The sequence below is a fragment of the Buttiauxella sp. JUb87 genome (genome assembly GCF_004361975.1).
Lineage (GTDB): Bacteria > Pseudomonadota > Gammaproteobacteria > Enterobacterales > Enterobacteriaceae > Buttiauxella > Buttiauxella ferragutiae.
Map to the genome: position 1 here is coordinate 730,627 of NZ_SNVY01000002.1, position 57,671 is coordinate 788,297.

Genomic DNA, 57,671 nt, shown 5'->3' on the forward strand with positions numbered 1-57,671 from the left:
CCGCGTGTGTTATCCATTCATCAGGTAAAACAGTTAGCCCGCGTGACACCGGTGCCACTGGAGGTTTTCGCTTTCGGTAGCCTGTGCATCATGGCGGAAGGTCGCTGTTATCTTTCTTCTTATCTGACTGGCGAGTCGCCAAATACGGTGGGCGCATGCTCTCCTGCGCGCTTTGTTCGTTGGCAACAAACGCCACAAGGTCTGGAATCACGCCTCAATGATGTGCTGATTGACCGTTACCAGGATGGCGAAAACGCCGGTTACCCGACGCTTTGTAAAGGGCGCTATCTGGTTGATGACCAGAAATATCACGCGCTAGAAGAGCCAACCAGCCTGAACACGCTTGAGCTGCTGCCTGAATTACTCGCCGCAAATATTGCATCCGTGAAAATCGAAGGTCGCCAACGTAGCCCGGCATATGTCAGCCAGGTCGCTAAAGTGTGGCGTCAGGCAATCGACCGCTGCATGGCCGATCCTGAAAATTACCGTGCACAACCGGCATGGATGGAAGCATTAGGGGCGATGGCCGAAGGCACACAAACCACTCTCGGTGCCTATCACCGTAAATGGCAGTAGGAAATCCCATGAAATATTCATTAGGGCCAGTGTTGTATTATTGGCCAAAAGAGACGCTGGAAAAGTTTTACCAGGCTGCGGCAAAAAGCAGTGCTGAAACTATTTATCTTGGTGAGTCGGTATGCAGCAAACGTCGTGCTACCAAGACGGGTGAATGGCTGGATATGGCGAAAAGCCTGGCAAGCCAGGGCAAGCAAGTGGTGCTCTCTACTTTGGCACTGGTTCAAGCTCCGTCTGAGTTGAACGAGCTAAAACGCTATGTTGAGAATGGCGAGTTCCTGATTGAAGCCAATGACCTTGGTGCCGTGAACATGGCGGCAGAACGCAAGCTGCCATTTGTCGCCGGGCATGCGCTTAACTGTTACAACGCAGTGACGCTGCGCTTGCTGCTCAAACAAGGCATGGTTCGCTGGTGTATGCCCGTTGAGCTGTCGCGAGATTGGCTGAAAAACATGTTGATTCAGTGCGATGAGTTGGGCATCCGCAACAAGTTTGAAGTTGAAGTCCTCAGTTACGGGCACTTGCCACTGGCCTACTCTGCCCGTTGTTTTACCGCTCGTTCAGAAGACAAACCGAAAGATGAATGCGAAACCTGCTGCATTAAATATCCTGTCGGGCGCAACATGCTTTCACAGGAAAATCAGCAAGTGTTTGTGCTTAACGGCATTCAAACCATGAGCGGTTATGTTTACAACCTCGGTAACGAACTGGCATCAATGAAAGGCCTGGTCGACATGGTGCGTTTATCGCCAATGGGCATGGATACTCTGCGCGTGCTGGAAGCATTCCGAAAAAATGAGAACGGCAATGCGCCTTTAACTCTGGCACAGCAAAGCGATTGTAATGGCTACTGGCGGCGCGTCGCAGGCTTAGAGTTAGTCACTCAGAGCTGAGAAAAGGCTCACTTTGTTACTTAAATGTTGATGATTTTCAGCAATACTGAAGAGATTATCAGCAAACGTAGTACCCAAACAAAGTGAGCCGTTATGCCTGACATCACAAAAGTCCCGTTCTCTTTACTCGATCTAGCCCCTATTCCACAAGGCTCCGAGCCTCGTGACGCATTTCATCGTTCTCTGGATTTAGCGCGCCTGGCCGAAAAACGTGGCTATCACCGCTACTGGCTGGCTGAACACCACAATATGACTGGGATTGCCAGTGCGGCAACGTCGGTACTGATTGGTTATCTGGCGGCGAATACCGAAACATTACGCCTGGGTTCCGGTGGCGTGATGCTGCCGAACCATTCACCTTTAGTGATTGCCGAACAATTTGGCACGCTGGAAACTCTTTATCCTGGGCGTATTGACTTGGGTTTAGGCCGCGCACCTGGTAGCGATCAACGGACCATGATGGCGCTGCGCCGCCATATGAGTGGTGATATCGATAACTTCCCGCGCGATGTCAGTGAGCTGGTGTCCTGGTTTGATGCAACCGACCCCACCCCGGCGGTGCGCCCGGTTCCGGGTTACAACGCTAAAATTCCGGTCTGGTTGTTAGGCTCCAGCTTGTACAGCGCCCAACTCGCGGCACAACTTGGGCTGCCATTTGCCTTTGCTTCGCACTTTGCGCCAGATATGTTGTTCCAGGCTCTGCAACTTTATCGCGCCCAGTTCAAACCCTCTGCTCGTCTTGAAAAACCGTATGCGATGGTATGTATTAATATCGTCGCCGCCGACAGTAACCGCGATGCCGAATTCCTGTTTACATCGATGCAGCAGGCCTTCGTTAAATTACGCCGTGGCGAAACCGGCCAGCTGCCACCACCGATTGAAAGCATGGATAGTTTCTGGAGTCCGGCAGAGAAGTATGGTGTGCAGCAAGCGCTGAGCATGTCACTGGTGGGTGATAAAGCGAAAGTGCGCCATGGGTTGATTTCGTTACTACGAGAAACCCAGGCCGATGAGATTATGGTTAACGGTCAGATTTTTGATACCGAAGCGCGGTTACATTCATTTGATTTGGCAATGGATGTGCATGAGAGCCTGACGGACTAACTTTCCCTCACCCCGGCCCTCTCCCAAAGGGCTGTCTCTTATACACAACTCACCCGGGCATTTTGTCAGGGTGAGACCTGTAAGCCTCGTTGATTTTCCGTTCACCTGTGCGTTCTGTTATCTCTTTAATTCCCGAAAACGGTGAACGTATCAAGGGGTTAACGCCAACCCCTTGATAATCCAGGCGCCCGGCAAATCAATCGCCGCTAAAGCGGTAAACACCGTTTTTCACCCAACATTCGGGGTCGTTCGCGATTCGTTCCAGACGATCGCTCTCTCACGTGGCTCCCGGCCACGTGACCCCGACTGAAGGGCGAAAAACGGTGCGATTGAAGCCGGCAACAAGGTCAAAACCGCTCTGTCTTTTGACTTTGACTTTGACTTTCAGGTCCGGCTTAAATCGCCTCCATTTTGACTCCTGGTGGCAGGGTCCAGCCGTCGGGAACGGCTGGAGGGCGCGATCGTCGGGAACGAATCGCAACCGACCCTGACACGGAGGCAAAATGGAGGTTTACCGCTTGCGGCGATTTATTTGCCGGGAGTCCGGGTTCTTAGGGTGACGACGGTGGTCACCCTAAGACGTTCACCAGTTCAGTGGCTATATGAAACACTGAACATCGGGTGAACGGAACTGCCTCCCGTCTCACAAAGATGTGACTAAGAGACAGCCCAAAGGGAGAGGGAGAAACCAATCAATCCCCTCGCCCTCAGGAAGAGGGTGAAGATCGAGAATTCAATGGTAAACCGGCAGTAGATCGAAACTTGAAAGAATATGAATCGCGGCGTTAGTTACGCCAAAGACAAGAACCAGCACGATCATTTTGTTCCCGCCCCATACCCGATAAATTGGGCTGCCGAATTTCTTACGTGAAGCTTTAGCCAACAGCGCCGGAACGATTGCTGCCCAGATAGTGGCTGCCAGCCCCGCAAAACCAATCGCGTAGATAAACCCATCAGGCCAGATAAATCCCCCCAACATTGGCGGAATAAATGTCACCAACGCGGTTTTCAGGCGACCAACAGGTGAGTCATCGAACTTAAATAAATCGGCCAGATAATCGAATAAACCCAACGTCACGCCCAGGAACGAACTGGCAACGGCGAAATTGGAGAACACAATCAGCAATAAATCCAGTGCGCGGCTGTTCAGTACGCCACTCAACGCGCTGACCAACACATCAATATTCCCGCCTTTATCTGCAATGGCGATAAAGTCGTTGCGCGGAATATTTCCCATACTGCCAACCAACCAAATGATATACAGCCCCAGCGCCATCAGTGTTCCCCAGACCAGGCAACGCTTGATGGTTTGGGGATCTTTACCGTAATACTTCATCAGGCTCGGTACATTGCCGTGGTAACCAAATGAGGCGAGGCAAAATGGCAGCGTCATAAACAGATACGGTAAATAGCTTGGGTTGACTGCTTTGCTATCAAGAAGTGTTGCGGGTTCGACATGCCACATCAGGCCGCCAAACGTCATAAAAAAGGTCAGGATTTTGGCACCGAGCACAATCGTCGTCATGCGGCTAACTGCGCGCGTACTCAACCAGACAATAAACGCCACTACCAGGGCAAAGATTAGCCCGGCAAATCTCGCGGGGAAATCGACGGACATTTTTCCCAGCGTGTGATGAATCACTGAGCCGCTTGCCGAGATATAGGCGTAGGTCAGGATATACAGCACAAATGCGATGGACAGACCGTTAATCAGATTCCAGCCTTTGCCCAGTAAGTCTTTGGTGACGGTGTCAAAACTTGAACCCACACGGTAATTCAGGTTCGCTTCCAGAATCATCAAACCAGAGTGCAACATACAAAACCACGTCACAATCAGTGCCGCTAAAGACCAGAAAAACCACGCGCCTGACATCACCACCGGCAGGGAAAACATTCCGGCACCAATAATGGTGCCGCCAATAATCATGACTCCGCCGAAAATAGACGGCGATACCTGGGTGGTCGATAAGGTTGCCATACGAATTCCTGAAACATTGAACGGCTGTCGAAGCGACAGGTTTACTGCGCAACATTGTACCAGTACATGAGTACAATTTGGATAAAAAAAATCCCGGTTGCATTAACCAGGATTTTTATCACTGCCTGCTGATTAACAGCAGGCATAAACTTCTGTCAATTATGCTTCTGTGGTACGACGACGAGCAGGAGCTGCACCGTCTTCACGACGTGGGCCACGACCGCCTTCGCGACGTTCGCCGCTGAAGCTACGTGGTGCGCCAGCACCTGGACCGTCACGACGTGGACCACGACCGCCTTCACGACGCTCACCACCGCCGCCACGACGTTCGCCGCCACGGTCAGTACGTGGCTGTGCATCACCCATCAACTGCATATTCATTGGTTTGTTCAGAATACGAGTGCGGGTAAAGTGCTGCAGGATCTCACCTGGCATGCCTTTTGGCAGCTCGATGGTTGAGTGGGTACCGAACAGCTTGATGTTACCAATGTAACGGCTGCTGATATCGCCTTCGTTAGCGATAGCGCCAACGATATGACGAACTTCAACACCATCATCACGGCCAACTTCGATGCGATACAGTTCCATATCGCCAACGTCACGACGTTCACGACGTGGTGCATCGCCATCACGCTGTGGACGATCTGAACGCTCTGGACGATCACCGCGTGGTGCACGATCACCACGGTCACCACGTGGAGCACGGTCTGAACGTTCGAAACGCTCATCACGTTCACGGAATTCACGACGTGGACGCATCGGTGCATCTGGTGGCAGGATCAGAGGACGTTCGCCCTGTGCCATTTTCAGCAGTGCTGCAGCCAGTGTTTCCATATCCAGCGCTTCTTCTGATTCAGCAGAAGGTTGGATTTTCGCCAGCAGGCCACGGTACAGATCCAGATCGCTGCTTTCCAGTTGCTGCTGAACTTTAGCGGCAAACTTAGCCAGGCGACGCTCGCTCAGCAGTTCACGGTTTGGCAGTTCAACTTCAGGAATAGTCAGCTTCATGGTGCGTTCGATGTTGCGCAGCAGACGACGCTCGCGGTTCTCAACGAACAGCAGCGCACGGCCAGCACGACCTGCACGACCAGTACGGCCGATACGGTGAACGTAAGACTCTGAGTCCATCGGGATGTCATAGTTAACAACCAGGCTGATACGCTCAACGTCCAGGCCACGAGCCGCAACGTCGGTTGCAATCAGGATGTCCAGACGACCGTCTTTCAGACGCTCCAGGGTTTGCTCACGCAGTGCCTGGTTCATGTCACCGTTCAGTGCTGCGCTGTTATAGCCGCTTTGTTCCAGTGCTTCAGCCACTTCCAGAGTCGCGTTTTTGGTACGTACGAAAATGATCGCCGCATCAAAATCTTCAGATTCCAGGAAGCGAACCAGCGCTTCATTTTTACGCATACCGTGCACAGTCCAGTAGCTCTGGCTGATGTCCGGGCGAGTCGTTACGCTAGATTGAATGCGAACTTCCTGCGGATCTTTCATGAAGCGACGAGTAATACGACGAATTGCTTCTGGCATAGTTGCAGAGAACAGAGCGGTCTGATGACCTTCTGGGATCTGCGCCATGATGGTTTCAACGTCTTCGATGAAGCCCATACGCAACATTTCATCAGCTTCGTCCAGTACCAGACCTTTCAGGTTGGACAGATTCAGCGTACCGCGTTTTAAGTGGTCAAGCAGACGACCTGGGGTACCAACAACAATTTGTGGTCCCTGACGCAGGGCGCGCAGCTGCACGTCATAACGCTGGCCACCGTAAAGGGCTACCACGTTTACGCCGTGCATATGTTTAGAGAAATCCGTCATGGCTTCAGCAACCTGAACCGCCAGTTCGCGGGTCGGTGCCAGCACCAGGATTTGTGGTGCTTTCAGCTCTGGATCAAGGTTGTGCAGCAGCGGTAAAGAGAACGCTGCAGTTTTGCCGCTACCCGTCTGGGCCATACCCAGTACATCGCGGCCAGCCAGCAGCTGTGGAATACACTCTGCCTGGATTGGAGATGGTTTTTCGTAACCCAGATCGTTCAGGGCTTTAAGGATGGAGTCGTTAAGACCCAGATCAGAAAAAGTAGTTTCGATAGTAGTAGTCTCGATGATGTCAGTCATGTAGTACACGTGCCTCGTAGATGGCGGCCAGTCTACATAACTCATCGTGAAATTGACCTGCAATTTTCATTGAAAAGTGTGAACCGGCTCAAATTTGGTTGATTAACGAACAAAAACGCCCTCACCCGTTAAGGTGATGACTTTAATAAAAAAGTTTATGGGCTGATCGATGTTCGTCAGCTATTGCTGGTCCGATTCTGCCAGGTCATCTTGCTCCTGGCCCAAGAGCGCTAATTCCAACAATGCATAACGATGCTCAACGTAGTTGTGTACGTTGTTAGCGACCGCTAACTTGAACAGTGCCGTGGCGCTGTCCTTTTCCCCCAGACTTAGGTAGTACTTACCTAAATAGAAGTTGGTTTCACTGAGATGCTCAGCGAGCGAGGTGTTATCCGTTGCGTCCGCCTTGAGGCGTTCCATTAACGTTGCTTCGTTAATGTTCCCCAGGTAGAACTCGACAATGTTCCATCCCCATTGCTCTTTATCCGATTTATCGAGGCGCTGTTGTAACGCCACTTTAGCCTGCTTTGCATCTAAGTTGCTTTCAGCAAGGTAGAGCCACAGACTACGGAAAGGATCATTGGGATCGTCTTGATAAAACGCCAGCAGATCATCTTGCGCTAAACGATAACGACCACCGTAGTAGAGGGCGATACCGCGATTTAAATGCGCGTAGTTGTAAGTTGGATCAAGCTCAAGTACAGAATCAAACGCTTCATAGGCAGCATCAAAATTGCCTGCCTGCGTTAAATATATGCCTAAGTAATTGAATACTTCAGGCATATCGGGGCGGATTGCCAACGCTTGTGAAAAATCATTTCGCGCCAGAGCCCGCAAGCCGAGGCTATCATACAACACTCCGCGCTCATATAAAAGCTGTGCGCGTTCATCATCGGTTAAAGCCCGGCTGGCAAGTATCTGTTCCATGCGTGCAAGAATCACTTCTTGCTGCAAAGTCGGCTGCAATGGTACCGCCAGGACTTCACTTTTACGCCAGGCAGAGTTGCTGCATCCTGCCAGCGTGATAGCTGTCGCAACGAAACACCAGCGCAAAAAAGGCTTCATTTCCCACTCCCGAAGACAACTAATGGATGACGTCCTGTCCACCGGCTCTAAAACGAGACTCCCTGCCCCGTAATAAATAGCTCTCCATGTCGCCATGGAGAGCTTTATCGGTATCGCTTACTCAGCTTCTGGTGCAGCAGGTGCAGCGTTTTCCGCTGGAGACTGCTCAGTTGCTTCTTTGATGCTCAGACGTACACGGCCCTGGCGATCAACTTCCAGTACTTTAACTGGAACTTCTTGACCCATTTGCAGGTAGTCAGTCACTTTCTCTACACGCTTGTCAGCGATTTGAGAAATGTGTACCAGACCTTCTTTACCGCCGCCAATCGCAACAAATGCACCGAAGTCTACGATACGAGTGACTTTACCGTTGTAGATACGACCTACTTCGATTTCAGCAGTGATCTCTTCGATACGACGAATTGCGAATTTCGCTTTATCGCCATCGGTCGCAGCGATTTTCACTGTACCGTCATCTTCGATTTCAATAGTAGTACCGGTTTCTTCGGTCAGCGCACGAATCACAGAACCACCCTTACCGATCACATCTTTGATCTTGTCTGGGTTGATTTTGATAGTGTGAATACGTGGAGCGAACTCAGAGATGTCGCCACGCGGTGCATTGATAGCTTGCTCCATTACGCCAAGGATATGCAGACGCGCACCTTTAGCCTGGTTCAGAGCCACCTGCATGATTTCGCGGGTGATACCTTCAATTTTGATATCCATCTGCAGCGCAGAGATACCTTCACGGCTACCAGCAACTTTAAAGTCCATGTCACCCAGGTGGTCTTCGTCACCCAGAATGTCAGACAGAACCACAAAGTTCTCGCCTTCTTTAACCAGACCCATCGCAATACCGGCTACAGCGGCCTTGATTGGCACACCTGCATCCATCAGTGCCAGAGAAGCACCACATACGGAAGCCATGGAAGAAGAACCGTTAGATTCGGTAATTTCAGACACTACACGCACAGTGTACGGGAAGCGGTCAGCTTCTGGCATAACAGCCAGTACGCCACGCTTAGCCAGACGACCGTGACCAATCTCACGACGCTTCGGTGAACCGACCATGCCGGTTTCGCCTACGGAGTACGGAGGGAAGTTATAGTGGAACAGGAAGTTGTCGGTACGTTCGCCCATCAACTCATCCAGGTTCTGTGCATCACGAGCAGTACCCAGAGTTGCTGTAACCAGCGCCTGAGTTTCACCACGGGTGAACAGTGCAGAACCGTGAGTACGTGGCAGAACGCCAGTACGCACATCCAGACCACGGATCATGTCTTTTTCGCGACCATCGATACGCAGTTCACCAGCCAGAATACGGCTACGAACAACATTTTTCTCGATAGCGTGCAGAATGTCGCTAACTTCGCCAGCATCAATTGAATCGTCTTCAGCTGACAGTGCAGCGATAACGTCAGATTTGATAACGTCGACTTGTGCGTAACGCTCTTGCTTATCAGTAATACGGTAAGCATCGCTCAGGCGGGATTCAGCAAGTGCCGCAACGCGCGCATTCAGCGCTTCGTTAGCAGCTTCAGGCTGCCAGTCCCAACGTGGTTTGCCAGCTTCAGCAACCAGAGAGTTGATGTTCTGGATAACAACCTGCTGTTGTTCGTGGCCAAAGACTACCGCGCCCAGCATCTGGTCTTCGCTCAGCAGTTCAGCTTCGGACTCAACCATCAGCACAGCGCCTTCGGTACCGGCAACAACCAGATCCAGCTTGCTGGTTTTCAGTTCGTCAGCAGTTGGGTTCAGCACGTACTGGTCATTGATGTAGCCCACGCGAGCAGAACCAATTGGACCATTGAATGGAATACCAGACAGGCTCAGAGCGGCAGAAGCACCGATCATTGCAACGATGTCAGGGTGAACTTGCGGGTTCACGGAAACGACGGTTGCGATAACCTGTACTTCGTTAACGAAGCCTTCCGGGAACAGCGGACGCACTGGGCGGTCAATCAGACGCGCAATCAGTGTTTCGCCTTCACTTGGGCGGCCTTCACGACGGAAGAAGCTGCCTGGGATACGGCCAGCAGCGTAAGTACGCTCCTGATAGTTAACAGTCAGTGGGAAGAAGTCTTGACCTGCTTTCGCTTTTTTCTGACCAACAACAGTCACGAATACAGCAGTGTCGTCCATGCTTACCATTACTGCAGCGGTAGCCTGGCGAGCCATCATACCGGTCTCTAAAGTGACCGTATGTTGACCGTATTGGAATTTACGGACAATCGGATTTAGCAAAATAATATCCTTAATAATCTTTGGAAGCAGGTGATTGCACTTGCTTCGTTTAACCCGATCTAAATCGCATCCTCGCGACTAATGACAACCCTGACCCGCCCCTGCGGATAAAGCCTCTCATTAGCCGCGCGAACCTCTGCAATAAAGATCACACCCTGCAACAATACATTAGTTTCCATAGAATTGCTGCCATATGGTTGAAAAAAGGGGCCTTAAAAGGCCCCTTTTTCTGAAACTCGCAAGACTTAGCGACGCAGACCCAGACGCTCGATCAGGCTGGTGTAACGTGCTACATCTTTACGCTTCAGGTAGTCGAGCAGTTTACGACGCTGAGAAACCATACGCAGCAGACCACGACGGCTGTGGTGATCTTTTTTGTGTTCTGCAAAGTGACCTTGCAGGTGGTTAATCTGTGCAGTCAGCAGTGCAACCTGAACTTCGGTAGAACCGCTGTCGTTAGTACCACGACCAAACTCAGAAACGATTTTAGCTTTAGCTTCAACGCTTAGAGACATTTTAAACTCCAAAATTATAGATAAAAAGATAGAGTGCCGATCTCTAATTCAGCAACTCCAGTGCACTTTCACAACAATGTTAAACAAGGGTATGAAAGTTAAGCCGCTCCATTTTACCTGTAGCCACCTCTTATCGCAAGGCAACTCCAGGTGTCAGAGCGGATACTCAACGACCAGACGACGAGGCGCAACGCGTCCATCATCATCAATTTCAGCCATGCCGATAAATTTGCCTTCATCACCTTCGGTGACGCGAACTAACCCTTCTGCTGGGCTACCCGAGACTTGCACCGGCTGCCCATTCTTGAAGTAACCCGCAACAGCAGGTAATAAATTCACGATGGGGAAGTCCGAAGCAGGACTGTCCATTGGCATTAGCAGTGGATCTAGCAACACAGATGGCTCAATTTCTTGCGTTTGTGCTTGTTCAAGCAACGCATTCAATTGTTCAAGCGTTACCATTCGTTCGACAGGATACTTGCTCACCGCAAGGCGACGCAGGAAAGTCACATGAGCACCACAACCGAGTTTTTCACCTAGATCATCGGTGATAGTTCGGATGTATGTTCCCTTAGAACAGTGAATTTCCAACTCAAGTTCATTGCCTTCATGGCGAATAAACAGAAGTTCGTAAACCGTGATAGACCGCGCTTCACGCGGCACTTCTATACCCTGGCGTGCATACTCATAAAGCGGCTTGCCTTGATATTTCAGTGCGGAGTACATCGATGGAACTTGCTGTGTTTCACCACGAAAACTCTCTAAAGCTACTGCCAACTCTTGTTCGGTAAAAGTGACCGGGCGCTCCTGCACGACTGTGCCATCAGCGTCAGAAGTATCAGTACGCTGCCCAAGGCGGGCAATAACACGGTAACGCTTATCGGAGTCGAGCAGATAACGCGAGAATTTCGTCGCTTCACCGAGGCAAATCGGCAGCATTCCGGTTGCAAGCGGGTCAAGCGCTCCGGTATGACCGGCACGGTTAGCATTATAAATACGCTTAACTTTCTGCAACGCATCGTTCGAGGATAAACCCTGAGGTTTATCTAACAACAGTACTCCGTGGATATCACGACCACGACGACGAGGACGACTCATTAATCCTCCTTGCTGTCATCCGTATCATTTACACGGCGCTCATCATCATTTCTGATGACGTTTGAAACCAGATTCGACATGCGCATACCTTCAACCAACGAGTTATCGTAGAAGAAAGTCAGTTCCGGCACGATACGCAGGCGCATTGCTTTACCCAGCAAAGAACGAATATAACCAGAAGCATCCTGTAAAACCTTGATGCCTTCTTTCACTGCTTGTTCGTCTTTGTCGTTCAGGAAAGTAACAAATACTTTGGCATAAGCCAGATCGCGTGACACTTCGACACCAGAAACGGTGGTCATCATGCCCAGACGCGGGTCTTTAATTTCGCGCTGCAGGATGATTGCGATTTCTTTCTGCAATTCCTGGGAAACACGCTGCGGGCGACCAAATTCTTTCGCCATAATAAATTCTCCATACAAATCGGGGGGCGCTCGGCCCCCCTAAAGATATTAGCTATTTGCTCGGCTGATATCAGGCGATGGTACGTTGGATTTCGATGATTTCGAAGACTTCGATCACATCACCAACACGCACATCGTTGTAGTTCTTCACGCCGATACCACATTCCATACCGTTACGAACTTCGTTAGCGTCATCTTTGAAGCGGCGCAGGGATTCCAGCTCACCTTCATAGATAACAACGTTGTCGCGCAGTACACGGATTGGGTTGTGACGTTTGACCACACCTTCGGTAACCATACAACCTGCGATTGCGCCAAATTTAGGTGATTTGAACACATCGCGAACTTCGGCCAGGCCGAGGATCTGTTGTTTCAGTTCCGGAGACAGCATGCCGCTCATTGCCGCTTTAACTTCGTCAATCAGATGATAGATGACGGAGTAGTAACGCAGATCCAGGCTTTCTGATTCAATCACGCGGCGCGCAGATGCATCGGCACGGACGTTGAAGCCAACCAGAATAGCGTTAGAAGCTGCTGCAAGCGTTGCGTCAGTCTCAGTGATACCGCCCACACCAGAACCGATGATTTTAACTTTAACTTCATCAGTAGACAGTTTCAGCAAGGAATCACTGATTGCTTCAACAGAACCCTGAACGTCTGCTTTCAGCACAACGTTCACTTCGGACACTTCGCCTTCGGTCATGTTGGCGAACATGTTTTCCAGTTTAGATTTCTGCTGGCGAGCCAGTTTAACTTCGCGGAATTTACCCTGACGATACAGAGCAACTTCACGAGCTTTTTTCTCGTCACGAACAACTGTTACTTCATCACCCGCTGCCGGCACACCGGACAGACCAAGGATTTCAACAGGAATAGACGGACCAGCTTCAGTAACTTCACGACCCATTTCGTCACGCATTGCACGAACACGGCCATATTCGAAGCCACAAAGAACGATATCGCCTTTGTTCAGAGAACCTTCACGAACCAGAACCGTTGCTACCGGACCACGACCTTTATCCAGGAAGGATTCGATAACTACACCGCTCGCCATACCGTCACGCATTGCTTTCAGTTCGAGAACTTCAGCTTGCAGCAGGATTGCGTCCAGCAGTTCGTCAATACCTGTACCTGCTTTAGCAGACACGTGGATGAACTGGCTTTCGCCGCCCCACTCTTCTGGCATGATGCCGTACTGAGACAGTTCCTGCTTAACGCGGTCTGGATCGGCTTCTGGCTTATCGATTTTGTTCACCGCAACCACTACCGGCACCTGCGCCGCTTTCGCGTGCTGGATAGCTTCGATAGTTTGTGGCATTACGCCATCGTCTGCGGCAACGACCAGAACAACGATATCCGTCGCCTGAGCACCACGAGCACGCATAGAAGTAAACGCTGCGTGGCCCGGGGTATCCAGGAAGGTAACCATACCGTTGTCAGTTTCAACGTGGTATGCACCGATGTGCTGGGTAATACCACCCGCTTCGCCAGACGCTACTTTAGTAGAGCGAATGTAGTCGAGCAGTGAAGTTTTACCGTGGTCAACGTGACCCATGATGGTAACAACCGGCGCACGAGACTCAGCAACTGCGTCAGTGTCACGGTCGCTCATCAGCGCTTCTTCCAGCTCGTTTTCACGACGCAGGATAACTTTATGGCCCATCTCTTCGGCAACCAGCTGTGCGGTTTCCTGGTCGATGACCTGGTTAATGGTTGCCATAGCACCCAGTTTCATCATTGCTTTGATGACCTGAGAGCCTTTAACAGCCATTTTGTTAGCCAGTTCTGCAACAGTAACGGTTTCGCCGATTACAACGTCACGGTTAACTGCTTGTGCAGGCTTGTTGAAGCCTTGCTGCAGTGAACTTGGTTTACGCTTGCCTTTACCACCACGAACTGCAGCACGTGCTTCTTCACGGTCAGCTTTAGACTCGCCGTGTTTGCCGCCTTTCTTCTGGCGTGGTGCTTTAGTTGTCGCAGTACGAGCACGAGTACGGCCAGCTTCAACTTCGCGGTCGTTTTCGTCTTCAGCCTGGCGAGCGTGTTGAGAAGTGGTTACATGGTAATCAGATTTGTCGTCTTCCACTTTCTCTTCTTCCGTCCAAACACCTGCGTTAGCTTCAGCCATTTTACGGGCCTCTTCAGCTACACGGCGGGCGTCTTCTTCTAATTTGCGACGGGCTTCTTCTTCAGCAGCACGCTTCAGATCTGCAGCTTCTGCTTCGCGACGGGCTTTATCTGCCTGGGCGCTTTTTGTCATATCGTCTTGTTGATTGCTCACTTTGTCTTTTTCCGCAGCTTCACGTTTCGCTTTATCAGCGGCTTCACGCTTAGCTTTATCTTCAGCTTCACGTTTAGCTTTTTCTTGCGCCTGACGATTGGCAGCATCCTGCGCCTCACGTTGGGCTTGCTCTTCCGCTTCACGCTGCGCCTGTTCTTCCGCGGCAAGACGTTCTGTCTCTTGCGGATCACGTTTCACAAAGGTGCGCTTCTTGCGGACTTCGATTTGTACCGATTTACTTTTCCCACCGGTACCTGGAATGTTTAAAGTACTGCGCGTTTTGCGCTGTAATGTCAACTTATCTGGCGCAGAACCATGTTCACGGTTCAGGTGCGCCAGTAATGTTTGTTTTTCCTGGGCCGAGACAGAGTCATCAGCAGCCTTAGGGATCCCTGCATCAGCAAATTGCTGTACCAGGCGGTCCACGGAGGTCTGAATCTCTGCGGCCAGCGCTTTTACGGTTACATCTGTCATGCTGTTCCTTCCTGCTACAGTTTATTACGCTTCGCCGCCAAACCAGCAGATATTGCGAGCAGCCATAATCAACTCACCGGCCTTCTCGTTGGTTAAACCTTCAATATCTGACAGATCGTCGACACCTTGCTCAGCCAGGTCTTCAAGCGAGCTCACACCGCGCGAAGCGAGTTTAAATGCCAGGTTGCGATCCATACCTTCGAGGTTCAGCAGATCCTCTTGAGGTTTGTTATCGCCCAGGCTTTCTTCCTGCGCCAATGCCAGTGTGGTGAGGGCGTTTTTGGCGCGATCACGTAATGCTTCCACTGTATCTTCATCAAGGCCATCAATTTCCAACAGCTCTTTCATCGGCACGTAGGCCAACTCTTCGAGAGTGGAGAAACCTTCTTCTACCAATACAGTGGCAAAGTCCTCGTCGATCTCGAGGTATTTGGTAAAGGTATCAATGGCAGCATGTGCTTCAGCCTGATGCTTGGCTTGCAGGTCATCAACAGTCATTACGTTGAGTTCCCAGCCGCTCAGCTGTGCAGCCAGACGAACGTTTTGTCCGTTACGACCGATTGCTTGTGCCAGATTGCCTGCCTCTACCGCGATATCCATTGTATGTTTGTCTTCATCAACAACAATGGAAGCCACGTCAGCCGGAGCCATAGCATTGATAACGAATTGTGCTGGGTTATCGTCCCACAGCACGATATCAATACGCTCACCGCCCAGTTCAGTAGAAACTGCCTGAACACGCGCACCGCGCATGCCGACACAAGCACCTACTGGGTCAATACGCTTGTCGTTGGTTTTCACAGCGATTTTCGCACGAGAACCAGGATCACGAGCAGCGGCTTTGATTTCAATAACTTCTTCGCCAATTTCCGGCACTTCAATGCGGAACAGTTCGATCAGCATTTCAGGCTTGGAACGGCTAACAAACAGTTGAGCACCGCGAGCTTCCGGACGCACAGCATAAAGCACACCGCGGATACGGTCACCTGGGCGGAAGTTTTCACGCGGCAACATATCTTCGCGAAGAATAACTGCTTCAGCGTTGCTGCCGAGATCAAGAGAGATGTTCTCGCGATTAACTTTCTTCACGACACCAGTGATGATTTCACCTTCGTGTTCGCGGAACTGATCAACTACCATTGCGCGCTCAGCTTCACGTACTTTCTGTACGATAACCTGTTTTGCGGTCTGAGTAGTGATACGGTCGAAAGTCACAGATTCGATCTGGTCTTCAACGTATCCGCCAACATTCAGCTCTGGATCTTCGAATTGAGCTGCATCAAGGGTAATTTCACGCGTAGGTTGGGTCACTTCTTCAACAATAACCCAGCGGCGGAAAGTATCGAAGTCACCACTTTTACGATCGATGCTGACACGCACATCAATCTCTTGTTCGTATTTTTTCTTGGTCGCTGTTGCAAGTGCACTTTCCAGCGCTTCGAAAATCTTCTCGCGCGGCAGTGATTTTTCATTGGAAACTGCTTCTACAACAGCCAAAATTTCTTTGTTCATCCTGGGTTTTCACCTCAATCCAAACTATTAAAAGTGGGGTACCAGGTTCGCTTTCTGGATGTTGCTCAGCGCGAACACTTCATCTTTACCTTCCACCGTGACCGTGATCATCTCACCTTCTACGGCTTTAATTATACCCTGCCATTTACGACGGTTTTGCACAGCCATTCGCAACACAATGCTCACTTCTTCGCCGGTAAAGCGAACGTAATGCTCTGCGGTGAACATTGGGCGATCAAGGCCTGGTGAGGAAACTTCCAGGTTGTAAGCTACAGTGATAGGGTCTTCGACATCCAGAACTGCACTTACCTGGTGACTGACATCAGCACAATCATCAACATTGATGCCAGCTTCACTATCAATATAGATGCGCAGCGTAGATTGGCGACCTCGAACGAATTCGATACCGACTAATTCATAGCCCAGCGCCTCGACCGGTGCTGAAATCATCTCTGTTAATTTTTGCTCTAATGTGGACAAGCCCACCCCCGAGAAATAAAAAAAGGGCATATAGCCCAGTTATTCTGAAGTCAGATAACAAAAAACCCCGATAAATCGAGGCTTTATATAACTGAACCCTGTACACCGCAATTGCGGCCCGGACACCATCCAGGAGAATTTTTTTCTAAATTCTTCGCGAGGCACCAACTGGTGTTCACAGTATATTTGAAAAAGAACTCTCAGGGAAAGTGGTTGCGGGGGCCGGATTTGAACCGACGACCTTCGGGTTATGAGCCCGACGAGCTACCAGGCTGCTCCACCCCGCGTCCGAAAACGTGGCAAATATTACGCCGATATTGCATAAAATGCAAGAAATGCAGATATTTTGGTACCGAGGACGGGACTTGAACCCGTAAGCCCAATCGGGCACTACCACCTCAAGGTAGCGTGTCTACCAATTCCACCACCTCGGCACTTTGAACACGGTAATCACTTCTTACCGTATTGAAGCTTACTACTTATTACTGCGGGATATCGCTGCTCGGCTTGGTAGGTGCCGCTGGCTGTGACTCAGTTTTTGTAGGCTGAGTTAAATTATCCCACACACTTCCTTTATCGGTTTTGTTGGTATTGAGGTTACCCAGTACCAGGCTGATAATAAAGAACAGCGTTGCTAACACAGCGGTCATGCGGGTCATGAAGTTACCAGAACCGTTAGAACCAAACAGCGTAGCGGAAGCGCCTGCTCCGAAGGAGGCTCCCATATCAGCGCCTTTACCTTGTTGCAGCATGATAAGACCTACAAGGCCCAGGGCTACAATAAGGAAAACAACTAAAAGAGCTTCGTACATAATCAACCTGTTCCTTGCGGGATTACCGCATACCAAAGCTTCAAACCAGTCAAGCGGATACGTTTAAGTTTACCCACTGAAGCGGGTGAGAATACTAACCAAAGCCTTCGAACTGCGCAAGGGCAATTTATTCACATTTCGCTGACTGCGGAAAAAAACAGCAACACACCGACTTTCGCCTGGAAAACAGGCGGCAAATGCCGCCTTTTCACACAACAACCAAGAGTGACTTTAAACTGCTTTTACAGCATCAGCGATACGGTTGGCATATTCAATGACCAACGCTTCATCTTCGCCTTCAACCATTACGCGGATTAATGGTTCTGTGCCAGATTTACGCAGTAACACGCGGCCACGATTGCCGAGCGCCTCTTCAACTTCAGCAGTCACTTTTTTCACTGAATCGTGTTCAAGTGGATCACCGCTGCCTGCAGTAAAGCGTACATTTACCAAAATTTGCGGGAATAATTTCATTCCGCTGCACAAGTCATGCAAGCTCATATGGTTACGCACCATTGCAGTGAGTACTTGCAAACCTGCCACGATACCGTCGCCAGTGGTGGTTTTATCCAGAAGAATCACGTGACCTGAGTTTTCAGCGCCAATTCTCCAGCCTTTTTCCTGAAGCTTTTCCAGCACATAGCGGTCGCCCACTTTTGCACGCGCAAACGGAATACCGAGCTGTTTCAATGCCAGCTCCAGCCCCATATTGCTCATCAGTGTACCAACTGCACCACCGCGCAACTGGCCCTGACGGAGTCCTTCACGAGCGATGATGTAGAGGATCTGGTCGCCATCAACTTTGTGGCCCAGATTGTCCACCATGATGACACGGTCGCCATCACCATCCAGTGCAATGCCAATGTCAGCTTTCTCAGCCAGCACGCGCTCTTGCAGCATGCGCACGTCAGTAGCACCACATTTTTCGTTGATATTGACGCCGTTTGGCTCACAACCCACGGTAATGACCGTTGCACCCAGTTCACGCAGCACATTTGGTGCAATGTGGTAAGTCGCACCATTAGCACAATCGACAACAATCTTAAGGCTGCTGAGGCTTAATTCATTAGGGAATGTGCCTTTACAGAATTCGATATAGCGACCCGCGGCATCAACGATACGGCTGGCTTTGCCCAGTTCTGCAGAATCAACACACGTGATCTCTTTTTCCATTTCCGCTTCAATGGCTTCTTCAACTTCATCTGGCAGTTTTGTGCCGTCGATTGAGAAGAATTTAATCCCGTTATCATAGAACGGGTTATGCGATGCAGAGATAACAATCCCGGCTTCTGCACGGAATGCACGGGTCAGATAAGCAACGGCAGGCGTTGGCATCGGGCCAGTGAATGAAGCAGACAAACCCGCCGCAGCCAGGCCCGCTTCGAGAGCAGATTCCAGCATGTAACCAGAAATACGGGTGTCTTTGCCGATAATAATTTTACGCGAACCATGACGCGCCAAGACTTTCCCTGCTGCCCAGCCGAGTTTCAGCACAAAGTCAGGAGTAATTGGGGAATCGCCTACACGACCGCGAATGCCATCTGTGCCAAAATATTTACGGTTACTCATAGCGTTTTTTTTCCTTCGCTGAAAGTGTGGCTTCCACCACGCGCATCGCTTCGACTGTCTCTTTCACATCGTGAACTCGAATGATATTAGCCCCCTGCATTGCAGCTATCACTGCACAAGCAAGACTGCCACTCAGGCGTTGATCCGGCCCGACATTCAGCAGTTGGCCAACCATTGATTTACGCGACATCCCCACCAAAAGTGGTAAACCAAAGTGATGGAATTCGGAGAGTCGGGCTAAAAGTTGGTAATTATGGGTCAGATTTTTACCGAAACCGAAGCCTGGGTCGAGTAACAATTTTTCTTTTGCGATACCAGCCGCTTCGCAGCGGGCAATTTGCTCGATAAAGAAGCGGTTCACATCAGCAAAGACGTCGTCATAATGAGGTGCCTGCTGCATATTTTTTGGTTCACCTTGCATATGCATCAGGCAAACTGGCAAACCAGTTTCCGCAGCAGCTTCAAGAGCACCAGGCTCCTGTAATGAGCGAATGTCATTGATGATATGTGCGCCGACTCGCGCCGATTCGCGAATGACTTCAGGCTTAGAGGTATCAACTGAAATCCAGATTTCAAAGCGTTGTGCAATGGCCTCCACAACAGGGATCACTCGCGACAGCTCCTCATCAACACTAACGTCAGCTGCACCTGGGCGAGTCGATTCACCACCGATGTCAATAATCGTCGCACCAGCGTTAATCATCGCGTTAGCGTGTTTTACGGCTTCAACTAATGAATTGTGCTGACCACCATCGGAAAACGAGTCTGGTGTGACATTTAAGATCCCCATAACATGAGGATGTGAGAGATCGAGCGTAGTGCCCTGTGCGGTGAGTTTCATCAAAATTCCCTGCATCGACTTTGGTTAAGACAAAAACAAAAACCCCGGGACAAGCCCAGGGTTTTATAGATTACTGCAGTAACATCCGACAGAGACGACTTATTTATCGCCCAACTGCTCTGACATAGTATTACCAGGATTCGGCGTACGCGGTTCGTCGACCGGACGCGGTGCACTTGGAGTACCGTTATTATCAGAATTGTTGTTGCCGTTGTTTGAATCTTCCCAACCTGCTGGCGGACGCACATCGCGGCGATTCATCAGGTCATCAATCTGTGGCGCATCGATGGTTTCATACTTCATCAGTGCGTCTTTCATGGTGTGCAGAATATCCATATTTTCATTCAGCAGCTGGCGAGCACGAGCGTAGTTACGCTCAATCAACAGCTTAACTTCCTGATCGATGATACGCGCAGTTTCATCGGACATATGTTTCGCTTTCGCGACTGAACGACCCAGGAACACTTCACCTTCCTCTTCCGCATACAGCAACGGACCGAGTTTCTCAGAGAAGCCCCATTGGGTAACCATGTTACGAGCGATGGATGTTGCTACTTTGATGTCGTTAGACGCACCAGTAGAAACATGCTCAGCACCGTAAATAATCTCTTCAGCAAGACGACCACCGTACAGCGTAGAAATCTGGCTTTCCAGTTTCTGACGGCTGGCACTGATTGCATCACCTTCTGGCAGGAAGAACGTTACACCCAGCGCACGACCACGCGGGATAATCGTTACTTTATGCACTGGATCATGCTCTGGTACCAGGCGGCCAATAATCGCGTGGCCTGCTTCATGGTATGCAGTTGATTCTTTTTGCGCTTCCGTCATCACCATAGAGCGGCGTTCCGCACCCATCATGATTTTGTCTTTCGCTTTTTCGAATTCAACCATCGAAACCACACGCTTGTTGCCACGTGCAGCAAACAAGGCAGCTTCGTTGACCAGGTTTGCAAGGTCAGCACCGGAGAAGCCTGGAGTACCACGTGCAATAATTGCTGGATCGACGTCTGGAGCCAGTGGCACCCTGCGGCTATGCACCTTCAGGATCTGCTCACGGCCACGTACATCTGGCAGACCAACAACAACCTGGCGGTCAAAACGGCCTGGACGCAGCAACGCTGGGTCAAGTACGTCTGGACGGTTAGTTGCAGCGATAACGATGATACCTTCGTTACCTTCGAAACCATCCATTTCAACCAGCATCTGGTTCAGTGTCTGTTCACGCTCATCGTGACCACCACCAAGACCCGCGCCACGCTGACGGCCTACGGCGTCAATTTCATCGATGAAGATGATGCATGGTGCCGCTTTCTTAGCTTGTTCAAACATGTCACGAACACGGGATGCACCCACGCCCACGAACATTTCAACAAAGTCAGAACCGGAAATAGTAAAGAATGGTACTTTCGCTTCGCCCGCAATGGCTTTCGCCAGCAAGGTTTTACCGGTACCCGGAGGGCCAACCATCAGCACGCCTTTCGGGATTTTACCGCCCAGTTTCTGGAAACGGCTTGGCTCACGAAGGTACTCAACCAGCTCAGCAACCTCTTCTTTTGCTTCGTCACAACCTGCAACGTCAGCAAAAGTGGTCTTAATTTGGTCTTCTGTGAGCATACGCGCCTTGCTCTTACCGAACGACATGGCACCTTTGCCACCGCCGCCCTGCATTTGACGCATAAAGAAGATCCAGACCCCAATTAGTAAAAGCATTGGGAACCAGGATATGAAAATAGAAGCCAGCAAGCTTGGCTCTTCAGGCGGTTCGCCTACTACTTTCACATTTTTGGTCAGCAGGTTATCAAGCAGTTTAGGATCGTTAACGGGGATGTAAGTCGTGTATCGGTTACTATCTTTCTTGGTAACGTTGATTTCACGTCCGTTGATACGCGCTTCGCGTACCTGGTCCTGATTTACTTCAGACAGGAAAGTGGAGTAATCCACCCTACGGCCATTTGACTCGCTGGGCCCAAAGCTCTGGAACACAGACATCAGCACAACCGCGATGACCAGCCAGAGTATTAGGTTTTTCGCCATGTCACTCAAGGGATTAACCTCATATTACAACTGTGTTAACAAACAGCGTCAGGGTACTATAGTTTTCGCCCAGTCGCTACAATGTACACTTCACGTGAGCGGGCACGAGAAGAGTCCGGTTTACGAACTTTAACTGTCGTAAACAGGGAGCGAATTTCTCGCAGGTATTCATCGAAACCTTCGCCCTGAAACACTTTCACTAAAAAACTACCGCCCGGTGCCAGAACGTCACGACACATTTCCAGTGCCAGTTCTACTAAATACATAGCCCGAGGAATATCAACTGCCGGTGTCCCGCTCATATTTGGAGCCATATCTGACATGACAACCTGAACTTTACTGCCACCAACACGATCCAACAGAGCTTTCACGACTAGTTCATCACGAAAGTCACCCTGAAGGAAATCAACACCAACGATAGGATCCATTGGTAAAAGATCGCAAGCAATGATTCGCCCCTGATTCCCGATCTGAGTCACGACATATTGTGACCAGCCTCCGGGAGCAGCACCAAGATCGACAATTGTCATTCCTGGCTTAAAAAGTTTGTCACTTTGCTGTATTTCATCAAGTTTAAACCAGGCACGGGAACGTAACCCTTTTTTATGCGCCTGAATTACATATTTATCGCTAAAGTGTTCCTGCAGCCAGCGACCAGAGCTGGCAGAACGCTTTTTACCTGTCATCTCATTTTCCAACTTTGTTCATCGTGAGTAGCAGGCTGTAGAGTTATCAGCACAGCCGATTGGCGATACGAGGGATATGGCGGTAGAATGAACCGTTTTCAATCCCAACGTAAGCAAAAAATACGATGAATCTGAGTACTAAACAAAAACAGCACCTGAAAGGTCTTGCACATCCGCTCAAGCCTGTAGTCATGCTTGGCAATAACGGTTTGACCGAAGGGGTACTGGCCGAGATTGAACAAGCGATCGAACATCATGAGTTAATCAAGGTGAAAATCGCAACTGAAGATCGCGAAACTAAAACCTTGATCGTCGATGCCATCGTGCGTGAAACCGGCGCCTGTAATGTACAGGTTATCGGTAAAACGCTGGTGCTCTATCGCCCGTCTAAAGAGCGCAAGATTTCTCTGCCAAAATAAGCAGAGAGTGTGCAAAATGCCACGCTCTGTTAGTTGATAAAAGGCCGCGATGCGGCCTTTTTCCTTTCTTTACAATACGCCACGTCATAAAAAAGCGTAGCAGATATTATAAATATTCCACTTTTACAATTTCGAACTCTACATCACCACCCGGCGTGCGGATAACAACGACATCATCCTGCTCTTTACCGACAAGGCCACGAGCAATCGGCGAGTTCACAGAAATAAGATTCTGTTTAAAATCAGCTTCATCGTCACCAACAATGCGATAAGTCTGCTCTTCTTCGTTATCCAGATTCAAAACTGTCACGCTCGCGCCAAAAATGACACGACCGTTATTAGGCATTTTGGAGATGTCGATAACCTGAGCATTCGACAGCTTAGCTTCGATATCCTGGATACGACCTTCACAAAAACCCTGTTGCTCACGCGCGGCATGGTATTCAGCGTTTTCTTTTAAATCGCCGTGTTCGCGGGCATCTGCAATCGCGGCAATAATTTGTGGGCGACGTACGGACTTCAGGAAATCCAGCTCTTCACGTAATCTTTCTGCGCCACGTAGGGTCATCGGAATAGGTTGCATTGTTATACCTCTTCAAAACTTTCCTGTTCAGAACTGCCCTGCGGCACCTCTGAATCCAGAGCCTGGTTTGCATAAGTAAGGCAAACCCCTGGCACTAAGCAAAATAAAACTGACCCGGCGCGAAGCACCAGGCCAGGAACGGTTTCCAAATTGACCTGTATTTTACCCTGGAGTTCACTGAGGGTCATCGTTTACTTTGCACCGCGATGCACCGTAGTATGACGACACGTTTCCAGGTTGTTACCGCGAGATTATGCGATTTTTTAGATTTGTCATTGGATTGACCAGTGCTGTGGTGTTTAACGTCCAGGCTGCCAACATAGAAGACTATACCTCCCAATTACCTGCGGGTGCGAATCTGGCTTTGATGGTGCAAAAAATAGGTGCGCCAGCTCCTTCTATTGACTACCACAGTCAACAGATGGCTCTGCCCGCAAGTACTCAAAAGGTCATTACGGCGCTAGCAGCACTGCTTCAATTAGGACCAGACTTCAGGTTTACCACCACCCTTGAGAGTCATGCTCAAGTCAGTAATGGTGTCTTACAAGGTGACCTTATTGCGCGATTTGGTGGCGATCCTACGTTAAAACGTCAGGATATTCGCAATATGGTGGCAGTCCTGAAAAAATCGGGTGTGCAGCAAATTCAGGGAAATGTGCTGGTAGATACCTCCGTTTTCGCCAGCCATGACAAAGCACCTGGCTGGCCATGGAATGACATGACACAGTGCTTTAGCGCCCCGCCAGCTGCCGCAATTGTTGACCGGAACTGTTTCTCTATTTCGCTATACAGCGCACCAAAAGCTGATGACTTAGCGTTTATTCGCATCGCTTCTTACTACCCAGTAGTGATGTTCAGCCAGGTTCGTACCCTCGCCAAAGGCTCCGCGGATGCACAATATTGCGAACTGGACGTCGTTCCGGGTGATTTAAATCGCTTTACGCTAACCGGATGTATGACACAACGTGCAGACCCTCTCCCGCTGGCATTCGCGATACAAGATGGCGCAAGTTACGCTGGTGCGATTTTGAAAGCTGAGCTAAAAGAAGCGGGCATCAGTTATAGCGGAACCTTATTACGCCAGACGCAAGCGAATACACCAGGAACGGTCATCGCCAGTAAGCAATCGGCCCCATTGCACGATTTGCTAAAGGTTATGCTCAAGAAATCGGACAACATGATTGCCGATACCGTTTTTCGTACTATCGGCCATAACCGTTTTGGAGTGCCGGGAACCTGGCGTTCCGGAGCTGATGCCGTACGTCAAATCCTCCGGCAGAAAGCAGGTGTTGATTTAGGTAACAGTATCGTCGTTGATGGTTCGGGGCTATCGCGCCACAATCTCATCTCCCCCGCCACTATGATGCAGGTGTTGCAATATATCGCCCAAAATGACAGTGAGCTTAATTTTATCTCAATGCTACCGTTAGCGGGTTACGACGGTTCATTACAGTATCGTGCTGGTCTTCATCAGGCCGGTGTTGATGGCAAAGTTTCTGCGAAAACCGGTTCACTGCAAGGTGTTTATAACCTTGCTGGATTTATTACCACTGCCAGCGGCCAAAGAATGGCCTTTGTGCAATATTTGTCAGGCTACGCTGTAGAGCCTGCCGATCAACGTAACCGCCGTATCCCATTAGTGCGATTTGAAAGTCGTCTCTATAAGGATATCTACCAGAATAATTAAGTTATGAAACTGCTGATTGTTGAAGACGATTTACTGTTGCGGGAAGGCCTGGTGCTGGCATTGAGCAGCGAAGGTTATGCGCTTGATTGTGCTACGACCGCCGCCGAAGCAGATGCGCTGATCGAAAGTGGCGAATACGGCATGATCATTCTCGATCTTGGCCTGCCTGATAAAGACGGAGCCACATTATTAAGACAATGGCGACGTCGCAGTATCAGTACACCCGTGCTGATACTAACGGCTCGTGACGCACTGGAAGATCGCGTCAACGGACTGGATTCTGGTGCAGATGATTATCTGGTCAAGCCATTTGCTCTCGCTGAATTGCAAGCCCGCACGCGGGCGCTGATTCGCCGATATCAGGGTCATAGCGATAACCTTCTTCAGCATGATGATTTGACACTCAACCTGCAAACTCAACAGGTGCTATTGCAAGATCAGCCCGTCGAAATCACACCAAAAGAGTTCGCCCTGCTCACACGCTTGATGATGCGTATCGGTCAGACCGTGCACCGTGAAACTTTGCAGCAGGATATCTACAGCTGGCAGGACGATCCCGGCTCGAATACCCTTGAAGTCCACATCCACAACCTAAGACGTAAGTTAGGCAAAGACAGGATCAAAACTGTCCGTGGCGTGGGTTATCGGCTGGATAGCCGTGTATGAACAGCATGCGCCAGCGCTTGATGGTCCTACTCGCACTTATTCTTTTGTTTTTTCAGCTAATTAGCGTTATTTGGTTGTGGCATGAAAGCCGTGAGCAAATCAGTTTTCTGGTCAGTGAAACGCTATCAGCCAAAGCCCGAAATCAGCATGTAGAAAAGGAAATCCGCGAGGCGATTGCTTCGTTATTGGTTCCTTCTCTGGTGATGATTGGATTCACGCTTTTCTTCTCATTCTGGGCAATCACCTGGATTACCCGTCCGTTGAATCGCCTGCGTACCAGCCTTGCTAATCGATCTGCCGATAACCTGTCACCACTGTCAATGTATTCAGACATGGATGAGATGGTTGCTGTTACCAACTCGCTGAACCAACTCCTGGCGCGACTAAACCATACCATTCAGCAAGAGCGCTTATTTACCGCAGACGCCGCTCATGAATTACGAACTCCTCTGGCAGGCATTCGTCTGCACCTCGAGTTAATGGCAAATGCAGGCATTCAGCAGGCCCCTATGCTGTTGGAGCGTATCGATCAACTGATGCACACCATTGAGCAGTTGCTGATGCTCTCGCGCGCTGGACAAGCGCTGGCGAGTGGTCATTACGATACTCTCAACTGGCATCGTGACATTATCTCGCCGCTCAAAATGGAAATGGAAGAGATGGTGGCCTTGCGTAAGCAAAATATTATCTGGACGGAGGAAAATGAAATTATCGTTCAGGGTGATGCAGTACTGCTGCGTTTGATGCTGCGTAACCTTCTGGAAAATGCCTCTCGTTATAGCCCAGCTGAAAGTACCATCTCGGTCTCTTTAAACGCCCAGGATAACGGCGCGAAGTTAACTATTTCAGACCAGGGGCCAGGTATCGATGAAAAACATCGTCAGACGATTACCGATCCCTTCCGTCGAATGGATGAACGCTATGGCGGGAGTGGGCTTGGACTGAATATTGTCCAACGTATTGTTCAGCTTCATCATGGAAAACTAGCATTAGATAACGGTATCGATGGTGTTGGCCTGCAAGCAAGCTGCTGGATCCCATCGCAAAACCAATAAAAAAGGCCGGAAATTTCCGGCCTTTCATAAGATAACGTTTTATTTCTGATAGATGATTTCGACACCTTCGTCGTCATCTTCATCCCAGTCGTCATCCCAGTCTTCGTCTTCTTCCGCTTCCACGGCATCGAGTTGCTGTTGATGATAATCATCCCACATGAACTCAACCTTTTCCGGTGCAATCGGCTGGAGCTCAGCGATTTTCGGGTTAGCAATGATGAAGTCCATTACATCCCAGCACAGCGCATTCACGCCTTCGCGGTTAACGGCAGAGATCAGGTAGTATTTCTCTTCCCAGCCCATAGCGGTCGCAATTTCTTTTGCACGCGCTTCGGCGTCTTCTTTGCTCATCAAATCGCATTTGTTGAAGACCAACCAGCGTGGCTTCTCAGCAAGTTTCTCACTGTATTTTTCAAGCTCACCAATGATGACGCGGCCATTTTCAACCGGATCTGATTCGTCAATTGGTGCGATATCGATGAGGTGCAATAACACGCGGCAACGCTCAAGGTGTTTCAGGAAGCGGATGCCGAGGCCTGCGCCATCAGCTGCACCTTCGATAAGCCCTGGAATATCGGCAACCACAAAGCTTTTCTCGTTATCCATACGGACAACACCAAGGCTTGGGATAAGCGTAGTAAACGGATAATCCGCCACTTTTGGTTTTGCCGCAGAGACAGAACGAATAAAGGTAGATTTACCAGCATTTGGCAAACCAAGCATACCCACGTCTGCCAACAGCAGCAGCTCAAGTTGAATATCACGCTTCTCGCCAGGTGTACCCATGGTTTTCTGACGCGGAGTACGGTTCACAGATGACTTGAAACGGGTGTTACCCAAACCGTGCCAACCGCCCTTAGCCACCATCAAACGCTGACCATGCTGGGTCATATCACCCATGGTTTCGCCAGTGCCCTGATCGATAACACGCGTTCCTACAGGTACTTTTACGGTAATGTCTTTACCACGTTTACCGGTACAGTCACGGCTCTGGCCATTTTGACCACGTTCAGCGCGGAAAGATTTCTCGAAGCGATAGTCGATCAGGGTGTTGAGGTTTTCATCCGCCTCAAGCCAGACATCACCGCCATCACCGCCATCACCACCGTCCGGGCCGCCTCTGGGAATATATTTTTCACGACGGAAGCTAACGCAGCCGTTACCGCCATCACCTGCTACGACCAGGATCGTTGCTTCATCAACAAACTTCATTTCACTTCTCCGTAAATCATTCGCCCGAACGTTGTACTGGAAGAACAGCTTCGGTTTTGCGCCAACGTCCCCAAAGACGGTGACCAATGGCTGAATACATTGCACCTGCAACCACGACGAACGCGCCGCTATAACCCACAAGGTTAAGTAACGGCATGGCGAAGAAATCGGGCCAGGCTAACGCTAATAAATCAGAAAATAGCAAAGTAAACAGCGGAGTCAGCGTAATAATGGCGCTAACCTGTGCCGCCTGCCACCGTGCCATGGCTTCTGCCAGTGCCCCATACCCAACCAGTGTATTCAGGCCACAGAAAACTAAACATGCCAGTTGCCAGTCACTGAGCTGGAAAATTTTATCCAACTGAGCCAGAGGCAAAAGTGCAAGAGTACATAAAGTGTACAGCAAAAGGAGGATCTGTTGCGAGGCCAGGCGGCGTAATAATACCTTCTGCGCCACGCCATAGATGACCCACACTGTCGCCGCCAGAACACCGAATATCACCCCAAGGGTGTAATCTGTCAGGCGGGTAAAAATCTCTATCAGGCTGGTGTTAAAGAACATCACCAACCCACAAAGTAACATTATGGCCCCAATGACTTGTGTGCCGCGCATCTTCTCTTTGAGCACAACCACACTTGCCACCATCATTCCCACGGGGGAAAGCTGGCCAATAACCTGAGATGCTGTTGGGCTCAGGTACTGCAACGATGAACTAAACAGCAAAAAGTTTCCGAACAAACCACCGGTTGCAATGGCGAGTAACGCCAACCAACGTGGTTTTCGGAACAGGCGTAATGGAGGTAATTTTCCGCGTATTGCAAGAATACTACCCAGCCCCAGGCTTGCCATCAGGAAACGATAAAAGACCACTGTCGGCGGTTCCATTACCGTCAGCACCTGTTTCATCGCAATCGGCAATGCCCCCCAGCAAACTGCTGTAGTGAGCGCCAACAGAATGCCAATGCCTGCCTGCTGTTTCATTGCTTATTCCCTGCGACTACCTGATTTACCGGTCGCAGAATGTAAAAAGCCCCGCAACGTGTTGCGGGGCTTCTATCCGTTACCGGGACGCGAAAAACTTATTCAGCAACGATGCTGATGAACTTACGGTTTTTCGGACCTTTAACTTCGAACTTAACTTTACCGTCAGTCAAAGCGAACAGAGTATGATCTTTGCCGCAACCTACGTTAGTACCAGCGTGGAATTTAGTACCACGTTGACGAACGATAATGCTGCCTGCCAGAACTGCTTCACCGCCGAAACGTTTTACGCCCAGACGTTTAGCTTCGGAATCGCGACCGTTACGAGTAGAGCCGCCAGCCTTTTTATGTGCCATTTAATATGCTCCCCTGTATTAAGCGCTGATGCCGGTGATTTTCACATCAGTGAACCACTGACGATGACCCTGCTGCTTACGGTAGTGTTTACGACGACGAAACTTAACAATCTTAATTTTCTCGCCACGACCATGAGCAACAACTTCAGCTTTGATTACGCCGCCATCGACGAAAGGAACGCCGATTTTGATTTCTTCACCATTAGCGATCATCAGAACTTCAGCAAACTCAACAGATTCGCCAGTTGCGATGTCCAGCTTTTCCAGGCGAATGGTTTGACCTTCGCTTACTCGGTGTTGTTTACCACCACTTTGGAAAACCGCGTACATATAAAACTCCGCTTTCCGCACGCACCCTATGTATGTTTCAGGTGGCGCTATAAATATTCACAATAGGGCGCGAATATTACGCAAAACGAGAGCCTTTGACAAGCCCTCTCATGAAACAGAGTAGAAAAAAAACGCAACATCACACCAGCCGTTTATCTGCCTCGTTTTTTCAGTACAATCTGTACTACATTATTACTCCTCTTCCCTCACGTGATTCCGTACAGGCATGTGGTAAACAGGACTTTAAGCCAGACTTTTGCGATGAATTTAGAAAAAATTAATGAGTTAACCGCGCAAGATATGGCGGGCGTCAATGCGGTCATCCTTGAGCAGTTGAATTCAGATGTCCAATTGATCAATCAGTTAGGGTATTACATCGTCAGTGGCGGTGGTAAGCGTATCCGCCCAATGATTGCTGTACTTGCTGCTCGTGCGCTCGGTTATCAGGGTAAGGCGCATGTCAATATTGCAGCGCTTATCGAATTTATTCACACGGCGACGTTGTTGCATGATGACGTAGTAGATGAATCGGATATGCGCCGTGGCAAAGCCACAGCCAACGCGGCGTTCGGCAATGCGGCCAGTGTACTGGTCGGCGATTTTATCTATACCCGAGCCTTCCAGATGATGACTCAACTTGGTTCACTCAAGGTACTTGAAGTCATGTCCGAAGCAGTGAACGTGATTGCTGAAGGTGAAGTTCTGCAATTAATGAACTGCAATGACCCGGATATCACTGAAGAAAGCTACATGCGGGTGATCTACAGCAAAACAGCACGCCTGTTTGAAGCGGCCGCTCAATGTTCCGGTATTTTAGCTGATGCCACTGTAGAGCAGGAGAAAGCCCTTCAGGATTATGGTCGCTATCTGGGTACTGCATTCCAACTCATTGATGATCTTCTCGACTACAGTGCGGACGGGCAAACTCTGGGTAAGAATGTTGGTGATGATCTTAACGAGGGCAAACCGACTCTCCCGTTACTGCACGCAATGCGTAACGGCAATGCAGAGCAAGCAAAAATGATCCGTGAAGCCATTGAACAAGGTAACGGGCGTCATTTGCTGCAACCAGTATTGGACGCGATGGCGGCCTGTGGTTCACTGGAATGGACTCAATTACGCGCAGAGCAAGAAGCAGACAAAGCCATTGCTGCGCTGAGTATTTTGCCAGAAAGTGAACACAAAGAAGCACTAATTGCACTGGCTCATATGGCCGTTCAACGCGACCGTTAATCTTTTTAGCGCGCCAGCTAAAGGCGCGCTAAGTTTCCAATAATTTTTTTCCCCGCTTCAGCACGCTTCCTATAACCAATCTGTTTTCATTGGATTTCATTCACTTTGTGTGGGTTAACACAGATTTAATTTTTTAAGCCATTTATTGGAATCTTTTGGCACTTTGCTATGTTATAAACACTCTTGAGTAGACCGGTTAAACGAAACGGTTACAGGGAGGAACATGGAAAGTAATTATTCTGACTGGCACCCGGCAGACATAATCGCAGGGTTACGTAAACGTGGAACAAGCCTGGCGGCTGAATCCAGGAAGGCAGGGCTAAGTTCATCGACGCTGGCTAATGCGTTGACGCGCCCATGGCCTAAAGGTGAGTTAATCATAGCAACGGCACTGGATACATCACCCTGGATGATTTGGCCCTCGCGGTATTACGACCCACAAACTCATCAGTTAATTAACCGAGCGAGTTTAATGCGTAAGCGATAAAAAAACCGGGCATGCCCGGTTTTCTCTTGTTAACAACAAAATTTATTCGCTGCCACTACCTTTCACACGTTCAATCTTCGCACCCAACGCCTGAAGTTTATCTTCAATGCGCTCGTAGCCACGATCGATGTGGTAAATACGGTCAACAACGGTTGTGCCTTCGGCAATACAGCCAGCCAGAACCAGGCTTGCTGAAGCACGCAGGTCGGTCGCCATCACTTGTGCACCAGACAGTTTTTCAACGCCGTGGCAAATCACCGTATTACTTTCAATCTCGGCATGTGCGCCCATACGGATAAGTTCTGGAACGTGCATGAAGCGATTTTCAAAAATGGTTTCGGTGATAACACCCGTGCCTTCAGCCACCAGGTTCAACAAGGTGAACTGAGCCTGCATATCGGTCGGGAAACCAGGGTGCGGTGCAGTACGGATGGTCACGCCTTTCGGGCGCTTACCGTGCATATCCAGGCTCACCCAGTCTTCGCCAACTTCAATATCGGCACCTGCTTCGCGCAGTTTCGCCAACACCGCATCAAGGGTGTCTGGTTGAGCATTACGGCAAACAATTTTGCCACCGGAAATCGCCGCAGCCACCAGGAAGGTCCCGGTTTCAATACGGTCAGGCACTACGCGGTAAACACCACCACCGAGGCGTTCAACGCCCTGGATAGTAATGCGATCGGTACCTGCACCGGTGATTTTCGCACCCAGAGTATTCAGGAAGTTCGCTGTATCAACGATCTCCGGCTCACGAGCGGCGTTTTCAATGATGGTTGTGCCTTCGGCAAGCGTAGCAGCACTCATGATGGTGACGGTGGCGCCTACGCTCACTTTATCCATCACAATGTGTGCGCCTTTCAGACGGCCCTGTACAGAGGCTTTAACGTAGCCTTCTTCCAGTTTGATTTCCGCACCAAGTTGCTCAAGACCGGTAATATGTAAATCAACCGGACGTGCGCCAATTGCACAGCCGCCAGGTAAAGAAACCTGCCCCTGACCAAAACGTGCAACCAACGGTCCAAGCGCCCAGATAGAAGCACGCATGGTCTTAACCAGATCATAAGGTGCGCAGAAGATATTCACTTCACTGGCGTCGATCCATACGGAACCGTTACGTTCAACTTTGGTACCCAACTGGCTTAACAGCTTCATTGTGGTATCAATGTCTTTCAATTTTGGAACGTTCTGAATCTCAACTGGCTCTTCAGCCAACAGAGCTGCGAAGAGGATCGGCAGCGCGGCGTTCTTCGCCCCGGAGATCGTCACTTCACCACTCAGTCGGGTTGGCCCCTGAACTCGAAATTTATCCATTGCAACTGCTCTCTATTAAATTCAAATCGTTACAATCCGCCGCGGCGAATTGCTCAAAAACCATTAAGTTTACGATCGCGATCCCACTCTTGCGGAGTATAGGTCTTGATGGAAACCGCATGAATACGGTTATCAGCAATCAGCTCCATCAATGGCGCATAAACTGTCTGTTGCTTCTTCACGCGACTTAACTCGGCGAATAACTCACCCACCGCAATCACCTGAAAATGGCTACCATCGCCTGAGACGTGGACTTCCTGGAGGGGCAGTGCGTTCATCAGCACTGTCTGAATTTCATGATTTTCCATGGGATATAATTCGTCGGTTAAGGAAACAAGCCACACATCTTAGAGGAAAGTGGCGTTGTCTTAAATAAGCAAAAAGCCCCTGATCTCAATCGATCAGGGGCAATGATAGTAACGCTATGAAAACACTAGCCTGCAAATGCGGGAAGGATGTCTTCTGGAAGGTTATAAAGTTTAGTCAGTGTTTGTAGATTATCACTGGCTCCCTGAAGCTCTACTTCAACGTTTTGTCGTCTGGCGAAAGCCACAAGATGAATCAACAACGCTAAACCTGAGGTATCTACACGCGATAAACCAGAAAGGTTAAGCGCCTTGATACCGGCCATGATTTGCTCCCGTTGCCGCCATAAAGGCCCCACGGTGTCGCTATCCAGCTCACCCGTCAGGTGTAAAGTTGCTGCTTCACGCTGCCAGTTAAGCTCGCCTGCCATTACTTTTTCGCTTCCAGTGTAATTGGCATACGGGAAATACTTTGCAGTTGCGCCGTCAAACCATCGATACCTTTGGTACGCAAGATATCACTCCACTCATTTTGCTTAGTGGTGATCATGCTGACACCTTCAGCAATCATGTCGTATGCCTGCCAGCCACCGGTCTGGGTGTTTTTACGCCACTGGAAATCAAGACGTACTGGTGGACGACCGTTTGGATCGACGATGGTGACACGAATCGCAATGATAGTGGCATCACCCAGCGGCTGCTCAGGGGCGATTTGGTAGGATTGCCCGTTATACATGGCAAGAGCCTGGCCGTAGGCTTGCTTCAAGTACTCTTCGAATGCTTTGAAGTAAGCATCACGCTGCGCAGGGGTCGCATCTTTATAATAACGACCCAGAACCAGAGCCCCCGCGTATTTTACCTGCACGTAAGGCAGCAGTTCCTGACCAACGATCTCACGCAAATAATCAGGGTTTTGGCGAATTTTAGGTTGTTCGTTTTTAAGGCGGTCAAAAGTTTTTTGTGCCGCTTCGCCCATTAACTTGTAGGGATTACTTTGATCCGCAGCATTCGCCAGCGGTGCAATAACCAGCATAGCAATCATAATAAGTCTTTTAAACATAACACTTTTCCTCTTAGATTAATGCGTGGTACCAGGCTGTGGCGCTGCACTATTATTCTGTGAATCCTGCGATGAGGAATCCCCTGAATTCTGATTATCACCATTGCCGCTCTTATACAGGAATTGGCCAATCAGGTCTTCCAGCACCAGGGCTGACTTGGTGTCCTGAATCGTCCCGCCCTCTTTAAGGATAGATGAACCGAGTTCTGGATCATCAAAACCGAGGTTCAACGCGAGATATTGCTCGCCCAGCAAGCCAGAAGTACGGATAGCCAGCGAACTGGTATCCGGAATGTGGTTATAGCGTTCTTCGATATCCAGGGTGACTCGTGGTAAGTAAGTTTTCGGATCCAGAGTAATATCGTCAACACGACCAATCACCACGCCACCGAGGCGCAGCGGGGAACCCGTTTTCAAGCTACCGATGTTGTCAAAAGTCGCATAGACCCGGTACGTTGGCTCACTGCGTAGCGAAGTGACGTTTGCCACTTTCAGACACAAGAAGACGATGGCTGCCAGCGCAATAATTAAAAATGCTCCAACCCCAGTTTCAAATTTCTTAGTTTGCATGAACTTAATTCCCAAACATCAGTGCTGTGAGCACAAAATCCAGACCTAAAACGGCCAGTGAAGCGTGCACAACGGTTCGTGTTGTTGCCCGACTAATCCCTGCGGACGTAGGAATAGCATCGTAGCCATTGAATAAAGCAATCCAGGTCACTGTTATCGCAAACACCACACTCTTGATGACACAGTTAACCAAATCAGTCCGCCAGCTGACGGCGTTTTGCATTGCAGACCAGAAGAAGCCCGCATCGATTCCCTTCCAGTTCACACCCACCAGCGCCCCACCCCAAATGCCGACCGCAGCAAAAATAAGCGTCAGCAAGGGTAGTGAAATCACGCCAGCCCAAAAACGCGGTGAAACGACCCGGCGTAGAGGATCAACCGCCATCATTTCCATACTGGAAAGTTGTTCTGTTGCCCTCATTAAGCCGATTTCTGCGGTTAGTGCTGAACCGGCACGCCCGGCGAACAGCAATGCAGCAACGACAGGACCAAGCTCTCGCAGTAATGACAAGGCGACCAACATACCGAGGCTTGATTCCGCGCTGTAGGTCGTCAGCACCAGGTAACCTTGCAGACCAAGCACCATGCCGATAAACAAACCAGAAACAATGATGATAATCAGCGACAACACACCAACGTTATACAGTTGGCGAATAAGCAATGGTGTGTGTTTGCGGAATTCCGGTTTCCCCACCAGCGCATTAAAAAGCATTATCCCAGCCCGGCCAAATGACGCACAGGTTTTCAACCCCCGCCGTCCGAATGATGCCAGTGCATTAAAGAACATGAGCAACTTAACTCCCTGTTTCTGATAATAAGTCATTCCGATAATCCATTGCCGGATAGCGGAACGGTACTGGCCCGTCGGCAATACCATCGAGGAACTGGCGCACTCGCGGGTCGCAATTTTCACGCAGGGCAGCAGGCGTGCCTTCAGCCACAATATGTTGATCCGCGGCAATATAGGCGTAATCGGCAATACTCAGTACTTCTGGGACGTCGTGAGAAACCACAATACACGTGACGCCAAGGGCGCTATTCAATTCTGAAATCAGTTTGACTAATACCCCCATAGTAATAGGGTCCTGACCAACAAATGGTTCATCAAACATGATCAGATCGGGTTCGAGCGCGATGGCTCGAGCTAGAGCTGCACGTCGGGCCATACCACCGGAGAGTTCGTTAGGCATCAGTTTAGCGGCACCACGTAACCCCACCGCCTCAAGTTTCATCATCACGGTGCTGTGCAACAACTCTTCCGGCAGGCGGCGATGTTCACGTAGTGGATACGCCACATTTTCAAAGACATTGAGGTCGGTAAATAGCGCGCCAGACTGGAATAGCATACTCATGCGTTTACGAACATTGTATAAACGCGAACGAGACATGGCGGGGACGTTTTCACCGTCAAACAGGATTTCACCGCTGTCGGGTTGAATTTGACCACCGATAAGCCGCAATAGCGTTGTCTTCCCAATCCCTGAAGGCCCCATTATGGCGGTAATTTTACCGCGGGGTACGTTCAGTGAAATATTGTCAAAGATGCGCCGACTGCCGCGAGTAAAACTTACTCCGCGAATTTCGACCAGATTAGTCTGCGTCTGGCTCATCATCTTTCCTTTTATCAAGTTCACGGACGAAGCATTTACTGGAAACTGAGTTCCAATCCAATATCCTTGCAGAATAATACCCGTCCTGATTAGCGAAAACTGGCATTTGTTTTACTTTTCTGCCACATAAAGTCAGAATTAAGAATCATGCCCGGCCCTACAGAACTGTATGCTCTGCCGGTACTTTCACAGCACAAGACCGGCGATTATACCTGAATTAAGGATTCTGCATGCTGTTAGCTACAGCTCTGTTAATTATTGGTTTGCTTTTGGTCGTCTATGGCGCTGACCGATTAGTGTTTGCCGCATCAATACTTTGTCGCAGTTTTGGGGTTCCACCACTGCTAATCGGTTTGACTGTGGTCAGTATTGGCACTTCACTACCAGAGCTCATCGTCGCCAGTTCTGCAGCCCTGCATGGTCAGTTGGATTTAGCGGTAGGGACCGCGTTAGGCTCAAATATCACCAATATTTTGTTAATTCTTGGCTTAGCGGCTCTTTTGCATCCATTTACCGTGAATTCCGATATTCTACGGCGCGAGTTACCCCTAATGTTAGTTGTCAGCGCAATTATTGGCTGGCTGCTTTTTGACAACCAGCTAAGCGTTGTTGATGGTGTTATTTTGATTACGGTATCAGTGGCGTATCTGCTGTTTACGATTAAAATAACGCGCCTTGCCGGAAATGAAGGTGCCGACAAACTGACCCGTGAACAGTTGGCAGAACTTCCCCGAGAAGGAAACCGCCCCGTCGCATTTTTATGGCTCGCTGTTGCCCTAATTATTATGCCGATGGCCACACGCATGGTTATCGATAACGCCAGTGTGTTGGCGCACTATTTTGGCGTGAGTGAGTTAGTGATTGGCCTGACGATTATTTCGGTTGGCACTAGCCTGCCTGAACTAGCCACCACCATCGCGGGTGCCCGTAAAGGCGAAGATGATATTGCGATTGGTAATATTATTGGCTCAAACATTTTCAATATTGTTCTGGTAATGGGCATTCCTGCGCTAATCGCACCAGGTGAAATCGACCCACTTGTCTTTGCACGTGACTATTGGGTGATGTTGGTCGTCAGTGTCATTTTCGCCGTACTTTGCTGGCGAAAGCCTCGCTCTATCGGCAAGACAGCAGGCGCTCTGTTAACATGTAGTTTCTTCGTATGGATTGTGGTGCTGTGGTTTGTTGCATCACCGGTCGTTGGGTAAAACGGAACGGAAATTATGTCACAGATAGATTTACAACCGGGTTTTGACTTTCAGCAAGCAGGCAAAGAAGTCCTGAAGATCGAACGTGAAGGCCTGGATCAACTTGAGCAATACATCAACACAGACTTCTCGGCAGCCTGTGAAAAAATGTTTTATTGCCAGGGTAAAGTTGTCGTAATGGGCATGGGTAAGTCTGGTCACATCGGTAAAAAGATGGCGGCAACGTTTGCCAGCACCGGCACACCTTCATTTTTCGTCCACCCTGGTGAAGCAAGCCACGGCGATCTCGGAATGGTGAGCCCCCAGGATATTGTTATCGCGATTTCAAACTCCGGCGAATCAAACGAAATTCAGGCATTGATTCCCGTTCTCAAGCGCTTACAGGTGCCGCTCATTTGCATCACCAGCCGCCCGGATAGTTCTATGGGTAAAGCGGCAGATATCCATTTGTGTGTCAAAGTCCCGCAAGAAGCCTGCCCTCTTGGTCTGGCTCCAACCTCCAGCACCACAGCAACACTGGTTATGGGTGACGCCCTTGCCGTTGCGTTGCTTAAAGCTCGCGGCTTTACTGCAGAAGATTTTGCACTTTCTCACCCAGGCGGCGCATTGGGTCGTAAACTGTTACTACGCGTCAGCGATATCATGCACAGCGGTGATGAGATCCCTCATGTCAGTAAAGATGCGTCCTTGCGCGATGCTCTACTGGAAATTACGCGTAAAAATATGGGTATGACCGTAATCTGTGACTCCCTGATGAAAATCGAAGGGATCTTCACCGATGGCGATTTACGACGCGTCTTTGATATGGGCGTTGACCTCCACTCTCTGAATATCGCAGATGTCATGACTGTCGGTGGAATTAGGGTCCGTCCATCACTACTGGCTGTGGATGCGCTCAATTTGATGCAATCTCGCCACATTACCTCGGTATTGGTTGCAGATGGCGACCAACTTCTCGGTGTGGTACATATGCATGACATGCTACGCGCTGGCGTGGTTTAACAAAGGATTAGCCTTAATGAGTAACCATGAAGCGTCACTTGCCACCTGTTATGGCCCGGTGAGCACGCGCGTGATGGAGCGGGCAGAAAACGTGCGCCTGCTTATTTTAGATGTTGACGGTGTCATGTCTGATGGCCTGATTTACATGGGTAATAGCGGCGAAGAGCTGAAAGCATTCAACGTGCGTGACGGTTACGGAATTCGCTGCGTGCTGACTTCCGACATCGAAGTCGCGATTATTACCGGCCGCAAAGCAAAGCTACTTGAAGACCGATGCGCAACACTCGGGATTACCCATCTCTATCAAGGGCAATCTGACAAGCTTTTGGCTTTTCACGATCTATTAGATAAGCTCGCCATCCCCGCGGAACATGTTGCTTACGTTGGTGATGATTTAATCGACTGGCCAGTGATGGCAAAAGTGGGTTTGAGTGTGGCGGTTTCCGACGCTCATCCTTTACTGATTCCTCGTGCCGACTACGTTACACGTATTGCTGGCGGACGTGGGGCGGTTCGCGAAGTCTGTGATCTTCTGTTACTGGCACAAGGAAAGCTTGATGAGGCCAAAGGGCTATCTATATGAGTAAGACCAGACGTTGGGTTATCATCCTGCTTTCATTGCTGGCATTAGTGTTGATTGGCTTAAATCTGGTCGATAAAGACCCCGTTGCTACACCGACGGTAAACAGCAACGAGCCAACCTATCAAAGTGAACATTCCACGACGCTCGCCTACAGTCCTGAAGGGGCTCTGAATTATCGGCTGGTTTCGGAACACGTTGAATATTTTTCTGAGACTGCTATTTCGTGGTTTACCAACCCGGTGATGACGCAGTATGACGAAAACAAAGTGGCAACCTGGTCTTTACGAGCGGATCGCGCCAAACTTACTAACGATCGGATGCTGTATTTGTATGGGAATGTGGTGCTGACGGCTCTGACGCCGGATTCTCAGCTACGCAAAATTACCACGGACAATGCGCAGGTTAATTTAGTCACTCAGGATGTTGCCTCTGATGACCAGGTAACCTTGTATGGAACCAGCTTTAACTCCACCGGCCTCAAAATGCGTGGAAATTTACGCAGCAAAAATGCCGAGCTGATTGAAAAGGTTAGAACATCCTATGAAATCCAAAATAAACAAACTCAGCCGTAATTTAGTACTAACCAGTACGCTTTTAGCCGCTAGTTTTTCGGCATTTGCGTTGACCGGTGATACCGATCAGCCGATTCACATTGAATCTGACCAACAGTCGCTGGATATGCAGGGCAACGTCGTCACCTTCACTGGCAATGTGATCGTGACACAAGGCAGTATCAAAATTAACGCCGACAAAGTGGTTGTGACTCGTCCTGGCGGCGAAGAAGGCAAAGAAGTCATTGATGGTTATGGTAATCCAGCCACGTTCTATCAGATGCAAGATAGCGGTAAACCCGTTAGCGGCCACTCAGCGACCATGCACTATGAGTTGCAAAACGACTTTGTAGTTCTGACCGGTAATGCTTATCTCGAGCAGGTCGACAGCAATATCAAAGGCGACAAAATTACTTATCTGGTGAAAGAACAGAAGATGCAGGCCTTTAGCGAAAAAGGTAAACGTGTCACCACCGTTCTGGTCCCTTCTCAACTGCAGAAAAAAGACGGCCAGGCTCCGGCACCAGCCCCTGCGCAGAAAAAGAGTAACTAATTCGTTATGGCTACTTTAATTGCAAAAAATCTCGCCAAAGCCTACAAAGGCCGCCGCGTCGTTGAAGATGTCAGCCTGGCTGTTAAGTCGGGTGAAATTGTCGGGTTACTTGGCCCAAACGGTGCCGGGAAAACCACCACCTTTTACATGGTGGTTGGCATTGTGCCGCGTGACGCCGGCAACATTATTATTGATGATGAAGACATCAGCCTTCTGCCACTTCATGCTCGTGCTCGTCGAGGTATCGGCTACTTACCGCAAGAAGCGTCTATTTTCCGCCGTTTAAGTGTGTTCGATAACTTAATGGCTGTGCTGCAAATCCGTGACGATCTTTCTGTTGAGCAGCGTGATGACCGCGCTAATGAGCTGATGGAAGAATTCCACATCGAACATTTGCGTAATAACCTCGGGCAGTCATTGTCTGGTGGCGAGCGTCGTCGTGTCGAAATTGCCCGAGCATTAGCCGCAAATCCAAAATTTATTCTTCTGGATGAACCTTTTGCTGGTGTTGACCCAATATCCGTCATCGACATCAAGCGAATCATTGAGCATCTGCGCGACAGTGGGCTCGGGGTGTTGATTACTGACCATAACGTACGCGAAACGCTGGCTGTTTGTGAACGTGCCTACATCGTAAGCCAGGGCCATTTAATCGCCCATGGCACTCCAGCCGAAATCCTGGAAGACGAGCATGTTAAGCGCGTGTATCTGGGCGAAGAGTTCAGACTCTGATAGGGTAGTAAAAATTATAATATTTATACTCAAAATAATTCGAGTTGCAGGTAGGCGACAAGGGAGTTCATCCCCAGGAGCTTACTTGAGTAAGTGACTGGGGTGAAGAAGTGCAGTCAACACCCCTGCAGCTCGAAGTATGACGAGTATAACCTGAGGAAGCTCGCTCTGAATATGAAGCAAGGTTTGCAATTACGGCTTAGCCAACAACTTGCTATGACTCCCCAGTTACAGCAGGCAATTCGTCTGTTGCAACTTTCGACGTTAGAGCTACAGCAAGAACTTCAGCAAGCACTGGAAAGTAACCCACTGCTTGAGCAAACCGATCTGCATGAAGAAGTTGAAACTCAGGAAGTACGTGAAAACGAAGCGTTAGATACCCGTGAGGCGCTTGAGCAAAAAGAAATGCCTGACGAGTTACCGCTGGATACCAGTTGGGACGAAATCTACACCGCAGGCACTCCATCAGGAACCGGAAGCGATTATATCGACGACGAATTGCCGGTTTATCAGGGGGAAACGACCCAGTCTCTTCAGGATTATCTGATGTGGCAGGTTGATCTCACCCCGTTTTCAGATACTGACACAGCAATTGCGACCTCTATTGTCGATGCCGTTGACGAAATGGGTTATCTCACAGTTTCTCTGGAAGAAATTCTGGAAAGCATGGGTGATGACGAAATCACCCTCGACGAAGTGGAAGCCGTACTCAAACGCGTTCAACGCTTCGATCCTGTGGGTGTTGCCGCACGTGATCTACGCGATTGCCTGCTCATACAGCTTTCACAGTTCGCTCGCGAAACGCCATGGTTAACCGAAGCCAGCTTGATTGTCAGCGATCACCTGGATCTGCTCGCTAACCATGACTTCCGCAGCCTGATGCGCGTCACCCGTCTGAAAGAAGAGGTGCTGAAAGAGGCAATGTGCCTGATTCAGTCTCTTGACCCACGCCCAGGGCAATCCATTCAGACCGGTGAACCGGAATATGTCATACCGGATGTTCTGGTGAAAAAAACGCAAGGTCACTGGACTGTAGAACTCAATGCCGACAGCCTCCCTCGTCTGAAAATAAACCAGCAGTATGCTGCAATGGGCACCAGTGCCCGCAATGACAGCGACTCGCAATTTATTCGCAGTAATCTGCAAGAAGCAAAGTGGCTGATTAAGAGCCTGGAAAGCCGGAACGACACGCTGCTGCGCGTCAGTCGCTGTATCGTTGAACAGCAACAAGGCTTTTTTGAACACGGCGAAGAGCACATGAAACCGATGGTGCTTGCTGATATCGCTCAGGTCGTAGAAATGCATGAATCGACCATTTCCCGAGTGACCACGCAAAAATATTTACATAGCCCACGCGGCATTTTTGAATTGAAGTATTTCTTCTCAAGCCACGTTAATACCGAAGGTGGAGGTGAAGCCTCCTCGACGGCAATTCGTGCATTAGTGAAGAAATTAATTGCTGCGGAAAACCCTGCGAAACCACTGAGTGATAGCAAGTTAACGACTATGCTATCGGATCAGGGGATCATGGTGGCACGCCGCACTGTTGCGAAGTACCGAGAGTCTTTATCCATACCACCGTCAAATCAGCGTAAACAGTTGGTTTGACTTAACCGATAAGGAAGACACTATGCAGCTCAACATTACAGGACATAACGTCGAAATCACTGACGCACTGCGCGAATTTGTGAGTACGAAGTTTGCCAAACTGGAGCAGTACTTCGATAGAATTAACCAAGTCTATATTGTGTTAAAAGTGGAAAAAGTCACGCATATTGCCGATTCAACGCTTCATGTAAATGGTGGTGAAATTCATGCCAGCGCGGAAGGGCAGGATATGTATGCGGCGATTGACGGTCTGATTGATAAACTGGCTCGCCAGTTAACCAAACATAAAGATAAACTAAAACAACACTGATAATCCGGGCAACTGTATAAGCAGTTACCCAAAATAATTCGAGTTGCAGAAAGGCGGCTACACAGTGAATCCCCATGAGCTTACTCTGGTAAGTGACTGGGGTGAGCGAGGAAGCCAACGCATATGCAACTTGAAGTATGAAGGGTAAAGACGGCTCGTTGCGTGGAGTAACGAGCCGTTAGCATAACAGGGTGCTTAGGTGAACTTATGATGAACAACGATTCTGCTCTACAACTTAGTCAAGTCCTGAACAAGGAATGTACCCGTACCAACGTACATTGCCAGAGTAAAAAGCGTGCACTGGAAATCATCAGTGAACTGGCAGCAAAACAGCTAGGCCTGCCACCACAAGTGGTATTTGAGGCTGTATTGACGCGCGAACGCATGGGCAGTACCGGTATCGGAAATGGCATCGCCATTCCCCATGGGAAACTGGAAGAAGATACGACTCGTGCCGTTGGGGTGTTTATTAAACTGGAAACCCCTATCGCTTTTGACGCCATCGATAACCAACCGGTTGACCTGATGTTTGCGCTGCTTGTTCCTGCGGATCAAACAAAAACGCACTTACATACTTTGTCTCTGGTAGCAAAACGTCTGGCTGACAAAACGATTTGCCGCCGCCTGCGTTCTGCACAGAGCGATGAAGAGCTTTATCAGATCATTACCGAAACAGAACAAGGTAGTGAAAGTGAATAATCTGGCTGCGGTCACGGGTATGCCGCAGCAAGAAAAGTTGGGGGAGTGAAAACATGGTGCTGATGATTGTCAGCGGCCGCTCTGGTTCAGGGAAGTCTGTAGCCTTGCGTGCACTAGAAGATATGGGATTCTACTGTGTAGATAACCTACCAGTGGTGCTATTACCTGATCTTGCTAAAACCCTCGCAGAACGCCAAATTTCTGCGGCAGTCAGCATCGACGTGCGTAACATGCCGGAAAATCCGGAGATCTTTGAACAGGCAATGACCAGTCTGCCTGACTCATTCTCACCACAATTGTTGTTCCTTGATGCCGATCGCAACACGCTGATTCGTCGTTATAGTGACACGCGCCGCTTGCACCCGCTTTCCAGTAAAAATCTCTCGCTGGAAAGTGCGATAGATGAAGAAAGTGACTTGCTGGAGCCATTGAAATCCAGAGCCGATCTGATCATCGACACCTCTGAGATGTCGGTGCATGAGCTCGCGGAAATGCTGCGTACCCGTTTGCTTGGTAAACGTGAACGTGAGCTGACAATGGTGTTCGAGTCCTTTGGCTTTAAACATGGTATTCCGATTGATGCGGATTACGTGTTCGATGTGCGCTTCCTGCCAAACCCGCACTGGGACCCGAAGCTGCGCCCGATGACCGGTCTGGACAGACCTGTTGCTGCGTTCCTCGACCGTCATACCGAAGTCCACAATTTTATCTACCAGACGCGTAGCTATCTTGAGCTATGGTTACCTATGCTGGAAACCAATAACCGCAGCTATCTAACTGTGGCGATTGGCTGTACCGGCGGTAAACACCGTTCAGTTTATATCGCTGAACAGTTGGCAGATTATTTCCGTTCACGCGGCAAGAACGTGCAATCCCGTCACCGCACGCTGGAAAAACGTAAAACATGACCGTAAAACAGACCGTTGAGATAACCAACAAACTGGGCATGCACGCACGCCCAGCGATGAAGCTGTTCGAACTGGTACAAAGCTTTGACGCCGAAGTGATGCTGCGCAACGAGGCTGGCACGGAAGCTGAAGCCAATAGCGTCATTGCATTGCTGATGCTGGATTCTGCTAAAGGGGGTCACATTGAAATTGAAGTCACTGGCCCCGAAGAAGAACAGGCATTGAACGCCGTTATCGCGCTATTCAATGCCGGTTTTGACGAAGACTAATTAACTCACTTCAACTCATGCTGCGCCATAAACGATTCGCCACCTAGCTGGCGCATCTGGCGCAAAATCCATTGCTGACGCTGGTGTACATAACCGGAAGGAGCATTCGCTTTAAAGCGGATGGGATTAGGGAGAACGGCTGCGAGAAGTGCTGCTTCTGATGCCGTAAGGCGGCTGGCAGGTTTATGGAAATAGCGCTGCGAGGCGGCTTCCACACCAAAAACCCCATCACCAAACTCCGCGATATTCAGGTAAACCGCCAGGATGCGGCGTTTAGTCCAGACCACTTCCATGCCAAGGGTCAATCCCGCTTCCAGGCCTTTGCGCAGATAACTACGACCATCCCACAGGAATAGGTTTTTCGCCGTTTGCTGAGAGAGTGTGGATGCACCACGAACGCGATTTTCATTTCGCTCATTATGTGCAATAGCTTTTTCAATTGCCGTTACATCAAACCCCCAGTGATCAGGGAATTTCTGGTCTTCTGCCGCAATCACCGCCAGCCCCATCCACGGCGAGATCTCGTCCATGCTCACCCAATCCGAGTGCGCAACATAACTAAAATCACCGCTGAACCAGGCACTAAACTGCCGCTCGACCATCACTGCTGAAAACGGCACCGGCATAAAACTAAACAGGATTATCCCGGCCAGCCAAATTCCCGCCAGTGCCAGTAGACCACGCAACAGCCAGCGCTTGAAAAAGCTCAAGAGCGCGATACGCCCTTTCTTCATGCAGTCATATCCACGACACGGGCCACCAGCTTTTCGATACCCATTGCGGCTTCATCGATACGGGTCGCCAGCATATAAGCAGGCGTGGTCACCACTTTGTGTTCTTCATCAACCACAATATCGTCAACCGGGCACGGAACATGTTCGGCCCCCATTTCTTCAACGACTTCTGCCGTGTCGATATCTGTACCGATAGTCAAACGCACCGGCACATCAAGAATTTTTGGTAACATCACTGGGGCAATACAAATAAAGCCGAGTGGTTTACCCTGGGCATGGCAATCACGAGCCAGACGGCGTAGATCGCTATCAATCTGGCAGTCGCTCCCATGGCTTGCAAAATTACATAAGTTTTTCGCCGCGCCAAAACCGCCAGGCACAATAAGCGCATCCAGTTGACTGGCATCGGCCTGCGCTAATGGCGCTACCGCACCACGAGTAATTCGCGCCGCTTCAGCCAGCACATTACGATGCTCAATAGACTTATTATTAGTCAGGTGATTAATAACATCTGCTTGAGGTTTATCGGGTGCAAAACATACCGCTTCAGCACCTGACCGAGCGATAGCCAGCAGGGTAATCACAGCTTCCTGAATCTCACTTCCGTCGTAGACCCCACACCCACTGAGCACCACACCAATCTTCTTCATTCAGCCATTCCTTTTCATCATGCAAATTTCATCATCAGTTATGATGATTTGATCGCTATGCTTCACACATTTTACTGTTTCATGTAACAAACTATTTAAGATTTGCTATCTTAATGCCTGAGCAGCACACAAGATTATCGGCTGCGCCATTTGGATAAAGACTTATAACTCAACGGCGCAACCTGACTTTTCCCTGGTGTTGGCGCAGAATTCGCGCACCCCGGTTTATCCGGGGTCATTTTTTGGGAGCGTTTGCCACCCAGGCTTTCAGAACATCAACATCGTGTTGCCATTCTTGTTTCAACTCTTCAATCCACTCACCGACGTTTTCTGACCATGCAGGTAAGTCCGGCGATTGAATTTGCTGAGCAACTTGCTGCAAGTGACGTAGCCCAACAGACCCTGCGGCTCCTTTAATCTTATGACCTTCTTCCACGACCCCTTTCTGGTCGCGAGCAGTCATATTGGAGTCCAGTACACTCAGATAGCCCGGCATCATTTTTTCAAACATCGCCAGCCCATCAGTAATCAGTTTTGGTCCGACGAGGTCCATATACTGCTCAAGCATTGGAATATCGAGCAATGCTTGCTGCTTTTCACTATTAACTTGAGGCACTTGAGACTCCTTCTTAGACTCTGACTGTTGGTTGTCCCAGAATTTTTGGATCATCGCCATTAACGCCGGAACAGAGAGGGGTTTGCTCAGCACATCATCCATGCCAGCATCCAGGTACTCTTTTTTATCTTTCAATACGTTAGCAGTCAATGCCACCAGCGGTGGTAAATCTTCACGCGCATAATGCGTGGTCAGTTGCCGGGAAATATCCAGCCCCGTCATATCAGGTAACTGGATGTCCAACAGCACCAGGTCATATTCCCCTGGGGTGAATTTTTCTAGCGCTTCTTTACCGGTCATCGCGACATCGACGCTATTGCCGAGCTTCTCAAGCACCGAACGGGCAACAATCACGTTGAGTTCAATATCTTCAACCAATAAGACGTGCAATGCCGGCAGCGGCATTTCATCGTCTTCAAGGGTATCTTCAACTTCATCCGCAACACGCGGTGCCTGCACGGTCAGGGTAAACAACGAACCTTCACCGGGCTTGCTGCTAACGGTAATATCACCACCCATACTCTTCGCCAGACGGCGCGATACCGCCAGGCCAATTCCCGTACCGGTAGCCGGTTTGCCGCCATGACTGTCTTTCACCTGATAATACATGGCGAAGATTTTGTCCTGTTCGTCTTGAGGAATGCCAATGCCGGAATCCTGAACTTCGAAGCGCAAGGTGTTTTCTTCTTCATAACACACGCGCACAGCAACCAGTCCTCCTTTTGGCGTGAACTTAACGGCGTTACTGATCAGATTCCAAAGGATTTGGCGCAGACGTGTTCCATCGGTCACCACTTTATGCGGCAGTGGTAACGTAGAGTTCATTTCCAGCTTCAGCCCTTTTTGCTGTGCTTGCAAACCGGAAAGATTCTCTAAATCAGCCAGAAAACCAGTGAAATCAATCGGCTGGTTATCAAGCTGAACTTTGCGACGTTCAAGCTTATCCATATCAATGATATCGTTGAAAATATTACCGAGTGTTATTGCCGATACATGAATGGTTTTGAGGTAATTGGTTTGTTCAGGATTCAGATCGGTATCGAGCAAGATACGGCTCAAACCGACGATCCCATTTAGCGGTGTACGCAGTTCATGGCTGATGGTTGAAATGAAGGTGGTTTTATCGCGACTGGCGCGTTCAAGTGCATCCTGGTAACGCTTGCGCTCGGTAATATCGCGGCCAAAGCCCATCAAACCGTGACGCTTACCCACGCGGTCGTAATACGGCACTTTGCGAATTTCAAAGCAGGCTTTGCGCCCATCGGGGTAATCCAGCCACTGTTCATAGGTGAGCGAAACGTTATGGCGGAACACTTTTTCATCCGTTTCGATAACCTTTTGGGCTGCTTCTGGCGAGTAGACCTCTTCTGGCTTCAGTCTGATCAGTTGCTTCTCACTTTTGCCCGTCAACAACTCCATGGCACGGTTACAGCCTGAAAATTCTTTATCTTCATTACGATAGAAAACCAGATCCGGGGAAGCATCGAGGAATGAGCGTAAAAACGACGATTGCTGCTCAAGCTGAATTTGCGTCTCTTCACGCTCCTGCATCTCAACTTTGAGTTGCTCAAGCATAGTTTGACGCTCATCTTCTGCTTTCACGCGAACGGCAATTTCCTGATTTAATTGCGCAATATTGTCTTTAAGCTGCACATTAAGTTTCAGGTCTCTTTCGCGCATCTCTTCAAGTTTCTGCACCAGTTTTGACAGCCTTTGGCGAGACTCTTCGAGTTGTTCAACCACCACAGAAAGGAAATAGACAGCCCAGGGAGTAATTAGCAGTCCAAAAAAGATAGAGCGGACGACATCAATGCTTTCAACCTGGCCACGTAACAACATCGTCACGGCCATTTGCACCACAATAGCCAACACCACCAGGGCGGAAGCCAACAATAATGAGAAGCGCACTAATCCGAGCTTCACCATCAAATCAACGTAATATTGTGCCAGTAACCGGATTTGCTTCATGGAACGTTTCCCTCGCCTTCAATCAGCTAAATATACCGCACGCTTAGTGATTACGACAGAATTGCTGGGGTCCATGGCGAACCCAATGCCGAGCCTTGTGTTCCATGCTCCGTCAAATACTTATCGATTGCCCCCATTCCAGTCCATCGGTTCTCACACCACAGCGGTGCCAGCAGGGTCGGACGGCGGGCATTGGCAGATATGCGATGATAAACAATATCGAACGGCGTATGGCGAATCATCTCACCTGCGGTAGTCGCATACTCTTCCAGTTCGATGCCTTGCAGTCGTCCTGCCTGCCAACTTTTCGCCATCGTGCTACCGCTGACTATATGGAGTGGATGCAGTTTGATGCCATCCACGCCCGTCTCAACGACTTGCTTGAGCGTTTGCAGGCAATGTTCCTGACCTTCTCCAGGCAGGCCAACAATCAAGTGGCTGCAAACTTTCAAGCCGCGCGCACGGGCACGACGTGTCGTTTCCTGATAACAGGCAAAATCATGCCCACGATTTATTCGATGTAGCGTTTTGTCATGCGCCGTCTGCAAGCCAAGTTCTAACCAGACCTCATAACCTTTGTCATGATATTCACTTAACAAATCGAGCACGCTATCCGGCACACAATCCGGGCGCGTACCAACACATAAGCCGACAATACTGGCCTGGCTAACGGCTTGTTGGTACATCGAGCGAAGCACCTGCACTTCTGCCCACGTACTGGTGTAAGCCTGAAAATAAGCAAGATAGTGTTTTGCCCGGTTTACCAGCTGTGACTGGCGTTCGAGCTGCTCAGCGATAGAATGGTTTTGTTGGGTTTCGTCGGCGAAAGAAGCGACATTGCAGAAAGTACAGCCGCCGCGTCCAATAGTACCGTCGCGGTTTGGGCAACTAAAACCGCCATGCAGCGTGAGTTTATGGACTTTGTGACCATAACGACGCTGAAGATCCCCACCAAACATATTGACTAATTTCTGTAACTGCATAATCTGATGGGCCGCCCTGTAAAAGGGAGGTAGCCTGCCATTTTCTGCCCATTTTAGCGATGACCTGGATCAATCGCTCTGGCGCAGCTTTATCTATTGCATATAAATGCAAAATAAGTGCAATTCTAATCACAAGCAAGATGATTACTTTTCCTTATATTGACCCTCTATTTTTAAAGAATATGTGGCCTTGTGAAAAACAGTGTCATACAACACGCCACACCGCGTTGATAGCATAAGATCCTGCCAATACCATCATCTCCAGCACGCTCTGGAATTTTTCAGCCTCCAGGATAGTGAGAGAGATCACAATACCCAGGTGATCTTCTTGCCGCTTAAATCCGATAAAAATGATAATAAAATGTTTATATTCATAATGTTAAATAGCAATTAGCACATAATCGTATAAATAAGAATGCCATTTGACCTGTGTGCGCTTTCCCGATAACTTGGAAATCCGCTGGAAGCTTTCTGGGTGGGTTCTGTGCCCATCATATTTATGCAGTAATTTAGATTCCCTCTAAAGCAAGTCCTCAACACTTGTGAAACCGGATGCGTTAGACATCAAGAGGGCGACACGCGCGGTATGCGTAGATTCGCAAACCCCGTCGCCATGCCCTTGCTGCGTCTGGACGCAAACGGTATCGGGAATCACGTAGAGCCTGGGGAGGTTCACTGATATGTTGTACGATAAATCCCTTGAGAAGGATAACTGTGGTTTCGGCCTGATCGCCCACATAGAAGGCGAACCTAGCCACAAGGTAGTGCGTACTGCTATTCACGCACTGGCCCGAATGCAACACCGTGGAGCAATCCTTGCCGATGGTAAAACCGGTGATGGTTGTGGCCTGCTGTTGCAAAAGCCTGACCGTTTCTTCCGAATCGTTGCGGAAGAGCGTGGCTGGCGTTTGGCAAAAAATTATGCCGTCGGCATGATTTTCTTAAATAAAGATGATGCGCTGGCTAAAGCAAGCCGTCGTATCGTTGAAGAAGAGTTGCAAAACGAAACCCTGTCGATTGTTGGCTGGCGCGAAGTGCCAACCAATGAAGACGTACTCGGTGAAATCGCCCTCTCCTCAAAACCTCGTATCGAACAAATTTTTGTTAATGCTCCGGCTGGCTGGCGCCCACGTGATATGGAACGTCGCCTGTTTATCGCCCGTCGCCGCATCGAAAAACGTATTCAGGACAAAGACTTCTACGTTTGTAGTCTCTCAAATCTGGTCAACATCTATAAAGGTCTGTGTATGCCGGCAGATTTGCCGCGCTTCTACCTGGACCTGGCGGACTTACGCCTGGAATCAGCCATTTGCTTGTTCCACCAACGTTTCTCCACCAACACCGTACCACGCTGGCCGCTGGCTCAGCCGTTCCGCTACCTGGCGCACAACGGTGAAATCAACACTATCACTGGTAACCGCCAGTGGGCGCGCGCGCGTACTTACAAGTTCCAGACTCCACTGATCCCAGATTTGCATGACGCAGCGCCATTCGTTAACGAAACCGGCTCCGACTCAAGCTCAATGGATAACATGCTTGAGCTGCTATTAGCTGGCGGGATGGACATCGTTCGTGCCATGCGTTTGCTGGTGCCACCAGCCTGGCAGAACAACCCGAACATGGACCCGGAGCTACGTGCCTTCTTCGACTTTAACTCCATGCACATGGAACCGTGGGATGGCCCGGCCGGTATCGTAATGTCCGACGGGCGTTACGCTGCGTGTAACCTGGACCGTAACGGTCTGCGTCCGGCACGCTACGTCATTACTAAAGATAAGCTGATTACCTGTGCATCCGAAGTTGGGATCTGGGATTACCAGCCTGACGAAGTGGTCGAAAAAGGCCGCGTCGGTCCTGGCGAATTGATGGTTATCGATACGCGTATCGGGCGCATTCTGCATTCCGCTGAAACCGATGCCGATCTGAAAAGCCGCCACCCTTATAAAGAGTGGATGGAAAATAACGTTCGTCGTTTAGTGCCGTTTGAAGATTTGCCTGACGAAGAAGTCGGTACTCGTGAACTGGATGACGATACGCTGGCAAGCTTCCAGAAGCAGTTCAATTACAGTGTTGAAGAACTGGATTCTGTGATTCGCGTGCTGGGTGAAAATGGCCAGGAAGCCGTCGGCTCAATGGGTGATGATACCCCGTTTGCCGTGCTCTCCAGCCAGCCACGCATTATTTACGATTACTTCCGCCAGCAGTTTGCGCAGGTGACAAACCCGCCAATCGATCCGCTGCGTGAAGCTCACGTAATGTCTCTGGCGACCAGCATTGGCCGTGAAATGAACGTCTTCTGTGAAGCAGAAGGCCAGGCGCACCGCCTGAGCTTCAAATCACCAATTCTGCTGTGGTCTGATTTCCAGCAGCTCACTTCGCTTGAAGAGCAGCACTACCGTGCCGACACGCTGGACATCACTTACGATGCTTCCGCTCAATCGCTGCATGAAACCGTCAACGCACTGTGCGACGAAGCTGAACGCATGGTTCGCAACGGTACAGTTTTGCTGGTGCTGTCTGACCGTAACATCGCGAAAGATCGCCTGCCGGTTCCAGCGCCAATGGCAGTGGGTGCGATTCAGACTCGCCTGGTCGAGAAGAATCTGCGTTGTGATGCCAATATTATTGTTGAAACGGCAAGTGCGCGTGACCCGCACCACTTCGCTGTTCTGCTTGGCTTTGGTGCCACCGCCATCTATCCATACCTCGCCTACGAAACGCTGGCGAAACTGGTCGATAACGGCGCGATTGAAAAATCTTACCGCGCAGTAATGCAGAACTACCGCAACGGCATCAACAAGGGCCTGTACAAGATCATGTCCAAAATGGGCATCTCGACTATCGCCTCTTATCGTTGCTCGAAACTGTTTGAAGCGGTTGGCCTGCATAAAGAAGTTTCTGAACTGTGCTTCCAGGGCGTTGTTAGTCGCATTGGCGGTGCCGGGTTCAACGACTTCCAACAAGATTTGCTGAACCTGTCTAAGCGCGCATGGCTTGCTCGTAAGCCGCTGGACCAGGGTGGTCAGCTGAAATACGTCCACGGTGGCGAATATCACGCCTATAACCCAGACGTGGTTCAGACGCTGCAAAAAGCCGTAAACAGCGGTGAGTACAAAGATTATCAAGAGTACGCGAAGCTGGTGAACGAGCGCCCGGTGGCAACACTGCGCGATATGCTCGCACTGAATCCGCAAGGCGAAACAGTGAGAATCGAAGACGTTGAGCCAGCCACTGAGCTGTATAAACGCTTCGATACTGCGGCGATGTCTATCGGTGCGTTAAGCCCGGAAGCGCACGAATCACTGGCCGAGGCGATGAACAGCATCGGCGGCAATTCTAACTCCGGTGAAGGCGGTGAAGATCCTGCACGTTACGGCACCAACAAAGTGTCCCGTATCAAACAGGTCGCTTCTGGTCGCTTCGGCGTGACTCCGGCTTACCTGGTGAACGCGGATGTTATCCAGATCAAAGTCGCTCAGGGTGCAAAACCAGGTGAAGGTGGTCAGTTACCAGGTGATAAAGTCACACCGTATATCGCAAAACTGCGTTATTCCGTGCCTGGCGTTACGCTGATTTCGCCTCCGCCGCACCACGATATTTACTCTATCGAAGATTTGGCGCAGTTGATTTTCGACCTTAAGCAGGTCAACCCGAAAGCGATGATCTCCGTCAAACTGGTTTCCGAACCAGGTGTGGGCACCATCGCAACCGGTGTGGCGAAAGCCTATGCCGACCTGATTACTATCGCCGGTTACGATGGCGGTACAGGTGCAAGCCCGCTGTCTTCCGTGAAATATGCTGGTTGCCCGTGGGAACTGGGCCTGGTGGAAACACAACAGGCACTGGTTGCCAACGGTCTGCGTCACAAGATTCGCCTGCAGGTTGATGGCGGCCTGAAAACGGGCTTAGACATCATCAAAGCCGCGATTCTCGGCGCGGAAAGCTTCGGTTTTGGTACCGGGCCAATGGTCGCATTGGGTTGTAAATACCTGCGTATTTGCCACCTGAACAACTGCGCAACCGGTGTTGCAACTCAGGATGAAAAACTGCGTAAAAACCACTATCACGGCCTGCCGTTCAAAGTGACCAACTACTTTGAATTCATCGCTCGTGAAACCCGTGAGTTGATGGCGCAGTTAGGCGTGAAGCGCCTGGTTGACCTGATTGGCCGTACTGATTTGCTCAAAGAGCTGGACGGATTTACTGCCAAACAACAAAACCTGGATTTGTCGAATCTGCTGAAAACAGCCGAGCCGATGCCGGGCAAAGCGGTGTTCTGCACCGAAAATAACCCGCCATTTGATAAAGGCGACCTGAACGCGCAACTGCTTGCTCAGGCGAAACAGTATGTGGACGATAAACAGAGCAAAACGTTCTGGTTTGATATCCGCAACACTGACCGTTCTGTAGGTGCCACGTTGTCCGGTTATATCGCGCAACATAACGGTGACCAGGGTTTGGCTGCCGACCCAATTAAAGCGCATTTCAGCGGTACTGCCGGGCAGAGTTTCGGTGTGTGGAATGCCGGTGGCGTTGAATTGCACCTGACTGGTGATGCTAACGACTATGTCGGTAAAGGCATGGCAGGCGGTTTAATTTCATTGCGTCCTCCGGTGGGCTCCGCCTTCCGCAGCCACGAAGCGACCATCATCGGTAACACCTGTTTATACGGTGCTACTGGCGGCAAGCTGTATGCTGCTGGCCGTGCGGGCGAGCGTTTCGCAGTACGTAACTCTGGTGCAATCACCGTAGTTGAAGGTATTGGCGATAACGGTTGTGAATACATGACGGGTGGTATTGTCTGCGTCATCGGTAAGACAGGCGTGAACTTCGGTGCAGGTATGACCGGTGGTTTCGCTTACGTGCTGGATGAAGAGGGTGATTTCCGTAAACGCGTTAACCCTGAGCTGGTTGAGCTTATTAACGTTGAAGAGCTGGCGATTCACGAAGAACACCTGCGCGGTATGATTACCGAGCATGTGCAGCTGACGGGTTCCCAGCGCGGCGAAGAAATTCTGGCTAACTGGCCGGCATTTGCCTCGAAATTCACGTTGGTTAAACCGAAGTCCAGTGATGTCAAAGCATTGTTGGGTCACCGTAGTCGAAGCGCCGCCGAGTTGCGGGTGCAGGCGCAGTAAGAGGTCACGATGAGTCAAAACGTTTATCAATTTATCGACTTACAGCGCGTTGATCCGCCAAAGAAACCGCTCAAGATCCGTAAAATTGAATTTGTGGAAATTTACGAGCCGTTCTCAGAAGGCCAGGCCAAAGCACAGGCAGACCGCTGCCTGTCCTGCGGTAACCCGTACTGTGAATGGAAATGCCCGGTTCATAACTACATTCCAAACTGGCTTAAGCTAGCCAACGAAGGGCGCATTATTGAAGCGGCTGAATTGTCTCACCAGACAAACAGCCTGCCGGAAGTGTGCGGCCGTGTTTGCCCACAAGACCGCCTGTGTGAAGGTTCTTGTACGCTGAACGATGAGTTTGGTGCCGTCACCATCGGGAATATCGAGCGCTATATCAACGATAAAGCGATTGAGATGGGCTGGAAACCAGACCTGACCGGCGTGAAGCAAACCGGCAAACGCGTCGCTATCATCGGGGCTGGTCCTGCGGGGCTGGCGTGTGCCGACGTGCTGGCACGTAACGGTGTGAAAGCGGTGGTGTATGACCGTCATCCTGAAATCGGCGGCCTGCTGACCTTCGGTATTCCAGCGTTCAAGCTGGAAAAAGAAGTGATGACCAAACGCCGTGAAATCTTTAGCGGCATGGGTATTGAGTTCAAACTGAATACTGAAGTTGGCCGTGATGTTCAGATTGACGACTTGCTGAAAGAATTCGATTCCGTGTTCCTCGGCGTAGGGACTTATCAGTCAATGCGCGGTGGTTTAGAGAATGAAGATGCGACAGGCGTATTTGACGCGCTGCCATTCCTCATCGCTAATACCAAAAAGATCATGGGCTTCGGTGATTCACCGGAAGAGCCGTATGTGAATATGGAAGGTAAACGCGTAGTGGTGCTTGGCGGTGGTGATACCGCGATGGACTGCGTGCGTAGTTCTGTTCGCCAGGGTGCAACGCACGTTATCTGTGCTTATCGCCGCGATGAAGAAAACATGCCGGGTTCTAAACGCGAAGTGAAAAACGCGCGTGAAGAAGGTGTCGAATTCCAGTTCAACGTACAGCCTCTGGGTGTGGAAGTTAACGCTAATGGCCGCGTATCGGGTGTGAAAGTTGCCCGTACTGAACTGGGTGCACCGGATGCCAATGGCCGCCGTCGCCCGGAAATCGTTGCCGGTTCTGAGCACGTTGTACCGGCTGATGCAGTGATTATGGCGTTTGGTTTCCGTCCACATGCTATGCAGTGGCTGGAAAAACACAGCGTTGAGCTGGACAGCCAGGGCCGCATTTTGGCACCGGAAGGCAGTGATAATCCATTCCAGACCAGCAACCCGAAAATCTTCGCCGGTGGTGATGCCGTGCGTGGTTCTGACCTGGTGGTGACAGCCATTGCTGAAGGCCGTAAAGCGGCTGATGGGATCCTGAACTTCCTCGAAGTTTAACGAACCGCCGATGTTAAAAAGCCCGGTGATATTCATATCACCGGGCTTTTTTATGCTTCGAGCGCGCTGCGATGCAGTTTGACAACCACTTTCTTGATAGGCTCCGCGTGCGTAACCACACATCCAGGCTTATGGGGTTCCAGCGGCATAAATACGGCAAACTGACCGGGATGGAGTGTTAGCACCTGTTGCTTATCAATATGGTTGCAAAGCTGGTAATCCTCTTCCGCATGAAATTCCTCACACTCACGCGCACTCTCAAAATTCCCATAGAAAATCCTTTCCGTCCCTTCCAGTAACACCTGAATATCGATGTATTCCCGATGTTGTTCCGCTTTCTTCTCATCGGCATGCTGGGTGGAAAACGTCATGACGTTCATAAACAGCGCCTCGCCTTGCAGAACGTACTTCCCCGGCTCCTTAAGCTGCGGCTGTTCGGCTAACGCAACACGAAGTGCATTCAGAATGGCTGCGGGTAAACCTGCGGCTTCTGGCTGATAAATATCTCCGGCGATCATGGCATGGCTTCCTGTGCTAAACGTGCAGCCCCTAGCAGGCCTGCGTTATGTTGATAATGCGCGGCGAAAAGCTGCGGGTGATAGATATCCGGCTCCTGGGCGAGAAACTCTTTAACCAAGGGCAAATAGCCAGTAGCAAGCCCGACACTGCCGCCAATCACCACACACTGGCAGTCGGTAGCCGCTTTGGCATCAGCAATCAGGCGTGCCAGGGTCTGTGCGGAACGTTGTACCAGAGCATTCGCCTGGGGATCGCCTTGAGCTGCGAGAGCAAAAATCGTTTTCGCATCACAGCCTGCCAGCTCCCCTTGTGCCGCAGCAGCGATGCCCCGCCCGGATGCGATAGCCTCCACGCATCCTCTGCGCCCACAGCCGCAGCGCGGCCCGTTTGGATCGGCAAGCGTATGACCCAGGTGCCCTGCTAATCCTCCTGCGCCAACCAGCAGTTGGCCGTTGCTCACAATCCCACCGCCGACTCCTGTCGACACTGTCAAAAACACCATATCGCGGGCTTCTACTGTAAGTGCGTGATACTCCGCCCACGCCGCCGCCTGCGCATCATTCACGGCGATACAGGGTAAATGGGTCAAACGAGTTAGCACCTCGACCAGCGGAAAATGCGCCAGCCCGCCCAGGTTATCCGGGTTGATAGCCGTCAAC

The 57,671-nt window shown here is 50.0% G+C and carries 56 protein-coding genes and 2 tRNA genes (2 of these 58 only partly in view); 22 read left to right on the forward strand and 36 right to left on the reverse strand.

Going from position 1 to position 57,671, the window contains the following annotated elements; translation table 11 throughout:
* From EC843_RS11550 to EC843_RS11560, 3 genes are all read left to right on the forward strand, one after another.
* Positions 1-576 carry the 3' portion of a peptidase U32 family protein gene (locus EC843_RS11550; protein ID WP_064543176.1) on the forward strand. 420 nt of this gene lie to the left of the window's left edge, so only the last 576 of its 996 coding nucleotides appear in the window; the start codon falls outside the window, past its left edge; it ends in the stop codon at positions 574-576.
* Positions 577-584: 8 nt separating this feature from the next.
* Entirely contained in the window at positions 585-1,469 is an 885-nt protein-coding gene (locus tag EC843_RS11555) for a U32 family peptidase (RefSeq protein ID WP_121814819.1), read from the forward strand.
* A gap of 93 nt (positions 1,470-1,562) precedes the next feature.
* Complete coding sequence (locus EC843_RS11560; protein ID WP_064543173.1) at positions 1,563-2,573, forward strand: LLM class flavin-dependent oxidoreductase; 1,011 nt, start codon at positions 1,563-1,565, stop codon at positions 2,571-2,573.
* A gap of 733 nt (positions 2,574-3,306) precedes the next feature.
* Here the strand turns inward: EC843_RS11560 and mtr are convergent.
* From mtr to rlmE, 18 genes are all read right to left on the reverse strand, one after another.
* Complete coding sequence (gene mtr / locus EC843_RS11565) at positions 3,307-4,551, reverse strand: tryptophan permease (RefSeq protein ID WP_133522278.1); 1,245 nt, start codon at positions 4,549-4,551, stop codon at positions 3,307-3,309.
* Positions 4,552-4,710: 159 nt separating this feature from the next.
* Positions 4,711-6,666, reverse strand: a complete 1,956-nt coding sequence (locus tag EC843_RS11570; protein WP_133522279.1) for a DEAD/DEAH family ATP-dependent RNA helicase — start codon at positions 6,664-6,666, stop codon at positions 4,711-4,713.
* Positions 6,659-6,736, reverse strand: coding sequence for a protein YrbN (gene yrbN, locus EC843_RS11575; RefSeq protein ID WP_110510645.1), 78 nt, complete (start codon positions 6,734-6,736; stop codon positions 6,659-6,661). Before yrbN ends, EC843_RS11570 begins: the two co-directional genes overlap by 8 nt.
* A gap of 110 nt (positions 6,737-6,846) precedes the next feature.
* Positions 6,847-7,731: a lipoprotein NlpI gene (gene nlpI, locus EC843_RS11580; RefSeq protein ID WP_064543163.1), complete on the reverse strand. Its 885-nt coding sequence runs from the start codon at positions 7,729-7,731 to the stop codon at positions 6,847-6,849.
* Between the two features lie 117 nt (positions 7,732-7,848).
* Positions 7,849-9,978, reverse strand: coding sequence for a polyribonucleotide nucleotidyltransferase (gene pnp / locus EC843_RS11585; RefSeq protein ID WP_162303026.1), 2,130 nt, complete (start codon positions 9,976-9,978; stop codon positions 7,849-7,851).
* 245 nt (positions 9,979-10,223) lie between these two features.
* Complete coding sequence (gene rpsO, locus EC843_RS11590) at positions 10,224-10,493, reverse strand: 30S ribosomal protein S15 (protein ID WP_002434239.1); 270 nt, start codon at positions 10,491-10,493, stop codon at positions 10,224-10,226.
* A 153-nt stretch (positions 10,494-10,646) separates the two neighbouring features.
* Entirely contained in the window at positions 10,647-11,591 is a 945-nt protein-coding gene (gene truB / locus EC843_RS11595; protein ID WP_064543159.1) for a tRNA pseudouridine(55) synthase TruB, read from the reverse strand.
* Positions 11,591-11,995, reverse strand: coding sequence for a 30S ribosome-binding factor RbfA (gene rbfA / locus EC843_RS11600; protein ID WP_034459684.1), 405 nt, complete (start codon positions 11,993-11,995; stop codon positions 11,591-11,593). Before rbfA ends, truB begins: the two co-directional genes overlap by 1 nt.
* Before the next feature lie 70 nt (positions 11,996-12,065).
* Positions 12,066-14,750 (reverse strand): translation initiation factor IF-2, encoded by a 2,685-nt coding sequence (infB, locus tag EC843_RS11605; RefSeq protein WP_064543157.1) that lies wholly within the window; start codon positions 14,748-14,750, stop codon positions 12,066-12,068.
* Positions 14,751-14,774: 24 nt separating this feature from the next.
* The gene (nusA, locus tag EC843_RS11610; protein ID WP_034459687.1) at positions 14,775-16,262 is read right to left on the reverse strand and encodes a transcription termination factor NusA; all 1,488 of its coding nucleotides are present in this window, start codon (positions 16,260-16,262) and stop codon (positions 14,775-14,777) included.
* A gap of 27 nt (positions 16,263-16,289) precedes the next feature.
* Positions 16,290-16,742 carry a ribosome maturation factor RimP gene (gene rimP, locus EC843_RS11615; RefSeq protein ID WP_034498954.1) on the reverse strand — a complete coding sequence of 151 codons (453 nt, stop codon included), beginning with the start codon at positions 16,740-16,742 and terminating at the stop codon, positions 16,290-16,292.
* A gap of 210 nt (positions 16,743-16,952) precedes the next feature.
* A tRNA-Met gene (locus EC843_RS11620) sits at positions 16,953-17,029 on the reverse strand.
* 60 nt (positions 17,030-17,089) lie between these two features.
* Positions 17,090-17,176: transfer RNA gene (locus tag EC843_RS11625), tRNA-Leu, on the reverse strand.
* Positions 17,177-17,224: 48 nt separating this feature from the next.
* Positions 17,225-17,554 carry a preprotein translocase subunit SecG gene (secG, locus tag EC843_RS11630; RefSeq protein ID WP_034498820.1) on the reverse strand — a complete coding sequence of 110 codons (330 nt, stop codon included), beginning with the start codon at positions 17,552-17,554 and terminating at the stop codon, positions 17,225-17,227.
* Positions 17,555-17,785: 231 nt separating this feature from the next.
* Complete coding sequence (gene glmM, locus EC843_RS11635; protein WP_064543155.1) at positions 17,786-19,123, reverse strand: phosphoglucosamine mutase; 1,338 nt, start codon at positions 19,121-19,123, stop codon at positions 17,786-17,788.
* On the reverse strand, positions 19,116-19,964 hold the full coding sequence (folP, locus tag EC843_RS11640; RefSeq protein WP_064543154.1) for a dihydropteroate synthase: 849 nt from the start codon (positions 19,962-19,964) through the stop codon (positions 19,116-19,118). Before folP ends, glmM begins: the two co-directional genes overlap by 8 nt.
* A gap of 99 nt (positions 19,965-20,063) precedes the next feature.
* Positions 20,064-22,001, reverse strand: a complete 1,938-nt coding sequence (gene ftsH, locus EC843_RS11645; protein ID WP_064543152.1) for an ATP-dependent zinc metalloprotease FtsH — start codon at positions 21,999-22,001, stop codon at positions 20,064-20,066.
* Between the two features lie 56 nt (positions 22,002-22,057).
* Positions 22,058-22,687 carry a 23S rRNA (uridine(2552)-2'-O)-methyltransferase RlmE gene (gene rlmE / locus EC843_RS11650; protein WP_064543150.1) on the reverse strand — a complete coding sequence of 210 codons (630 nt, stop codon included), beginning with the start codon at positions 22,685-22,687 and terminating at the stop codon, positions 22,058-22,060.
* 125 nt (positions 22,688-22,812) lie between these two features.
* Between rlmE and yhbY the strand changes: the two genes are divergently transcribed.
* Positions 22,813-23,106 carry a ribosome assembly RNA-binding protein YhbY gene (yhbY, locus tag EC843_RS11655; protein WP_034498826.1) on the forward strand — a complete coding sequence of 98 codons (294 nt, stop codon included), beginning with the start codon at positions 22,813-22,815 and terminating at the stop codon, positions 23,104-23,106.
* 106 nt (positions 23,107-23,212) lie between these two features.
* Here yhbY and greA read toward each other — a convergent pair whose 3' ends face one another.
* Positions 23,213-23,689 (reverse strand): transcription elongation factor GreA, encoded by a 477-nt coding sequence (greA, locus tag EC843_RS11660; protein WP_064543148.1) that lies wholly within the window; start codon positions 23,687-23,689, stop codon positions 23,213-23,215.
* 253 nt (positions 23,690-23,942) lie between these two features.
* On the opposite strand from greA, the gene dacB reads away from it, so the two are divergent.
* The 3 genes from dacB to pmrB are packed head-to-tail and all read left to right on the forward strand — an operon-like array spanning position 23,943 to position 27,097.
* Positions 23,943-25,376, forward strand: a complete 1,434-nt coding sequence (dacB, locus tag EC843_RS11665; protein ID WP_064543143.1) for a serine-type D-Ala-D-Ala carboxypeptidase — start codon at positions 23,943-23,945, stop codon at positions 25,374-25,376.
* Positions 25,377-25,379: 3 nt separating this feature from the next.
* Positions 25,380-26,042 (forward strand): two-component system response regulator PmrA, encoded by a 663-nt coding sequence (pmrA, locus tag EC843_RS11670; RefSeq protein ID WP_064543141.1) that lies wholly within the window; start codon positions 25,380-25,382, stop codon positions 26,040-26,042.
* Positions 26,039-27,097 (forward strand): two-component system sensor histidine kinase PmrB, encoded by a 1,059-nt coding sequence (gene pmrB / locus EC843_RS11675; RefSeq protein WP_064543139.1) that lies wholly within the window; start codon positions 26,039-26,041, stop codon positions 27,095-27,097. The genes pmrA and pmrB overlap by 4 nt, the downstream gene beginning before the upstream one ends.
* A 39-nt stretch (positions 27,098-27,136) precedes the next feature.
* On the opposite strand, the gene cgtA is transcribed toward pmrB, so the two are convergent.
* The 4 genes from cgtA to rplU all read right to left on the reverse strand — a co-directional run bounded on the left by cgtA (position 27,137) and on the right by rplU (position 29,977).
* Positions 27,137-28,309: an Obg family GTPase CgtA gene (gene cgtA, locus EC843_RS11680; RefSeq protein ID WP_064543137.1), complete on the reverse strand. Its 1,173-nt coding sequence runs from the start codon at positions 28,307-28,309 to the stop codon at positions 27,137-27,139.
* Positions 28,310-28,325: 16 nt separating this feature from the next.
* Positions 28,326-29,291 carry a DMT family transporter gene (locus EC843_RS11685; RefSeq protein WP_064543135.1) on the reverse strand — a complete coding sequence of 322 codons (966 nt, stop codon included), beginning with the start codon at positions 29,289-29,291 and terminating at the stop codon, positions 28,326-28,328.
* A 98-nt stretch (positions 29,292-29,389) separates the two neighbouring features.
* Positions 29,390-29,647, reverse strand: a complete 258-nt coding sequence (gene rpmA, locus EC843_RS11690; RefSeq protein ID WP_024549632.1) for a 50S ribosomal protein L27 — start codon at positions 29,645-29,647, stop codon at positions 29,390-29,392.
* Between the two features lie 18 nt (positions 29,648-29,665).
* A complete protein-coding gene (gene rplU / locus EC843_RS11695; protein WP_064543133.1) occupies positions 29,666-29,977 on the reverse strand; it encodes a 50S ribosomal protein L21 in 312 nt (103 codons plus the stop codon).
* 261 nt (positions 29,978-30,238) lie between these two features.
* Between rplU and ispB the strand changes: the two genes are divergently transcribed.
* Both ispB and sfsB read left to right on the forward strand, forming a co-directional pair.
* On the forward strand, positions 30,239-31,210 hold the full coding sequence (gene ispB / locus EC843_RS11700; RefSeq protein ID WP_064543131.1) for an octaprenyl diphosphate synthase: 972 nt from the start codon (positions 30,239-30,241) through the stop codon (positions 31,208-31,210).
* A gap of 223 nt (positions 31,211-31,433) precedes the next feature.
* The gene (sfsB, locus tag EC843_RS11705) at positions 31,434-31,697 is read left to right on the forward strand and encodes a DNA-binding transcriptional regulator SfsB (protein ID WP_074388515.1); all 264 of its coding nucleotides are present in this window, start codon (positions 31,434-31,436) and stop codon (positions 31,695-31,697) included.
* Positions 31,698-31,739: 42 nt separating this feature from the next.
* Here sfsB and murA read toward each other — a convergent pair whose 3' ends face one another.
* The 7 genes from murA to mlaF all read right to left on the reverse strand — a co-directional run bounded on the left by murA (position 31,740) and on the right by mlaF (position 36,553).
* On the reverse strand, positions 31,740-33,008 hold the full coding sequence (gene murA / locus EC843_RS11710; protein ID WP_121814815.1) for a UDP-N-acetylglucosamine 1-carboxyvinyltransferase: 1,269 nt from the start codon (positions 33,006-33,008) through the stop codon (positions 31,740-31,742).
* Positions 33,009-33,061: 53 nt separating this feature from the next.
* A complete protein-coding gene (ibaG, locus tag EC843_RS11715) occupies positions 33,062-33,316 on the reverse strand; it encodes a BolA family iron metabolism protein IbaG (RefSeq protein ID WP_034459734.1) in 255 nt (84 codons plus the stop codon).
* Between the two features lie 125 nt (positions 33,317-33,441).
* A complete protein-coding gene (gene mlaB / locus EC843_RS11720) occupies positions 33,442-33,744 on the reverse strand; it encodes a lipid asymmetry maintenance protein MlaB (protein WP_064543128.1) in 303 nt (100 codons plus the stop codon).
* Positions 33,744-34,373, reverse strand: a complete 630-nt coding sequence (mlaC, locus tag EC843_RS11725; RefSeq protein WP_064543126.1) for a phospholipid-binding protein MlaC — start codon at positions 34,371-34,373, stop codon at positions 33,744-33,746. The genes mlaB and mlaC overlap by 1 nt, the downstream gene beginning before the upstream one ends.
* 18 nt (positions 34,374-34,391) lie before the next feature.
* A complete protein-coding gene (gene mlaD / locus EC843_RS11730; protein WP_064543124.1) occupies positions 34,392-34,943 on the reverse strand; it encodes an outer membrane lipid asymmetry maintenance protein MlaD in 552 nt (183 codons plus the stop codon).
* Between the two features lie 4 nt (positions 34,944-34,947).
* Positions 34,948-35,730 (reverse strand): lipid asymmetry maintenance ABC transporter permease subunit MlaE, encoded by a 783-nt coding sequence (gene mlaE / locus EC843_RS11735; RefSeq protein WP_064543170.1) that lies wholly within the window; start codon positions 35,728-35,730, stop codon positions 34,948-34,950.
* 7 nt (positions 35,731-35,737) lie between these two features.
* Entirely contained in the window at positions 35,738-36,553 is an 816-nt protein-coding gene (gene mlaF, locus EC843_RS11740; RefSeq protein WP_064543121.1) for a phospholipid ABC transporter ATP-binding protein MlaF, read from the reverse strand.
* A 230-nt stretch (positions 36,554-36,783) separates the two neighbouring features.
* Between mlaF and EC843_RS11745 the strand changes: the two genes are divergently transcribed.
* The 11 genes from EC843_RS11745 (at position 36,784) to npr (ending at position 44,976) form a co-directional block, all read left to right on the forward strand.
* Positions 36,784-37,761, forward strand: coding sequence for a calcium/sodium antiporter (locus EC843_RS11745; RefSeq protein WP_064543119.1), 978 nt, complete (start codon positions 36,784-36,786; stop codon positions 37,759-37,761).
* Between the two features lie 15 nt (positions 37,762-37,776).
* Positions 37,777-38,763, forward strand: a complete 987-nt coding sequence (gene kdsD, locus EC843_RS11750; protein ID WP_064543117.1) for an arabinose-5-phosphate isomerase KdsD — start codon at positions 37,777-37,779, stop codon at positions 38,761-38,763.
* A gap of 16 nt (positions 38,764-38,779) precedes the next feature.
* Positions 38,780-39,346, forward strand: coding sequence for a 3-deoxy-manno-octulosonate-8-phosphatase KdsC (gene kdsC / locus EC843_RS11755; protein WP_064543115.1), 567 nt, complete (start codon positions 38,780-38,782; stop codon positions 39,344-39,346).
* Positions 39,343-39,918: an LPS export ABC transporter periplasmic protein LptC gene (gene lptC, locus EC843_RS11760; protein ID WP_064543113.1), complete on the forward strand. Its 576-nt coding sequence runs from the start codon at positions 39,343-39,345 to the stop codon at positions 39,916-39,918. Before kdsC ends, lptC begins: the two co-directional genes overlap by 4 nt.
* Entirely contained in the window at positions 39,887-40,450 is a 564-nt protein-coding gene (gene lptA, locus EC843_RS11765) for a lipopolysaccharide ABC transporter substrate-binding protein LptA (protein ID WP_064543111.1), read from the forward strand. The genes lptC and lptA overlap by 32 nt, the downstream gene beginning before the upstream one ends.
* A 6-nt stretch (positions 40,451-40,456) precedes the next feature.
* Complete coding sequence (lptB, locus tag EC843_RS11770; protein WP_064543110.1) at positions 40,457-41,182, forward strand: LPS export ABC transporter ATP-binding protein; 726 nt, start codon at positions 40,457-40,459, stop codon at positions 41,180-41,182.
* A gap of 174 nt (positions 41,183-41,356) precedes the next feature.
* Entirely contained in the window at positions 41,357-42,790 is a 1,434-nt protein-coding gene (rpoN, locus tag EC843_RS11775) for an RNA polymerase factor sigma-54 (RefSeq protein WP_064543108.1), read from the forward strand.
* 22 nt (positions 42,791-42,812) lie between these two features.
* On the forward strand, positions 42,813-43,100 hold the full coding sequence (gene hpf, locus EC843_RS11780; RefSeq protein ID WP_064543106.1) for a ribosome hibernation promoting factor: 288 nt from the start codon (positions 42,813-42,815) through the stop codon (positions 43,098-43,100).
* Between the two features lie 207 nt (positions 43,101-43,307).
* A complete protein-coding gene (gene ptsN, locus EC843_RS11785; RefSeq protein ID WP_064543104.1) occupies positions 43,308-43,799 on the forward strand; it encodes a PTS IIA-like nitrogen regulatory protein PtsN in 492 nt (163 codons plus the stop codon).
* 53 nt (positions 43,800-43,852) lie between these two features.
* Positions 43,853-44,707 (forward strand): RNase adapter RapZ, encoded by an 855-nt coding sequence (gene rapZ / locus EC843_RS11790; RefSeq protein ID WP_064543102.1) that lies wholly within the window; start codon positions 43,853-43,855, stop codon positions 44,705-44,707.
* Positions 44,704-44,976, forward strand: a complete 273-nt coding sequence (gene npr / locus EC843_RS11795) for a PTS phosphocarrier protein NPr (protein WP_064543100.1) — start codon at positions 44,704-44,706, stop codon at positions 44,974-44,976. Before rapZ ends, npr begins: the two co-directional genes overlap by 4 nt.
* 5 nt (positions 44,977-44,981) lie before the next feature.
* On the opposite strand, the gene mtgA is transcribed toward npr, so the two are convergent.
* From mtgA to EC843_RS11815, 4 genes are all read right to left on the reverse strand, one after another.
* Positions 44,982-45,710, reverse strand: coding sequence for a monofunctional biosynthetic peptidoglycan transglycosylase (mtgA, locus tag EC843_RS11800; protein WP_121814814.1), 729 nt, complete (start codon positions 45,708-45,710; stop codon positions 44,982-44,984).
* Entirely contained in the window at positions 45,707-46,360 is a 654-nt protein-coding gene (gene elbB, locus EC843_RS11805; protein WP_064543096.1) for an isoprenoid biosynthesis glyoxalase ElbB, read from the reverse strand. Before elbB ends, mtgA begins: the two co-directional genes overlap by 4 nt.
* Positions 46,361-46,595: 235 nt before the next feature.
* Positions 46,596-48,944, reverse strand: a complete 2,349-nt coding sequence (gene arcB / locus EC843_RS11810) for an aerobic respiration two-component sensor histidine kinase ArcB (RefSeq protein ID WP_064543094.1) — start codon at positions 48,942-48,944, stop codon at positions 46,596-46,598.
* Positions 48,945-48,994: 50 nt separating this feature from the next.
* Positions 48,995-49,927, reverse strand: coding sequence for a TIGR01212 family radical SAM protein (locus EC843_RS11815; protein ID WP_064543092.1), 933 nt, complete (start codon positions 49,925-49,927; stop codon positions 48,995-48,997).
* A 680-nt stretch (positions 49,928-50,607) separates the two neighbouring features.
* Here EC843_RS11815 and gltB point away from each other — a divergent pair.
* Together gltB and EC843_RS11825 are read left to right on the forward strand one after the other, a co-directional pair.
* On the forward strand, positions 50,608-55,065 hold the full coding sequence (gltB, locus tag EC843_RS11820; RefSeq protein WP_074388514.1) for a glutamate synthase large subunit: 4,458 nt from the start codon (positions 50,608-50,610) through the stop codon (positions 55,063-55,065).
* A 9-nt stretch (positions 55,066-55,074) separates the two neighbouring features.
* A complete protein-coding gene (locus EC843_RS11825) occupies positions 55,075-56,493 on the forward strand; it encodes a glutamate synthase small subunit (protein WP_064543090.1) in 1,419 nt (472 codons plus the stop codon).
* Positions 56,494-56,543: 50 nt separating this feature from the next.
* Here EC843_RS11825 and nanQ read toward each other — a convergent pair whose 3' ends face one another.
* Together nanQ and EC843_RS11835 are read right to left on the reverse strand one after the other, a co-directional pair.
* Positions 56,544-57,011 carry an N-acetylneuraminate anomerase gene (nanQ, locus tag EC843_RS11830; protein WP_133522281.1) on the reverse strand — a complete coding sequence of 156 codons (468 nt, stop codon included), beginning with the start codon at positions 57,009-57,011 and terminating at the stop codon, positions 56,544-56,546.
* On the reverse strand, positions 57,008-57,671 hold the 3' portion of the coding sequence (locus tag EC843_RS11835) for an N-acetylmannosamine kinase (RefSeq protein ID WP_133522282.1). Its footprint extends 212 nt past the window's final position; the window shows 664 of its 876 coding nt (coding positions 213-876); its start codon lies off the right edge, out of view; its stop codon occupies positions 57,008-57,010. The genes nanQ and EC843_RS11835 overlap by 4 nt, the downstream gene beginning before the upstream one ends.

What these genes read in the sequence shown, in the direction of transcription:
- lptC (WP_064543113.1), top strand. Translation starts at nt 39,343, where the DNA reads ATGAGTAAGACCAGACGTTGGGTTATCATCCTGCTTTCATTGCTGGCA.
- greA (WP_064543148.1), bottom strand. Translation starts at nt 23,689, where the DNA reads ATGCAACCTATTCCGATGACCCTACGTGGCGCAGAAAGATTACGTGAA.
- pmrB (WP_064543139.1), top strand. Translation starts at nt 26,039, where the DNA reads ATGAACAGCATGCGCCAGCGCTTGATGGTCCTACTCGCACTTATTCTT.
- mtr (WP_133522278.1), bottom strand. Translation starts at nt 4,551, where the DNA reads ATGGCAACCTTATCGACCACCCAGGTATCGCCGTCTATTTTCGGCGGA.
- ftsH (WP_064543152.1), bottom strand. Translation starts at nt 22,001, where the DNA reads ATGGCGAAAAACCTAATACTCTGGCTGGTCATCGCGGTTGTGCTGATG.
- kdsD (WP_064543117.1), top strand. Translation starts at nt 37,777, where the DNA reads ATGTCACAGATAGATTTACAACCGGGTTTTGACTTTCAGCAAGCAGGC.
- yrbN (WP_110510645.1), bottom strand. Translation starts at nt 6,736, where the DNA reads ATGAAAATTGCAGGTCAATTTCACGATGAGTTATGTAGACTGGCCGCC.
- npr (WP_064543100.1), top strand. Translation starts at nt 44,704, where the DNA reads ATGACCGTAAAACAGACCGTTGAGATAACCAACAAACTGGGCATGCAC.
- EC843_RS11825 (WP_064543090.1), top strand. Translation starts at nt 55,075, where the DNA reads ATGAGTCAAAACGTTTATCAATTTATCGACTTACAGCGCGTTGATCCG.
- arcB (WP_064543094.1), bottom strand. Translation starts at nt 48,944, where the DNA reads ATGAAGCAAATCCGGTTACTGGCACAATATTACGTTGATTTGATGGTG.
- hpf (WP_064543106.1), top strand. Translation starts at nt 42,813, where the DNA reads ATGCAGCTCAACATTACAGGACATAACGTCGAAATCACTGACGCACTG.
- lptB (WP_064543110.1), top strand. Translation starts at nt 40,457, where the DNA reads ATGGCTACTTTAATTGCAAAAAATCTCGCCAAAGCCTACAAAGGCCGC.
- glmM (WP_064543155.1), bottom strand. Translation starts at nt 19,123, where the DNA reads ATGAGTAACCGTAAATATTTTGGCACAGATGGCATTCGCGGTCGTGTA.
- mlaC (WP_064543126.1), bottom strand. Translation starts at nt 34,373, where the DNA reads ATGTTTAAAAGACTTATTATGATTGCTATGCTGGTTATTGCACCGCTG.
- lptA (WP_064543111.1), top strand. Translation starts at nt 39,887, where the DNA reads ATGAAATCCAAAATAAACAAACTCAGCCGTAATTTAGTACTAACCAGT.
- EC843_RS11685 (WP_064543135.1), bottom strand. Translation starts at nt 29,291, where the DNA reads ATGAAACAGCAGGCAGGCATTGGCATTCTGTTGGCGCTCACTACAGCA.
- EC843_RS11745 (WP_064543119.1), top strand. Translation starts at nt 36,784, where the DNA reads ATGCTGTTAGCTACAGCTCTGTTAATTATTGGTTTGCTTTTGGTCGTC.
- folP (WP_064543154.1), bottom strand. Translation starts at nt 19,964, where the DNA reads ATGAAACTCACCGCACAGGGCACTACGCTCGATCTCTCACATCCTCAT.
- nanQ (WP_133522281.1), bottom strand. Translation starts at nt 57,011, where the DNA reads ATGATCGCCGGAGATATTTATCAGCCAGAAGCCGCAGGTTTACCCGCA.
- pmrA (WP_064543141.1), top strand. Translation starts at nt 25,380, where the DNA reads ATGAAACTGCTGATTGTTGAAGACGATTTACTGTTGCGGGAAGGCCTG.
- mlaD (WP_064543124.1), bottom strand. Translation starts at nt 34,943, where the DNA reads ATGCAAACTAAGAAATTTGAAACTGGGGTTGGAGCATTTTTAATTATT.
- infB (WP_064543157.1), bottom strand. Translation starts at nt 14,750, where the DNA reads ATGACAGATGTAACCGTAAAAGCGCTGGCCGCAGAGATTCAGACCTCC.
- rplU (WP_064543133.1), bottom strand. Translation starts at nt 29,977, where the DNA reads ATGTACGCGGTTTTCCAAAGTGGTGGTAAACAACACCGAGTAAGCGAA.
- nusA (WP_034459687.1), bottom strand. Translation starts at nt 16,262, where the DNA reads ATGAACAAAGAAATTTTGGCTGTTGTAGAAGCAGTTTCCAATGAAAAA.
- secG (WP_034498820.1), bottom strand. Translation starts at nt 17,554, where the DNA reads ATGTACGAAGCTCTTTTAGTTGTTTTCCTTATTGTAGCCCTGGGCCTT.
- mtgA (WP_121814814.1), bottom strand. Translation starts at nt 45,710, where the DNA reads ATGAAGAAAGGGCGTATCGCGCTCTTGAGCTTTTTCAAGCGCTGGCTG.
- ispB (WP_064543131.1), top strand. Translation starts at nt 30,239, where the DNA reads ATGAATTTAGAAAAAATTAATGAGTTAACCGCGCAAGATATGGCGGGC.
- EC843_RS11570 (WP_133522279.1), bottom strand. Translation starts at nt 6,666, where the DNA reads ATGACTGACATCATCGAGACTACTACTATCGAAACTACTTTTTCTGAT.
- EC843_RS11815 (WP_064543092.1), bottom strand. Translation starts at nt 49,927, where the DNA reads ATGCAGTTACAGAAATTAGTCAATATGTTTGGTGGGGATCTTCAGCGT.
- rbfA (WP_034459684.1), bottom strand. Translation starts at nt 11,995, where the DNA reads ATGGCGAAAGAATTTGGTCGCCCGCAGCGTGTTTCCCAGGAATTGCAG.
- rapZ (WP_064543102.1), top strand. Translation starts at nt 43,853, where the DNA reads ATGGTGCTGATGATTGTCAGCGGCCGCTCTGGTTCAGGGAAGTCTGTA.
- EC843_RS11555 (WP_121814819.1), top strand. Translation starts at nt 585, where the DNA reads ATGAAATATTCATTAGGGCCAGTGTTGTATTATTGGCCAAAAGAGACG.
- ptsN (WP_064543104.1), top strand. Translation starts at nt 43,308, where the DNA reads ATGATGAACAACGATTCTGCTCTACAACTTAGTCAAGTCCTGAACAAG.
- rpmA (WP_024549632.1), bottom strand. Translation starts at nt 29,647, where the DNA reads ATGGCACATAAAAAGGCTGGCGGCTCTACTCGTAACGGTCGCGATTCC.
- sfsB (WP_074388515.1), top strand. Translation starts at nt 31,434, where the DNA reads ATGGAAAGTAATTATTCTGACTGGCACCCGGCAGACATAATCGCAGGG.
- gltB (WP_074388514.1), top strand. Translation starts at nt 50,608, where the DNA reads ATGTTGTACGATAAATCCCTTGAGAAGGATAACTGTGGTTTCGGCCTG.
- mlaE (WP_064543170.1), bottom strand. Translation starts at nt 35,730, where the DNA reads ATGTTCTTTAATGCACTGGCATCATTCGGACGGCGGGGGTTGAAAACC.
- rpsO (WP_002434239.1), bottom strand. Translation starts at nt 10,493, where the DNA reads ATGTCTCTAAGCGTTGAAGCTAAAGCTAAAATCGTTTCTGAGTTTGGT.
- mlaF (WP_064543121.1), bottom strand. Translation starts at nt 36,553, where the DNA reads ATGAGCCAGACGCAGACTAATCTGGTCGAAATTCGCGGAGTAAGTTTT.
- rlmE (WP_064543150.1), bottom strand. Translation starts at nt 22,687, where the DNA reads ATGACAGGTAAAAAGCGTTCTGCCAGCTCTGGTCGCTGGCTGCAGGAA.
- truB (WP_064543159.1), bottom strand. Translation starts at nt 11,591, where the DNA reads ATGAGTCGTCCTCGTCGTCGTGGTCGTGATATCCACGGAGTACTGTTG.
- murA (WP_121814815.1), bottom strand. Translation starts at nt 33,008, where the DNA reads ATGGATAAATTTCGAGTTCAGGGGCCAACCCGACTGAGTGGTGAAGTG.
- cgtA (WP_064543137.1), bottom strand. Translation starts at nt 28,309, where the DNA reads ATGAAGTTTGTTGATGAAGCAACGATCCTGGTCGTAGCAGGTGATGGC.
- ibaG (WP_034459734.1), bottom strand. Translation starts at nt 33,316, where the DNA reads ATGGAAAATCATGAAATTCAGACAGTGCTGATGAACGCACTGCCCCTC.
- mlaB (WP_064543128.1), bottom strand. Translation starts at nt 33,744, where the DNA reads ATGGCAGGCGAGCTTAACTGGCAGCGTGAAGCAGCAACTTTACACCTG.
- EC843_RS11560 (WP_064543173.1), top strand. Translation starts at nt 1,563, where the DNA reads ATGCCTGACATCACAAAAGTCCCGTTCTCTTTACTCGATCTAGCCCCT.
- nlpI (WP_064543163.1), bottom strand. Translation starts at nt 7,731, where the DNA reads ATGAAGCCTTTTTTGCGCTGGTGTTTCGTTGCGACAGCTATCACGCTG.
- rpoN (WP_064543108.1), top strand. Translation starts at nt 41,357, where the DNA reads ATGAAGCAAGGTTTGCAATTACGGCTTAGCCAACAACTTGCTATGACT.
- elbB (WP_064543096.1), bottom strand. Translation starts at nt 46,360, where the DNA reads ATGAAGAAGATTGGTGTGGTGCTCAGTGGGTGTGGGGTCTACGACGGA.
- kdsC (WP_064543115.1), top strand. Translation starts at nt 38,780, where the DNA reads ATGAGTAACCATGAAGCGTCACTTGCCACCTGTTATGGCCCGGTGAGC.
- yhbY (WP_034498826.1), top strand. Translation starts at nt 22,813, where the DNA reads ATGAATCTGAGTACTAAACAAAAACAGCACCTGAAAGGTCTTGCACAT.
- dacB (WP_064543143.1), top strand. Translation starts at nt 23,943, where the DNA reads ATGCGATTTTTTAGATTTGTCATTGGATTGACCAGTGCTGTGGTGTTT.